Annotated in this window: 59 protein-coding genes (2 of these 59 cut by a window edge); 22 read left to right on the forward strand and 37 right to left on the reverse strand. The window is 36.7% G+C overall.

The window, feature by feature from the left end:
• Nucleotides 1–939, forward strand: the 3' portion of a protein-coding gene (locus J678_RS09935) for a helix-turn-helix domain-containing protein (protein ID WP_000367591.1). It extends 201 nt beyond the left edge of the window; only the last 939 of its 1,140 coding nucleotides appear in the window; its start codon lies off the left edge, out of view; it ends in the stop codon at nucleotides 937–939.
• A gap of 47 nt (nucleotides 940–986) precedes the next feature.
• Here the strand turns inward: J678_RS09935 and J678_RS09940 are convergent, their stop codons facing one another.
• Entirely contained in the window at nucleotides 987–1,739 is a 753-nt protein-coding gene (locus tag J678_RS09940; protein ID WP_017392803.1) for a TenA family transcriptional regulator, read from the reverse strand.
• 321 nt (nucleotides 1,740–2,060) lie between these two features.
• Between J678_RS09940 and J678_RS09945 the strand changes: the two genes are divergently transcribed.
• Nucleotides 2,061–3,290 carry a GGDEF domain-containing protein gene (locus tag J678_RS09945; RefSeq protein ID WP_002050016.1) on the forward strand — a complete coding sequence of 410 codons (1,230 nt, stop codon included), beginning with the start codon at nucleotides 2,061–2,063 and terminating at the stop codon, nucleotides 3,288–3,290.
• Between the two features lie 100 nt (nucleotides 3,291–3,390).
• Here J678_RS09945 and aroC read toward each other — a convergent pair whose 3' ends face one another.
• The 7 genes from aroC to J678_RS09980 form a co-directional block, all read right to left on the reverse strand.
• Nucleotides 3,391–4,482 carry a chorismate synthase gene (gene aroC / locus J678_RS09950; RefSeq protein ID WP_004708911.1) on the reverse strand — a complete coding sequence of 364 codons (1,092 nt, stop codon included), beginning with the start codon at nucleotides 4,480–4,482 and terminating at the stop codon, nucleotides 3,391–3,393.
• A gap of 12 nt (nucleotides 4,483–4,494) precedes the next feature.
• Nucleotides 4,495–5,499: a 50S ribosomal protein L3 N(5)-glutamine methyltransferase gene (gene prmB, locus J678_RS09955; protein WP_017392804.1), complete on the reverse strand. Its 1,005-nt coding sequence runs from the start codon at nucleotides 5,497–5,499 to the stop codon at nucleotides 4,495–4,497.
• A gap of 235 nt (nucleotides 5,500–5,734) precedes the next feature.
• Nucleotides 5,735–6,940, reverse strand: a complete 1,206-nt coding sequence (gene trpB / locus J678_RS09960; protein ID WP_017392805.1) for a tryptophan synthase subunit beta — start codon at nucleotides 6,938–6,940, stop codon at nucleotides 5,735–5,737.
• Nucleotides 6,941–6,976: 36 nt separating this feature from the next.
• Nucleotides 6,977–8,164, reverse strand: coding sequence for a vWA domain-containing protein (locus J678_RS09965; RefSeq protein ID WP_000498059.1), 1,188 nt, complete (start codon nucleotides 8,162–8,164; stop codon nucleotides 6,977–6,979).
• Nucleotides 8,165–8,179: 15 nt separating this feature from the next.
• The gene (locus tag J678_RS09970; protein ID WP_002049937.1) at nucleotides 8,180–9,031 is read right to left on the reverse strand and encodes an AAA family ATPase; all 852 of its coding nucleotides are present in this window, start codon (nucleotides 9,029–9,031) and stop codon (nucleotides 8,180–8,182) included.
• Nucleotides 9,032–9,060: 29 nt separating this feature from the next.
• Entirely contained in the window at nucleotides 9,061–9,447 is a 387-nt protein-coding gene (locus tag J678_RS09975; RefSeq protein ID WP_002050047.1) for a hypothetical protein, read from the reverse strand.
• Entirely contained in the window at nucleotides 9,440–9,745 is a 306-nt protein-coding gene (locus J678_RS09980) for a YcgL domain-containing protein (RefSeq protein ID WP_002049830.1), read from the reverse strand. Before J678_RS09980 ends, J678_RS09975 begins: the two co-directional genes overlap by 8 nt.
• A 441-nt stretch (nucleotides 9,746–10,186) precedes the next feature.
• Here J678_RS09980 and J678_RS22975 point away from each other — a divergent pair, with 441 nt between their 5' ends.
• Nucleotides 10,187–10,351, forward strand: a complete 165-nt coding sequence (locus J678_RS22975) for a hypothetical protein (RefSeq protein WP_000086293.1) — start codon at nucleotides 10,187–10,189, stop codon at nucleotides 10,349–10,351.
• 73 nt (nucleotides 10,352–10,424) lie between these two features.
• Here J678_RS22975 and J678_RS09990 read toward each other — a convergent pair whose 3' ends face one another.
• From J678_RS09990 to J678_RS10020, 7 genes are all read right to left on the reverse strand, one after another.
• Complete coding sequence (locus tag J678_RS09990) at nucleotides 10,425–10,766, reverse strand: hypothetical protein (protein ID WP_017392806.1); 342 nt, start codon at nucleotides 10,764–10,766, stop codon at nucleotides 10,425–10,427.
• 129 nt (nucleotides 10,767–10,895) lie between these two features.
• Nucleotides 10,896–11,162 (reverse strand): hypothetical protein, encoded by a 267-nt coding sequence (locus J678_RS09995; protein WP_017392807.1) that lies wholly within the window; start codon nucleotides 11,160–11,162, stop codon nucleotides 10,896–10,898.
• A 496-nt stretch (nucleotides 11,163–11,658) separates the two neighbouring features.
• Nucleotides 11,659–12,783, reverse strand: a complete 1,125-nt coding sequence (locus J678_RS10000) for a ribonuclease D (RefSeq protein WP_031955986.1) — start codon at nucleotides 12,781–12,783, stop codon at nucleotides 11,659–11,661.
• A 307-nt stretch (nucleotides 12,784–13,090) separates the two neighbouring features.
• The gene (gene recR / locus J678_RS10005; protein ID WP_000490551.1) at nucleotides 13,091–13,687 is read right to left on the reverse strand and encodes a recombination mediator RecR; all 597 of its coding nucleotides are present in this window, start codon (nucleotides 13,685–13,687) and stop codon (nucleotides 13,091–13,093) included.
• Nucleotides 13,688–13,696: 9 nt separating this feature from the next.
• Entirely contained in the window at nucleotides 13,697–14,026 is a 330-nt protein-coding gene (locus J678_RS10010) for a YbaB/EbfC family nucleoid-associated protein (RefSeq protein WP_001024697.1), read from the reverse strand.
• A gap of 256 nt (nucleotides 14,027–14,282) precedes the next feature.
• Nucleotides 14,283–14,519: a hypothetical protein gene (locus J678_RS10015; protein WP_017392809.1), complete on the reverse strand. Its 237-nt coding sequence runs from the start codon at nucleotides 14,517–14,519 to the stop codon at nucleotides 14,283–14,285.
• Between the two features lie 178 nt (nucleotides 14,520–14,697).
• A complete protein-coding gene (locus tag J678_RS10020; RefSeq protein ID WP_025466093.1) occupies nucleotides 14,698–15,885 on the reverse strand; it encodes an O-succinylhomoserine sulfhydrylase in 1,188 nt (395 codons plus the stop codon).
• Nucleotides 15,886–16,018: 133 nt separating this feature from the next.
• Here J678_RS10020 and J678_RS10025 point away from each other — a divergent pair, with 133 nt between their 5' ends.
• Complete coding sequence (locus J678_RS10025) at nucleotides 16,019–17,104, forward strand: alpha/beta fold hydrolase (protein WP_017392811.1); 1,086 nt, start codon at nucleotides 16,019–16,021, stop codon at nucleotides 17,102–17,104.
• Nucleotides 17,105–17,243: 139 nt separating this feature from the next.
• Here J678_RS10025 and J678_RS10030 read toward each other — a convergent pair whose 3' ends face one another.
• The 5 genes from J678_RS10030 to J678_RS10050 all read right to left on the reverse strand — a co-directional run bounded on the left by J678_RS10030 (nucleotide 17,244) and on the right by J678_RS10050 (nucleotide 20,284).
• Complete coding sequence (locus J678_RS10030) at nucleotides 17,244–18,011, reverse strand: class I SAM-dependent methyltransferase (protein ID WP_006581560.1); 768 nt, start codon at nucleotides 18,009–18,011, stop codon at nucleotides 17,244–17,246.
• A gap of 241 nt (nucleotides 18,012–18,252) precedes the next feature.
• Nucleotides 18,253–18,627, reverse strand: coding sequence for a TonB C-terminal domain-containing protein (locus tag J678_RS10035; RefSeq protein WP_016805590.1), 375 nt, complete (start codon nucleotides 18,625–18,627; stop codon nucleotides 18,253–18,255).
• Between the two features lie 176 nt (nucleotides 18,628–18,803).
• Entirely contained in the window at nucleotides 18,804–19,028 is a 225-nt protein-coding gene (locus J678_RS10040) for a hypothetical protein (RefSeq protein ID WP_017392812.1), read from the reverse strand.
• 501 nt (nucleotides 19,029–19,529) lie between these two features.
• Nucleotides 19,530–19,730: a hypothetical protein gene (locus J678_RS10045; RefSeq protein ID WP_002049802.1), complete on the reverse strand. Its 201-nt coding sequence runs from the start codon at nucleotides 19,728–19,730 to the stop codon at nucleotides 19,530–19,532.
• A gap of 128 nt (nucleotides 19,731–19,858) precedes the next feature.
• Complete coding sequence (locus tag J678_RS10050; RefSeq protein ID WP_017392813.1) at nucleotides 19,859–20,284, reverse strand: GFA family protein; 426 nt, start codon at nucleotides 20,282–20,284, stop codon at nucleotides 19,859–19,861.
• 264 nt (nucleotides 20,285–20,548) lie between these two features.
• Here J678_RS10050 and J678_RS10055 point away from each other — a divergent pair, with 264 nt between their 5' ends.
• From J678_RS10055 to J678_RS10065, 3 genes are all read left to right on the forward strand, one after another.
• Nucleotides 20,549–20,818, forward strand: coding sequence for a YARHG domain-containing protein (locus tag J678_RS10055; protein WP_002049864.1), 270 nt, complete (start codon nucleotides 20,549–20,551; stop codon nucleotides 20,816–20,818).
• Nucleotides 20,819–20,836: 18 nt separating this feature from the next.
• The gene (locus J678_RS10060) at nucleotides 20,837–21,250 is read left to right on the forward strand and encodes an HIT family protein (protein ID WP_000312749.1); all 414 of its coding nucleotides are present in this window, start codon (nucleotides 20,837–20,839) and stop codon (nucleotides 21,248–21,250) included.
• Nucleotides 21,251–21,503: 253 nt separating this feature from the next.
• Nucleotides 21,504–22,565 carry a porin gene (locus tag J678_RS10065; RefSeq protein ID WP_002050241.1) on the forward strand — a complete coding sequence of 354 codons (1,062 nt, stop codon included), beginning with the start codon at nucleotides 21,504–21,506 and terminating at the stop codon, nucleotides 22,563–22,565.
• A 105-nt stretch (nucleotides 22,566–22,670) separates the two neighbouring features.
• Here the strand turns inward: J678_RS10065 and J678_RS10070 are convergent, their stop codons facing one another.
• Both J678_RS10070 and J678_RS10075 read right to left on the reverse strand, forming a co-directional pair.
• Nucleotides 22,671–23,261, reverse strand: coding sequence for a YidB family protein (locus tag J678_RS10070; RefSeq protein ID WP_004708930.1), 591 nt, complete (start codon nucleotides 23,259–23,261; stop codon nucleotides 22,671–22,673).
• Nucleotides 23,262–23,360: 99 nt separating this feature from the next.
• Nucleotides 23,361–23,822, reverse strand: coding sequence for a DUF6231 family protein (locus tag J678_RS10075; protein ID WP_002049924.1), 462 nt, complete (start codon nucleotides 23,820–23,822; stop codon nucleotides 23,361–23,363).
• A 39-nt stretch (nucleotides 23,823–23,861) separates the two neighbouring features.
• Here J678_RS10075 and J678_RS10080 point away from each other — a divergent pair, with 39 nt between their 5' ends.
• Nucleotides 23,862–24,731, forward strand: a complete 870-nt coding sequence (locus tag J678_RS10080; protein WP_002049907.1) for a DUF2797 domain-containing protein — start codon at nucleotides 23,862–23,864, stop codon at nucleotides 24,729–24,731.
• Between the two features lie 46 nt (nucleotides 24,732–24,777).
• On the opposite strand, the gene J678_RS10085 is transcribed toward J678_RS10080, so the two are convergent.
• From J678_RS10085 to J678_RS10100, 4 genes are read right to left on the reverse strand one after another with little or no spacing between them, the layout of a single operon-like run.
• Complete coding sequence (locus tag J678_RS10085; RefSeq protein ID WP_017392814.1) at nucleotides 24,778–25,896, reverse strand: ABC transporter permease; 1,119 nt, start codon at nucleotides 25,894–25,896, stop codon at nucleotides 24,778–24,780.
• Nucleotides 25,897–25,900: 4 nt separating this feature from the next.
• The gene (locus J678_RS10090) at nucleotides 25,901–27,025 is read right to left on the reverse strand and encodes an ABC transporter permease (protein WP_016804997.1); all 1,125 of its coding nucleotides are present in this window, start codon (nucleotides 27,023–27,025) and stop codon (nucleotides 25,901–25,903) included.
• 10 nt (nucleotides 27,026–27,035) lie between these two features.
• Nucleotides 27,036–28,799 carry an ATP-binding cassette domain-containing protein gene (locus tag J678_RS10095; RefSeq protein ID WP_017392815.1) on the reverse strand — a complete coding sequence of 588 codons (1,764 nt, stop codon included), beginning with the start codon at nucleotides 28,797–28,799 and terminating at the stop codon, nucleotides 27,036–27,038.
• Nucleotides 28,792–29,811 (reverse strand): HlyD family efflux transporter periplasmic adaptor subunit, encoded by a 1,020-nt coding sequence (locus J678_RS10100; RefSeq protein WP_017392816.1) that lies wholly within the window; start codon nucleotides 29,809–29,811, stop codon nucleotides 28,792–28,794. The genes J678_RS10095 and J678_RS10100 overlap by 8 nt, the downstream gene beginning before the upstream one ends.
• Nucleotides 29,812–29,927: 116 nt before the next feature.
• Between J678_RS10100 and J678_RS10105 the strand changes: the two genes are divergently transcribed.
• On the forward strand, nucleotides 29,928–30,569 hold the full coding sequence (locus J678_RS10105) for a CerR family C-terminal domain-containing protein (RefSeq protein ID WP_017392817.1): 642 nt from the start codon (nucleotides 29,928–29,930) through the stop codon (nucleotides 30,567–30,569).
• 3 nt (nucleotides 30,570–30,572) lie between these two features.
• Here J678_RS10105 and lpxB read toward each other — a convergent pair whose 3' ends face one another.
• Complete coding sequence (gene lpxB, locus J678_RS10110) at nucleotides 30,573–31,748, reverse strand: lipid-A-disaccharide synthase (protein ID WP_017392818.1); 1,176 nt, start codon at nucleotides 31,746–31,748, stop codon at nucleotides 30,573–30,575.
• Nucleotides 31,749–31,968: 220 nt separating this feature from the next.
• Here lpxB and J678_RS10115 point away from each other — a divergent pair, with 220 nt between their 5' ends.
• The 8 genes from J678_RS10115 to J678_RS10140 all read left to right on the forward strand — a co-directional run bounded on the left by J678_RS10115 (nucleotide 31,969) and on the right by J678_RS10140 (nucleotide 41,350).
• Complete coding sequence (locus tag J678_RS10115) at nucleotides 31,969–34,104, forward strand: TonB-dependent siderophore receptor (RefSeq protein WP_025466094.1); 2,136 nt, start codon at nucleotides 31,969–31,971, stop codon at nucleotides 34,102–34,104.
• A gap of 60 nt (nucleotides 34,105–34,164) precedes the next feature.
• The gene (locus J678_RS0104070) at nucleotides 34,165–34,464 is read left to right on the forward strand and encodes a hypothetical protein (protein WP_004709000.1); all 300 of its coding nucleotides are present in this window, start codon (nucleotides 34,165–34,167) and stop codon (nucleotides 34,462–34,464) included.
• Nucleotides 34,457–36,013: a PepSY-associated TM helix domain-containing protein gene (locus J678_RS10120; RefSeq protein ID WP_031956396.1), complete on the forward strand. Its 1,557-nt coding sequence runs from the start codon at nucleotides 34,457–34,459 to the stop codon at nucleotides 36,011–36,013. The genes J678_RS0104070 and J678_RS10120 overlap by 8 nt, the downstream gene beginning before the upstream one ends.
• Nucleotides 36,010–36,306, forward strand: a complete 297-nt coding sequence (locus J678_RS0104075) for a hypothetical protein (RefSeq protein WP_017392820.1) — start codon at nucleotides 36,010–36,012, stop codon at nucleotides 36,304–36,306. The genes J678_RS10120 and J678_RS0104075 overlap by 4 nt, the downstream gene beginning before the upstream one ends.
• Nucleotides 36,307–36,444: 138 nt before the next feature.
• On the forward strand, nucleotides 36,445–37,329 hold the full coding sequence (locus J678_RS10125) for a sulfite exporter TauE/SafE family protein (RefSeq protein ID WP_002049910.1): 885 nt from the start codon (nucleotides 36,445–36,447) through the stop codon (nucleotides 37,327–37,329).
• Nucleotides 37,330–37,425: 96 nt separating this feature from the next.
• The gene (locus J678_RS10130) at nucleotides 37,426–38,535 is read left to right on the forward strand and encodes a 3-deoxy-7-phosphoheptulonate synthase (RefSeq protein WP_016805781.1); all 1,110 of its coding nucleotides are present in this window, start codon (nucleotides 37,426–37,428) and stop codon (nucleotides 38,533–38,535) included.
• Between the two features lie 136 nt (nucleotides 38,536–38,671).
• On the forward strand, nucleotides 38,672–39,163 hold the full coding sequence (locus J678_RS10135; RefSeq protein WP_025466095.1) for a hypothetical protein: 492 nt from the start codon (nucleotides 38,672–38,674) through the stop codon (nucleotides 39,161–39,163).
• Between the two features lie 66 nt (nucleotides 39,164–39,229).
• Nucleotides 39,230–41,350: a TonB-dependent receptor gene (locus J678_RS10140; RefSeq protein ID WP_017392822.1), complete on the forward strand. Its 2,121-nt coding sequence runs from the start codon at nucleotides 39,230–39,232 to the stop codon at nucleotides 41,348–41,350.
• A 47-nt stretch (nucleotides 41,351–41,397) separates the two neighbouring features.
• On the opposite strand, the gene J678_RS10145 is transcribed toward J678_RS10140, so the two are convergent.
• From J678_RS10145 to ybaK, 8 genes are all read right to left on the reverse strand, one after another.
• Nucleotides 41,398–42,138 (reverse strand): adenosylcobinamide-GDP ribazoletransferase, encoded by a 741-nt coding sequence (locus J678_RS10145; protein WP_017392823.1) that lies wholly within the window; start codon nucleotides 42,136–42,138, stop codon nucleotides 41,398–41,400.
• Between the two features lie 108 nt (nucleotides 42,139–42,246).
• On the reverse strand, nucleotides 42,247–43,815 hold the full coding sequence (locus tag J678_RS10150; RefSeq protein WP_017392824.1) for a histidine-type phosphatase: 1,569 nt from the start codon (nucleotides 43,813–43,815) through the stop codon (nucleotides 42,247–42,249).
• A gap of 127 nt (nucleotides 43,816–43,942) precedes the next feature.
• Nucleotides 43,943–44,542, reverse strand: a complete 600-nt coding sequence (locus J678_RS10155; RefSeq protein WP_017392825.1) for a histidine phosphatase family protein — start codon at nucleotides 44,540–44,542, stop codon at nucleotides 43,943–43,945.
• Nucleotides 44,535–45,590 (reverse strand): nicotinate-nucleotide--dimethylbenzimidazole phosphoribosyltransferase, encoded by a 1,056-nt coding sequence (gene cobT / locus J678_RS10160; RefSeq protein WP_017392826.1) that lies wholly within the window; start codon nucleotides 45,588–45,590, stop codon nucleotides 44,535–44,537. The genes J678_RS10155 and cobT overlap by 8 nt, the downstream gene beginning before the upstream one ends.
• A gap of 2 nt (nucleotides 45,591–45,592) precedes the next feature.
• Entirely contained in the window at nucleotides 45,593–46,111 is a 519-nt protein-coding gene (cobU, locus tag J678_RS10165; RefSeq protein ID WP_017392827.1) for a bifunctional adenosylcobinamide kinase/adenosylcobinamide-phosphate guanylyltransferase, read from the reverse strand.
• Complete coding sequence (locus tag J678_RS0104080; RefSeq protein ID WP_017392828.1) at nucleotides 46,099–46,725, reverse strand: 2'-5' RNA ligase family protein; 627 nt, start codon at nucleotides 46,723–46,725, stop codon at nucleotides 46,099–46,101. Before J678_RS0104080 ends, cobU begins: the two co-directional genes overlap by 13 nt.
• A 113-nt stretch (nucleotides 46,726–46,838) precedes the next feature.
• Nucleotides 46,839–48,977 (reverse strand): bifunctional mannitol-1-phosphate dehydrogenase/phosphatase, encoded by a 2,139-nt coding sequence (mtlD, locus tag J678_RS0104090; protein ID WP_017392830.1) that lies wholly within the window; start codon nucleotides 48,975–48,977, stop codon nucleotides 46,839–46,841.
• A 424-nt stretch (nucleotides 48,978–49,401) separates the two neighbouring features.
• A complete protein-coding gene (gene ybaK / locus J678_RS10170; RefSeq protein WP_017392831.1) occupies nucleotides 49,402–49,866 on the reverse strand; it encodes a Cys-tRNA(Pro) deacylase in 465 nt (154 codons plus the stop codon).
• A 190-nt stretch (nucleotides 49,867–50,056) separates the two neighbouring features.
• Between ybaK and J678_RS10175 the strand changes: the two genes are divergently transcribed.
• The 4 genes from J678_RS10175 to J678_RS10190 all read left to right on the forward strand — a co-directional run bounded on the left by J678_RS10175 (nucleotide 50,057) and on the right by J678_RS10190 (nucleotide 54,710).
• Complete coding sequence (locus tag J678_RS10175) at nucleotides 50,057–50,359, forward strand: hypothetical protein (RefSeq protein WP_000120630.1); 303 nt, start codon at nucleotides 50,057–50,059, stop codon at nucleotides 50,357–50,359.
• A 237-nt stretch (nucleotides 50,360–50,596) separates the two neighbouring features.
• Complete coding sequence (locus tag J678_RS10180; RefSeq protein WP_032027289.1) at nucleotides 50,597–51,970, forward strand: ABC1 kinase family protein; 1,374 nt, start codon at nucleotides 50,597–50,599, stop codon at nucleotides 51,968–51,970.
• 229 nt (nucleotides 51,971–52,199) lie between these two features.
• Nucleotides 52,200–53,483 carry an acyl-CoA dehydrogenase family protein gene (locus J678_RS10185; RefSeq protein WP_171057468.1) on the forward strand — a complete coding sequence of 428 codons (1,284 nt, stop codon included), beginning with the start codon at nucleotides 52,200–52,202 and terminating at the stop codon, nucleotides 53,481–53,483.
• A 21-nt stretch (nucleotides 53,484–53,504) separates the two neighbouring features.
• On the forward strand, nucleotides 53,505–54,710 hold the full coding sequence (locus J678_RS10190) for an acyl-CoA dehydrogenase family protein (RefSeq protein ID WP_017392833.1): 1,206 nt from the start codon (nucleotides 53,505–53,507) through the stop codon (nucleotides 54,708–54,710).
• A gap of 118 nt (nucleotides 54,711–54,828) precedes the next feature.
• Here J678_RS10190 and J678_RS10195 read toward each other — a convergent pair whose 3' ends face one another.
• Nucleotides 54,829–56,052, reverse strand: coding sequence for an alkane 1-monooxygenase (locus J678_RS10195; RefSeq protein WP_017392834.1), 1,224 nt, complete (start codon nucleotides 56,050–56,052; stop codon nucleotides 54,829–54,831).
• A 189-nt stretch (nucleotides 56,053–56,241) separates the two neighbouring features.
• On the opposite strand from J678_RS10195, the gene J678_RS10200 reads away from it, so the two are divergent.
• Nucleotides 56,242–57,186: an AraC family transcriptional regulator gene (locus J678_RS10200; protein ID WP_032027291.1), complete on the forward strand. Its 945-nt coding sequence runs from the start codon at nucleotides 56,242–56,244 to the stop codon at nucleotides 57,184–57,186.
• 39 nt (nucleotides 57,187–57,225) lie between these two features.
• On the opposite strand, the gene J678_RS10205 is transcribed toward J678_RS10200, so the two are convergent.
• On the reverse strand, nucleotides 57,226–57,671 hold the end of the coding sequence (locus tag J678_RS10205; RefSeq protein WP_017392835.1) for a SurA N-terminal domain-containing protein. The gene runs 1,420 nt beyond the window's last position; only the last 446 of its 1,866 coding nucleotides appear in the window; its start codon lies off the right edge, out of view; it ends in the stop codon at nucleotides 57,226–57,228.

A 57,671-nucleotide genomic window follows, 5' to 3' on the forward strand; every position in this document is an offset into this window, starting at 1 on the left:
CATATTGCTGAAGATGCAGATATGGCAATTGGGGTAACTGACCCTCATGGTACTTTACTCTGGACATGGAGTAGTACACCTATGCGTTCATCTGCTGAACAAGTCCATTTTGTTGAAGGTGGACAATGGTCAACTCAAGCAGTTGGTCAAAATGCAATTGGTCTTGCCCTAAATACACATTCAGCAAGCTGTGTTTATTCACATGAAAATCAGATGAACAGCGTTAGAGATTGGGTATGTTATGCAGCGCCTATCACCGATGCAAACACAGGTCAGTTTTATGGCATTATGAACTTATCAACTAAGTATCAAAAGCATAATTCACTGGGAATTTTAGCGGTTGAGCGCTGTGCAGATATTGTAAAACAAGCCATTCAACTTCATCAAAAGAACATTTTATATATTAAGGCGCTAGGCACACCTAAAGTTCAATATAACCAACATGGTTTAACACTCACGCAGCGCCAAATCGAAATTTTATGTATTCTTGCTTTATGCCCGGAAGGCATAAACCTAGAAGAGCTTCACTATGCCTTATATGGCGATCGGCCAGTGAGTACCACTACACTAAAAGCCGAGCTTTCACAGCTTCGAAACCTGATTCCCGATGTTATCGAGTCACGACCATATAGACTTAACTGTGAAATTCAATGTGACTTTCTCATGGCTGAACAAGCACTAAACTTAGGTTTTACTGCAACCACTTTAACACTGTATAGAGGTAGTTTTTTAGCCAAATCAGAAAGTCCATTTTTGTGTGCTTGGAGAGATTGCTTTGATGCCCGCTTGAGTCATGTTATCTATCAAATTGATGATGTAGACCAACTATTACGTGTGGTTAGCCGCGTTCCTGACCGTGTTGATGCCGTTGAACGCTTACTTGAGCTTCTGCCTGAAGAAACGCCTTATCGGGCAAAGCTCTTAAAATTGCTTGAATAAAATAAAAGGGAGAATATCTAACAATATTCTCCCTCTTTTAAATGAGATCAAGCAGAGGCTTGCAGCTGTACTCTATAGCAATCATCTAAAGCTAATTCATAATATCGCAGCCCTTCTTCCGCCGCATGAAATGCTTTTTGCTGCCAATCAGGACGTTCATTTGACAACCGCTTAATCAACTCCATGGCTTCATAAGGATGTAAATCATCATAATGAGCATGAGCACGTAACCATGCTAAAGAGCGTTTATCAATAGTGACCTCAGGATGATCTGTATAAGCGTGAATACCTTTATAAACTTGAATAGACCAATCACCTGTCGCCCATTCAATTGCCAAATTGGTCGCAGCCAAACATTCAGCCAAGTTACCGCGATGACTCATATTCCATAAAAAGTGATTCACAGCATTCATTGCAGCTGGGGGCCGCACGCTATCAAGCTGTTCTACAGTTAATCCAAAACCTTTAGCCCAATCACGATACCACTGTAAATGGCGCTCTTCGACCTTAATATTCTGAATTAACCAGTCTCGTGTTTCTGTTACACCTGGTTCTGCAAAAGCAGTTGCTTTAGCTAACGCACCAGCCATATATGACGGGAAATGCGCTACCAATGGATAGAAATTAAGTAAAGCATAACGGAAACTTTCTAGGCTCAATCCCCCATTGGCCATTTCCGTAAAAAACGGATGTTTACTCACCCGCTCCTTCACTGGTAAAAGATCCTCCCAAAACCGCTGAGACCATCCATTATGCGGCGTAATTTCTAAACTCATTCCATATTGATTTAGAGCAGTCATTGCTAATTTTCCTATTTATATGACAGCAATCATCTGTACTTCACGGCTATAAGTCTATCCGAAAATGATAAAGATACAATCTTTAATCGACCATTTGTAATTTTTTCTCAAAGGTTTTGAATCTTTAGATAATTGTGACGCTAATCATTGAAATGTCGTGATTTTTATCACAATAAGGGCCTATAAAAATCATTACTTTTTTAAAAAATCTGTATTATTATTTTTGAATAAACCACACATTATATAACCAATACTTTTAGATGGAACTTTAATAAAACAAGTCGCATTTTATGCCAACTTCCAATATAGAGAGCATTAATTATGAAGTTGCAAGGTTCCAATATATTGGGACAGGAACAAATAGATTTATTAACCACACGCGGATTGAATTTCGTATGGTTTCCAAAGCAACTTGAAACGATCTATCGTTTTCAATATCAAAATGGTGCAGCCTATGAGTTTCGCTATAGAGCACCTATTATTTTAATATTATATTTATTTTTAAGCTTTGGTATATACCAAGTTTTACCAACCGACCAAGTTTTATCCTGGTTAAGCTATTATTCTTGGGTAGGCATAATTGTTTTAATCGCATGGATTTTATCATTTATTAAAAAATTAAATCAGTGGTTTGATTATTATGTCGGAATTGGATCTGCTGCTGCAGTTGCCATAACATTTATTTTAATTAACGTTTTAGAAAATGGCCAAGATAATGTTCTTTTTCATGCAGCAATGATGTATGCAATTGTGATTATCTACGGGGCGGTAGGTATGCGCTTTTATACTGCAATCATTGCAGGATGGGTCGGTGGGCTTGTTGGTATTTTAGTCAGTACCTATGTAAAAGGCGATATAGATTGGACATTTTTGAACCGCACATATACGTTTAGTAGTTTCTTAGGAATGACGCTTGCCTACGCTACAGACCGTCAGCACCGTGAAAACTATTTACAAAACTGTATGATTGAACTCAACCGTATTGAACTCATGCAACAAGCGCAGCAGTTGTCTTTGCTTTCACAACAAGATGCTTTAACCGGACTTGCTAACCGACGTTATCTTGATGAAACACTTGACAATGAGTGGCGTCGTGCACTGCGCCATGAAACACCACTGACTATTATGATGGTTGATATCGACTTCTTTAAACCCTATAACGATACCTTAGGACATCTTAAAGGCGATCAGTGTTTAAAAGATATTGCGACTGCTATTTCTTCAATTGCTGCTCGTAGTGGAGATTTAGTTGCTCGCTATGGCGGCGAAGAGTTCTTGCTGCTCTTCCCTATGACGAATGCACAACAAGCTCAAATTCAAGTCGAAAGATTAATGAATGCAATTAAAAAAATCGCCATTGTTCATCCATGTAGCAGTGTTTCACCATACGTAACCATTAGTGCGGGTGTGGCAACAACAATTCCACGTTTAAATGATTCAATTTCTGCTTTTGTTAGTCGTGCTGATCATGCGCTCTATCAGGCAAAAACAAATGGCCGTAATCAGTATCAAATTGCTGTAAATCAAGAACAAATCGTAGATTTAACCTAATAATTAGTTAGAAGATATATATTTAATTAAAAAATTGCTCTCAATAAAAAAGCCACATACTTTAAATTATGTGGCTTTTTTTACTTAACCAGACCTAGAACTATGGTTCAATTGGTGCAAATGGAGGAACAACATCGGCATTTTGTGCACGATGACGTAAAAAATGATCCATTAGCACAATTGCTAACATTGCTTCCGCAATCGGAGTTGCTCGAACGCCCACGCACGGATCATGACGGCCTTTAGTTAACACATCGGTATCTTCACGATTTAAATTAATGGTTTTACCTGGAGTTGTGATACTTGCAGTCGGTTTTAGTGCAATTGCTACACGAATGGTTTGACCACTTGAAATACCACCTAAAATACCACCAGCATGATTCGCCAGAAAGCCATGACTAGTCAATTCGTCACGTGTTTCATGTCCGAACTGTCCCGCTACAGCAAAACCATCGCCGATTTCAACGCCTTTAACTGCATTAATACTCATCATTGCATGTGCAATATCAGCGTCTAAACGGTCAAAAACAGGCTCGCCCCAACCTACAGGAACTTTCTCAGCTAAAATTTCTAGCTTAGCGCCACAACTTGTACCTTGTTCACGTAAAGACGTAACCAATGCTTCAAAACGAGGAACAGCATCTACATCGCCACAGAAAAAAGGATTATTTGGAACTTCATTCCAATCTAGTTTTTCAGCAACTTCATTACCAATTTGAGTCACATGACCACGAATCAAGACACCAAATTTTTCTGCTAAATATTTCTTTGCAATAGCACCCGCTGCAACACGCATAGCAGTTTCACGAGCACTTGAACGACCACCACCACGATAATCACGAAAACCATACTTTTGTGTATAAGTGTAATCCGCATGACCCGGTCTAAAGGTTTGCGCAATATTTCCATAATCTTTCGATTTTTGGTCTGTATTGCGAATGAGTAAACCAATTGGAGTACCAGTCGTCTTACCTTCAAATACACCTGAAATGATTTCAACCTGATCAGGCTCTTTACGCTGAGTCGCAAATTTTGATGTACCCGGCTTACGACGGTCCAAATCTATTTGCAGATCTTCTTCGGTTAATGCAAGACCTGGCGGCACGCCATCAACAATTGCCATTAAACCAACCCCATGCGATTCACCGCATGTAGTCACACGAAAGAGTTGTCCAATAGTGTTCCCTGCCATACGTACAACTCCTTAAGCTTGTTCTGCAAATAGTTTTCTATAACGACGACATTGTTCAGCAGTCAACGCAAAAATGCCTGAACCACCTTTTTGGAAAGTAAGCCAGTTAAACTCAACTTTATTGAAGTTCTGACGCATAGCCCATTCAGAGTTGCCGACTTCAATTACAATTAAACCATCTTCCGTTAAGTAATCTGCCGCTTGAGCTAACATTTTACGAACCAAGTCTAAACCATCTTGACCTGCTGCTAATGCAAGTTCAGGCTCATGTAAAAACTCTTCCGGTAAGTCAGCCATATCTTCGGCATCAACGTACGGCGGGTTACTTACAATTAAATCGTACTGATTTTCAGCTGGAATTTTGGCAAACAAGTCAGATTCAAGTAACGCAACTTGATATTGTTTATTGTGATGTTCAACGTTAATTGATGCTACTTCTAAAGCTTCTTTAGAAATGTCGGTTGCATCGACTTCTGCATCTGGATAAGCATAAGCTAAAGCCACTGCAATACAACCAGAACCCGTACACATGTCTAAAATACGTTGCGGTGTCTTAGGCTTGCTATTTTCTGGTAAGTTGTTAAGTGCTTCACGCATTTGACCATTTTCATCTAAGCAATATGGTGCAAAACGTTGCTCAATTAATTCTGCAATTGGTGAACGAGGAATAAGCACACGCTCATCGACATAAAATGGCTTATTGAAGAAGTAAGCTAAATTTAACAAATAAGAAGTTGGAATACGCTCATTAATACGACGCTCCAACAAGCTTAAGAATTCTGCTTTTTCACTTGGTAAAAGTTTAGCATCTAAAATCTCTGAGTCTGCTGACCATTCAAGAGATAAGGTTTGTAAAACTAATGCAGAGCTTTCTGCAAAATAATCTTCAGTGCCTTGTCCTAAATGTGCATCATGTTGACGTAATGCTGATACCCCAAAACGAATAAAATCTCGAATTGTTGATAAATTTTCAGCAGCTTCCTGTAAATGTTCAGGGCTAATCGTCGGTCGCTCCACTTAGGCGTCTCCAAAGGCAAATTTTGCAAAGTGACTATTCTACTGAGTGAGACAAAGCAACGCAACGCTTTGCCTTGTGAACCAGTGTTTTACATCTCAATCTGTAATAATCTCAACTTAAAATTAGAATACTTTGTTTTAGTTAAGAAATAATGAAGTTTATAAGTAGTAGTATTGTAGTCTCTAAAACAAAAAAGCGGCCATTATGATTGACCGCTTTTCTTGTTTAGTTGACTTAAAGCTTAAGCTTTTCTGCCACATAGTCTGAATCTTTGTCTCCGCGACCAGAAAGATTCACCACAATCATGGTTTCTTTCAGCAGCTTTGGCGCTTCACGTATTGCCCATGCCACAGCATGTGAGCTTTCGAGTGCAGGAACAATACCTTCAACTCGTGATAGGGTCATAAACGCATCTAAACATTCTTGATCTGTTGCAGTGCTATATTCCACACGTCCTAAATCTTTTAAGAAACTATGTTGTGGCCCAACACCAGGATAGTCCAATCCTGAAGCGATAGAATGCACAGGTAATGGTTCACCAACCTCATTTTCAAGTACATAACATGCCATACCATGAATTTGGCTCGGTTTACCTAATGTTAGGGTTGCCGAATGCATATTTGTGTCTAGCCCATGTCCAGCAGGTTCAACTCCAACAAGTCTTACATCTGGATCATTTAAAAATGCTGTGAAAGCACCGATTGCATTTGAACCACCACCCACACATGCCACCACATAATCTGGATTTTTACCAAAGCGTTGATGCGTCTGTTCTTTAATTTCATTACCGATAATTGATTGAAAATCACGAACCATTTTTGGAAATGGATGTGGCCCAACCACAGAACCAATGGCATAAATAAAGTTTTTAGGGTCTTTTAAATATTCTTCAAATGCGCTATCTACAGCATCTTTTAAGGTTGCTGTACCACGAGTTACCGATACCAAATGAGCACCCAAAATTTTCATTTTGACCACATTTGGGTGTTCTTTTTCAATATCGACTTGACCCATGTGAATTTCACATGGAATACCCACTAAAGCACATGCTGTTGCCAAAGCAACCCCATGCTGACCCGCACCCGTCTCGGCAATCACTTTCTTTTTGCCCATATACTTAGCAAGAAGAGCCTCACCTAAACAGTGATTAATTTTATGAGCACCCGTATGGTTTAAGTCTTCACGCTTTAAATAAATTTGTGCACCACCTAACTGTTCTGAAAGGCGTTTTGCATGAAATAAAGGACTTGGACGACCTACATAATTTGCAAAGAGATCTGATAATTCATTTTGAAACTCTGGTGTATGGCGGATTTCTTCATAAGCAACATTAATTTCATCCATTGCTTCTTTTAAATGTGGAGGAATAAATTGCCCTCCATACTCACCAAAAAATCCTTGCTCATTTGGTAAAGCAATACCATTAATTTGATGTTGCATATCATCCCTCTTTTTAAATTATTAAAGTTATCAAGTTTATCGAGAAAGGTAACGCGTTAAATCTTCAATGCCTTTTAAAGTCATGGGGTACATGTGGTTTTCAAAAATCTCTTTAATCCAACCAATTGTTTGGGTGTAATGCCAATACCCTTCTGTTTCAGGGTTTAACCATGCTGTTTTATCAAAATGCTGACGTAGACGACGTAACCAAACTTCACCTGCTTCATCATTCATATACTCAACCGAGCCACCTACCGATTTCAGCTCATACGGTGCCATACTGGCATCACCTACGACAATTACACGATAGTCACGTCCATAGGTATGAAACAAGTCCCATGTGTTCATGCGAGTCGCTGTTCTTCGGTAGTTATCTTTCCAAACATAGTCATAAAGACAGTTATGGAAATAAAAGTATTCAAGTGTTTTAAATTCAGTTTTAGCCGCGCTAAACAACTTTTCACATTGAGCAATATGAGCATCCATTGAACCGCCCACATCAAACAACATGAGCACTTTAATTCGATTACGACGCTCTGGCACCATTTGAACATCAAGAATACCTTGCTTGGCTGTTTCTCGAATAGTTCCGTCAACGTCTAGCTCTTCGGCAGCGCCTTGGCGGGCAAATTTGCGTAAACGTCGTAAAGCAATTTGCATTTGGCGAGTACCAAGAACTTGGTCATCATCTAGATTTTGGTATTTACGCTGTTCCCAAACTTTAACCGCCGAACGTTTACGGCCCGGTCCACCAATTCTGACGCCTTCCGGATGGTCACCAAAAGCACCAAAAGGTGAAGTTCCACCTGTGCCAACCATACGGTTACCACCTTGGTGTTTTTTATGCTGTTCACGTAAACGCTCTTCTAGCATTTTCATCAGTTCTTCTAAAGAACCCGCTTTTTGAAGCTCAGCTCTTTGCTCTGGTGTTAAATGCTTTTCTAAAAGCTCTAAATCGAACCAGTCTTTTGGTAGTTTATGGACTTGCTTGAGTAATTCATCGATATCAAAGGTTTCTATGCCATCAAAGTAATCTTTCATGGCACGATCGAACTTATCAAAAAAGCGTTCATCTTTAACTAAAATTGTTTTAGCAAGTTGATAGAACTCTTCTTGATCGGCAAAAACTAAACCTTCACTCACCGCACGATTTAAGTCAATCAATTCACGGGTCGTGACTGGAACACCATATTTTCGTAAGGTGTAAAATAACCGCACAAACATGGGTTATTCCCTCCTTTAACGTCGCGACATGAAAGCCAAACGTTCAAGCAGTTGCACATCTTGTTCGTTTTTAATGAGTGCGCCATACAAAGGTGGAATAGCTTTTGATGTATCTCGATTACGTAGTACATCTTCTGGCATATCATCTGCCATAAGCAGACTCAACCAATCGATCAGTTCAGATGTAGATGGGGGTTTCTTCAAGTTAGGAATTTCGCGGAGTTTGAAGAAAACTTGCAGAGCTTCATTTACCAAAGTCGCAGAGATATTTGGGAAATGTACCGAGATAATTTCGCGCATCGTTGCTTCATCTGGAAACTCAATATAGTGGAAGAAGCAGCGACGCAAGAACGCATCTGGTAATTCTTTTTCGTTATTTGAAGTAATAATTACGATTGGACGTTGAGTAGCAGTAATTGTTTCGCCTGTTTCATAAACATAAAAAGACATCTTATCAAGTTCATGTAACAAGTCATTTGGAAACTCAATATCTGCCTTATCAATTTCATCAATTAAAAGCACACATCGCTCTTCACTGGTGAAAGCTTCCCACAATTTACCGGGCTTAATATAGTTCTTAATATCGTAAACACGATCATCACCAAGTTGGCTGTCACGCAAACGAGACACAGCATCGTATTCGTATAAGCCTTGCTGTGCCTTAGTTGTTGACTTGATATGCCAAGTAATGAGTTTTAAACCAAGGCTTTGTGCCACTTGCTCAGCAAGTAAAGTTTTACCTGTACCCGGCTCACCTTTAACCAATAAAGGCTTTTGCAAAGCGCGGGCTGCTTTTACAGCAAGTTTAAGACTATCAGTCGCGATATATTGATCTGTACCGGTAAAATGTTGGGTATCAGCAGACATGTAGAGACCTTATTTTTCTATTTCAATGGTTAGATGGAACGCATGCTTTTGTTTGTTGTATATTTTGACCAACAATAGCCAATAAGCAAACCTAGACCGATTACAAACAGAATTAAGGATAAATTTGACCAGATTAAAGGACTGTCTTTAGTTAACACACCAAACAATAGCCCAAAAATAGCTGGAGCTACAGATGCATTAGGACCTTCCGAAACGGTTGGTGTCACCAAAATGGCAAAAACAACTAACCAGCTTATTGCGCCAAAAGTAGCAGGTAGGCGGCGCATTAAACGCCACCAACACCACAAAGCAATAATAGCGCCAACGCCATAAGCTGTTAAAGCAATGATCTCCTCAGGAACTGCATCGAGAGAAGAAAGTAATTGATTTAGAACTCCAGCTTGATCTTCACGCACCACGTAAGCCCTCTGGTTCAACTGCATTTGGGTTAATTAACCCTTCTGGCGGCATCTGAATAAAGAAACCTTTTGTTTGTAATGAGTCTAGAACATGTAAAACATTTACACGCGCTAATTTACGTGTTGGAGCCAATTCTAAATGCATGACAAACGTTGCACGACCAAATGCTTGTAAAACAGCTTCTGGAACTTTTTCAAACGGATCAGCTTGCTCCGCATCATCAGGATAGTTTGGACGAGCAATATAAATGTACATTTCATCTTTTTTGCTCGATCTATAAATATCACAGTGCATTTCAAATCAACTCTTGAACTAAGGACAGCATACATGAAAAAAAACAACAGACACACGTAGGTTTGTTTACGCATCAGTCGTTTTTTCTTTTCTCGCGAAATATTAACTCACAACAATCATTAAGGTCGATAAATAACTTTTAATTTTCTAAAGTTTTAAATTTTCCAACCTTTATTAACGTATTAATTTTACATAAAAAAGCTTTTTATCAACTTTTACAAAATGAAAAAATTACATTTTGAAAACAATAAACTTAGTCTTAAACAAATTAAAATTATCTTAAAGAATTGAAAATAATAAATTTATTTTCAATAAAAGTTAAAATAAGATTTAAAAAAGATTCAAAGTATGCATACACGATAAGACATTATTTAACCGATTTTAAATTCGAATGTGTTTCAATAATAAAAGATCTTAAAAGAAAATATGGAGGTCTTAACTATGTCTCGTGGCGACAAATCATCTTACACAGCAAAACAAAAGCGTCAGGCTAAACATATTGTTGAGAGTGAAGTAGATAGAGGTCATTCTCAAGAAGAAGCTGAACGTATCGCATGGTCTACTGTCAATAAACAAGATGGTGGCGGCAAGAAAAAATCACATTAAAATTATTACTGGATACTTCTTTAGTTAAGTTAAGGACTAAAGAAGTATCTTATCAATAAGTTAATCAAAAGTTTTAAAAGACTCTTGAGCCCTGCATATAGTCATTACTCACCTGATTTAAGGCACTCAAAATTGTGCTGTGGTTTTCAGTAAGTAAGGCTTCATTTAAATGATTCATGTAATTCATTAATGTTTCTTTAGAAGCTTGTGCAAACTCGGTAGTTACCGCTTCATCTTCATATAAAATGACATAACTACGAGCAAACCCATAAATAAGATAAGCTGCGGCTTTTTCATTTAAATTTGAAGATTGCTTAAGATACTGCTCACACGCATTTTTTAAGTTTTTAAATGCATCTGTACCAGTCGATTGATTTTTGAAAGATGAAAGTATTGTTTGGAAGTTCATATCCATATTCCACTCAAAAAGTAAAGCTACAGAAGAAGCATAAACCTGTCAAACAATATATTGATTTTTATAAATTTAGATTGTAAAAAATTATAAGAAACGCCCTAATCTATGGGCGTTTGAATAGATTAAAGCTTAGAAACTGACTTCAATACTGACGGTTGTACCAGACTGATCAATATTGGTTGAAACGTTGAAACCTCGTGTCTTTAGCTCTTCCTCTACTTGCGTAATATGTTCAGGATGCAAAGCATCTATTGGAAATTGAAACACTGCTCGACGTTTACCTTCTTTCGAGACTTGCTCAGTTCCAGATAAGATTTTTTCCAACAATATTGCTTGGTCTATTTTGACATCTTTAGCATTTTTTCTTGCCTGTTCAGCATTAAAATTATTAGTCATGTTTATCTCTCTAGTTATTAGTAACTTTCATTTATAACATAAAAAATTAATCTAAATATTAACTTATTATTGATTTTAAAAACTTTTTAAGACTTTATATATAAAATTAGAGGCCTCCTCTCCCCGAGAAGGCCTCTATATTTCTGCACCGAAACAAACTTATAGTTATATATTGTTTATTTTGAAATTGTTTTTCTTGTTGCTAAGAATATACAGACCTGTATATATACGCAATTGAATTTTTCTCACGCATAAAGTTAATTTAATTCAGCATAATCATATAAAATTAAGATGAACTCATATTTATAGTATTTAAACTTCAAAACAACCTAAATATATAAAGTATAACTAAACAAAAATTTAAGTTTATAAAGATAGCCTTATAAAAAGGCTTATTTTTAAAGCAAGATTAAATACAAGAAGTTGAATAAATATTAATCAAATAAAATATTTTTTAAATACAAAGTGCATTTAAACTAAAAACACCTATTTAAATTTAAAATAAGAGACTTGCTTTCTCTTCTGTAAATAGCTCAATAAGAGGTTTAGTGAGTAATTCATAGCGCCAACCTAACAAATAGTCAGGTAAGTCTTGTTCATCACCTTTAGAAAGTACATGTTGATGAATTGCATTTAACCATTTCTTACGAAGTAAAACTTCTTTCGGAATGGAAGTCTGCTCTATTGAGTTTGCAATTAATGCATCCATTTTATCTAATGTTTCTTTTGATGTAATTTTAAAAGGTTTAGCAATTTTAGCTGGCCATTGCCCTTCTACTGGTAAATCCTTCAAAAGATCCAGAATAATTTTGCCATATTCACGAACAACATTGGGACGGATATCTCTTACTTGTGATAACTGGAAATTATTACGTGGATTTTTTTCAACCAAATCAATCATTGTAGAATTTCTAAGGATAAAACTACGTGGTTGATTGGTTGCTTTAACTATATGTTCACGCCATTCACTTAAATTTTGCAATTGCATTAATTGACGGCGTGAGTGTCGATAATTACCTACATCTGTATAGAGTAATGGTGTTGGTGTTTCACTAATAATTTCTTTGGTTAAACTGCGGCAGTCTTCAAGAACACACTCATAAAGACCTTTTTGCTTAAGCTGGTCCTTAATATGGTTTGCTAACTGCATAAGGTATAGGACATCATTTGCAGCATAACATAACTGTTGAGGTGACAAAGGTCTTGCTAACCAATCTGATCGAGTTTGATCTTTTTCAATGTCGATTTCTAAACAAAGCTTTAAAGCACCTTGATAACTGACTTGTAAACCATGCCCTAAAAAAGAAAGTCCAACTTGGGTATCAAAAACATTTAATAGATTTTGTTCATCGGCATAATGATAGATTAAATCAATATCCTCACCGCATGCATGAAAAATATTTTGTTGAGCAACAAAGATTTTTTTCCAAAAATCTCTTAAGTCTAACGACACGCCATCCAGCAAATATACATTTCCGTTAACATTAACTTGACATACTCCAAGTTTAGGCCAAAGGGTATCAACCTTAATAAATTCTGTATCAAGTCCGTACGTTGAACATTGATCCATTTGTTGAAGGACATCAACCAATTCGGTTTGCTGTTGGATAAACTGAAACATGCTTTCTCAAGTAACTGCAAAGAGTGCTTTAAACTCTGGTATATATAACATAGCAATAGAAAAATGCTACTGAATCCATGATGAATAATCTATTTTTGAACAATTTTCCAAAAAAGAGATAATTTTTTGATCATTATTTTAAATTTTTCAATTTAAGATCCTTATAAAAATTTATTTTTACTAACGGCTTTTTTTAATTTATATATTCACTCAGTAATTTTTTAAAAATATGTTTTTGTCTTTTAAAAAGATTTTTTAATAATAAAATTTTTATTTTAAAAAATCTTTGAAATAAGCACCGAAGTACTTATTTCATACGCATACGGTTATGCACCGCTTGACTTAATGTATGACTATCAACATATTCAAGCTCACCACCTTGAGGTACACCTTGAGCAATACGTGTCATATGAATAGGTAAATGTTTCGTCGCTTCAACCAAATAGTGCGCTGTCGCCTGACCTTCTACAGTGGCGTTAGTTGCCAAAATGACTTCTTCGATAGTGCCTTGGCTTAAGCGTTGAATTAGGTAAGGAATACCTATTTCCTCTGGCCCAATCCCATCTAATGGAGAAAGATGCCCACCCAATACATGGTATTTACCACGGAAACTACCACTTTGTTCAATTGCCATAACATCTGCCGGAGATTCAACCACACATAGCAGTTGATCATCTCTTTCTGTTGAAGCGCAAATATCACAAATTTCGTGCTCAGTTAAAGAGTGGCAAACACTACATTCATGAATATAACTTGATGCTTCATGTAGAGCATGCGCTAAAGCAAATGCACCTTCACGATTTTTCATCAAAAGATGTAAAGCCATACGTTGAGCCGACTTCGGTCCAACGCTAGGCAAAATACGTAAAGCTTGAACGAGTTGTTCAAATCTATCACTAAACACTGAATTTCCTTAGAACATGCCCGCTAAACCAGGAGGTAAACCCATACCAGAGTTAGCTTTTTGCATTTTTTCTTCAGAAACTACTTCGGCTTGACGCACAGCATCATTCACCGCAGCTGCGATTAAGTCTTCAATCATGTCTGGTTCATCTTGAAGCAATTCTGGATTAATTTCGATACGTTTTACGATATAACGACCAGTCATGGTTACTTTAACCAAACCACCACCCGCTTCAGCGTGTACTTCAGTTTGAGCAAGCTCTTCTTTGGCCTTTTTTATATTTGATTCCATATCTTTTTGCATGCGCTGCGCTTGCTGCATGAGCATATTGATATTCATAAACCTAACTCCGTATCTCTATCAAATATAATTGATAGTCACATAACACTTCAGAACTTAAACTCTTTTAATCACTCAACTCATCACAAAGATCATTGAGGTCATTACGTTTAAATCAAAATTAATCTGTAATTCTGACACAATAAATTAATGTTTTCTATTGCTATCTATGAAACTATTTTCGCTAATTCATCCGTTTAAAGTTTTCTGTGTAAAACTTTTTACGCTTAGAGCCAGTTCTAAAATTTAAGTGAAACTATTGTGAAGCTTGAAGGTTTTTATTGTCTGGTTTGTATTCATTTAAAGGCATTTTTTGAAAAGAGGCATTTGCCTTTTCTATGGAATGATCTGCATCTTCAACTGATTTGTTCGCATCATTAATTAACAATACAGTTTCGCTAATCTGAGTCGGTTCGTCCTTTTGGGCAAATACTCCGTATCCAACCAAACCAATTGCCCCTATAGCGACTAATATAATTATAGGTTTAAGCATGGTTAAAAAACTCACTTTGTTATTTTTATTAAATTTAGAACTTTTATACGTTGTGATTTTAGAGTCATTTATAACAAAATGTAGTCTTTTTATTTCATTCGTTGTATGTAAGTAACAATGCTATGAATAAAAAGCCACACTTAAATAAGTATGGCTTAGTCTTAAATATATAAATTAATTAGATTAAATCTAATCCCCGTGAGATATCACCAATAATATCGTTAATATCTTCTAAACCAACCGAAACACGGATTAGACCTTCTTGAATACCTGCTGCTTGTTTTGCTTCAGCAGAAAGTTTGCCGTGCGTTGTGGTCGCAGGATGGGTAATCGTTGATTTCACATCACCTAAATTACCGGTAATAGAAATAAATTTGGTGTTATCAATTACTTTCCAAGCGCCTTCACGCTCACCTTTAACTACAAAAGAAACAATCCCTCCAAAACCTTTTTGCTGTTTTGCAGCAAGTTCATGTCCTTCATGAGCTGAAAGGCCTGCGTAGTAAACTTTTTCTATTTTTTCATGAGTAGATAACCATTCTGCAAGAATTTGAGCACTTTCACAGTGTGCTTTCATGCGTAAGCGTAAAGTTTCTAGACCTTTTAGGAACACCCAGGCATTAAACGGACTCATAGATGGTCCAAGTGTACGAACAACACCAAAAACTTCTTCTAGCAGTTGATGATTACCGACAACAGCCCCACCTAATGCCCGCCCTTGCCCATCTAAATATTTAGTTGCAGAGTAAATCACAAGGTCTGCACCAAATTTTAATGGTTGCTGTAAAACCGGCGTACAAAAACTATTATCAACTGCAAGTAAGGCACCATGCGCATGGGCAATATCTGCAAGTGCTTGAATATCCGCAATCTCAGCTAATGGATTCGATGGCGACTCAACAAATAAAAGTTTAGTTTCTGGACGTACTGCATTTTTCCATGCATCCAAATCACATAAATCAACAAATGTAATATCTACACCAAACTTGGCAATATATTTTTCAAACAAGGCAACGACTGAACCAAATACTGCTCTTGAGCAAATAACATGATCACCCGCTTTTAAATATGCCATAGCAACTGACAAAATCGCGCCCATTCCAGAACTTGTTGCAACCGCTCGCTCAGCCCCGTCTAAAGCTGCTAGGCGTTTTTCAAACATTGATACAGTCGGATTGGTAAAACGAGAATAGATATTTCCTTGAACTTGACCAGAAAATTTTGCAGCTGCTTCAGCAGCGTTTTCATATACAAAAGATGAAGTCAAAAAAATTGGTTCGCCATGCTCACCTTCAAAACTACGAGTATGTCCGGTACGAATGGCTAAAGTATCAAGTTGGTATTCTAAATCATCAGTCTGGTTCATTAAATGTGCGCCTTTACTGGTCATGTACTAAAAACTATCATCATTTTGAGTGTCTAAGGTATTTAAGGTCAAGGTAAACCTGAAAATTATCGCTTAGACTTCAATCAATCTTTAGTATAGTTGGTAAAACAAGATGAAACGCTTAAAGTCCCTTGTCCCAGAACAAAGTCAAATCAAGCACCTCTCTACCCGACTATTTCGTCCTCAAACATTAGTATTGTCACAAAGCACTCCGTTTGAAGTAATTGGTGAATTCAATCAAACCCGTGTTCGTTACTATGCGGCTACCCAGAAGCGTTTTAAAGAACCATTAGTGTTTGTTGCTCCCCTAGCAATTAATATGGCGATCTATGATTTATATCCTTATCGTTCGCTTGTAAAATATTTTCAAAATGCAGGTTTTGACGTATATCTAGTCGATTGGGGACGTTTGGGCTTTAAAGATAGACATCTTAACTTTTTATCATTTATAGAAAATTTTATTCCTAAAGCTATAGAACTTGTTCGCACCCATTCAGGCAGTGACCAAATTTCTTTACACGGGTGGAGCATGGCAGGTATATTCGTTACTTTATATACAGCGCATAATCATCCAAATTATGTCAAAAACCTTATAGTATTAGGTAGTCCAATTGATAGTTATGCTTCTGGTTATATTGGAAAACTCTACCGAACCATAAATAACACTATTTCTCGCAATAAGAAGCTACAGGAACGTATCTACTCAGGTTTACCGAAGCGTTTGATTCATACACCAGGTATTTTAAATTCTCTAGGATTTAAAATTCTTGACCCTAAAGGTTGGCTCGATGGTCATGTTCAATTACTGAAAAACCTTGATGACCTTCAGTTTGTACAAGAACATGCCACTTTAAGTAGTTTTTTAAATAATATGATTGATTATCCAGGAGGGATTAATCAGGACATGTTATTCAATGTTTGGCTACAAAATCCGTTGAATCAAGGTTCTATTTTATTAAAAGATAAAAAAATTGAGTTAAAAAATATCGACTGTTCTCTCTTGGTTGGTGCGGGTCGTAGCGATCAATTGGTTACGGCGGATGCAGCTCAACCATTAAGCCATTTAACCAGTAGCCAAGATGTTACATTTACTCTTATTCCAGGTGGTCATTTGGGACTAATTTCAAGCCAAGCAAGTTCTCAAGAGTTTTGGCCAAAGTTAGAAGCATGGCTAAGTGAACGTTCAACGAAAATTTGAGCTTTAAAAAGGAAAAAGCCCTTACGTAAAGGGCTTTTTTATACTTAGTTTTAAAATATAAATAAGATTTTGATTAGTTTTGAAGATTTGTAATGTTGTGAAGATTTGTAATGTTTTGAACATTGACCCTAAAAGCAGACTAGAAAGATATTTTTTTAAATACGAAGTACCCTACTTTGCTTTCAAAACTCCCGTCTTTTTGAATATTAAAATATTTTTTGACCACATCTGATGCATTCTCTTGTAGATACTTAAGTGTTTTTATTTGGTCTTCGGGAGTTTTCATACGCTGCACCCAGCTATCAAAATCTAGCATGAGTGACTGTTTATCTAAGGTAGTTAACTCAAAACCAGCATCTTCTATAAAGTAAACCCATTCTTTAATACTATAGTTTCTTACATGACTTGGGTCTCGAATAACCTCTATAGTCTGTAAAAACGTATCTAAAATGGGAAAACTTGAGCTGATAATATCAACAAAAATAACGGTACCATTAGGTTTTAAAACACGATTTATTTCTTTCATCGCCGTTGGTACATGTTGCCAGTGATGGGCAGAATAACGACTAATCACTACATCAAACTGTTCATCAGTAAACGGCATATCTTCGGCTATGCCTTGTTGTACAAAAATATTTTTTATTTTTCGATCATTGGCAGCTTTTGAGACAGTATCAAGCATTTCATGAGATAAGTCGTAAGCAAAAACTAAATCGGCATGATTAGCAACGTTATAAGCCACATGGCCACCACCACAACCTAAATCTAAAACGACAGCATTTGAATATTTCTCAATCTCTTTAATAAACTTATCAAACTCAATCCCTTCAGAGTGAGCTGTGCTGTTCAAATAACTTAAAGATTTATTTTGATACTGTTTTAAATTTATCTCATGTTGATTCAACATGGCTCATTCCTCTTCTTTGATGAATTAACCATAAAAGAAAAAGTGGATAAAAAATAATGATTAGTTTTTAAATAATTAATAAAATAAAGTTATAAATTTATCTTTTAAAGAATATGAGGATAGAGTAATTAAAGTGAGATTAGTTAATAGTTATCTTGTTTATAATTTTACATCCCAAATATAGAAAACCACCAATTAGTGGTTTTCTATAAATAAAAAGTCAAATTTGTGTTTTTAAAATTTACTTTGCCACAAACTTGATGTTGAACTTTCTTACCTGTTTTCTTACCTCAGGATTAGAAGGCAAAACAAATGGACTTGCACGCCATATTGCCTTTTCAATACTTGATTTGAACTTTGGATCTTCTTTATCTAGAAAAATAATTTGCTCAATCTCACCACTATCACTTAAAAATACTTTAACGCTAGCGCTCATACCTACAGAAGATGGTGGGACATCCCAAATTTTAAATATCTTTTTTTGATATTGTTGCTTATATTTTTCAGCCTCTACAATAGTTTTATCATCACCGTTTTTCACTGGCGATAATGATTTAGAGTTAATAGCACACCCAGTTAATAACAATATTGAAGTTAAAATAATGATATTTTTCATTTATAAAACCAATTTTTTCAATGATTAAAATTTAACATTTTATCTTTTTAAAAACTACCAAGCTGATAGTTTATATTGAATAGTCATTATTAAATACAATCTTAGTAAACTTTATATTTCAGCTAATTTACTCGATTGTTTAGCCTAACTATTCAATTTTATTTTTAAGTAGTGACTTAAAATGATATTTTGTAACGTGAATTGATATTTGAATGCTCAGGCATATCAGCAATATCCTGCTCAGTAAAAATTCCATGCTCAAGTACTTTTGTCCCATTAAATGCAGTATTAACCGGCGTAATGGGAGACTTGGTAATATAATTTTCATCAGCTTTTTGCGTCAATGATGTGCAACCTTCTAGCCCAAATCCAGCAATAAGGACAAATAAAAATTTCTTCATCTGGCTCACCTGTTATAATAAAAATCAAACAATCTAACAAATTATCTATCAATTGTCACATTTTCAAAACGATTAAGTCTCAATCAAAGCTTTAACAAAACTTAATGAAATGTAAACTAATTTGCATAAAATGTTAAATTGTGTAAAATACCTAAATAATTTAACGATATGTTTCAACTCATGATCTTTCTACTTTTTTTATTTTTATTATTTACGTTTGTGCTTCTTTTAAATGCTCATTACAAACAATAGGAGCATTGATTAATCATTCATCAAAGATATCTAAATATTTTTTAAAATAATAAGCTTTTACAGCACCCATAGATCAAGTTTAGTCATCTAAAATTTTATAAAAATAAAAAAGCCCGCTTTGTAAGCAGGCTTTACCCTTTTGATTTTTTGCGCTGATCATTCAGGACTTTTTTGCTGTTTGTGACAGCGCTCGGATATTACACTTATACTTAAAGATTAAAAAGACTAATCTTTTTTAAACTGATGCACTTATTCATCAAGTTCTATCGGATCACCATCTTCTGGACGAATATGTCGTGTGCCGTCATCAGCAGGATCAACACTAGATCCATCCTTAGTGATCGAGTTATACATTTCATCCTCTTTTTTATCATCTGTGAATTCTTCATCTTCAAAATCAAGAGGCTCGTCATCATCTTCAAAATTTAAAGGCTTTTCTTCATCTATCATGTGATTCATCCTTTTTTAAGTTATGTCACTTCATGCTTAATTAAATGACAGATATATTCAACAGTGAACACACATCATTTATGTAAAGAATACTTAAGAAGTATTAAAGATATAAAAACTAAAGGCTGTTATTCAAAGTATTTTAAGAACTCTTCAAGCACAGGTAAATGGACAAAACTTTTATGAGCATCTTCTAGCACGACCCATTCATGTTTTGACTCTATACAAAAATTAAGCTTTAAGTCTGGATTAAATGAGTGTTCCAAAAGCCCTAATGGTATCCATATATAATTTGTACCATTAATTTTATTGGGTACGGGTGAACCACATTTATTACAAAACGATGAGGTAAAACCAGTCTCTTTTTTATAGGTAGAAATATGTTCACTTCCAAATAGCCAGTTAAATTGGCTTTCTTTGACCAAAGTAGCCGCATTTGCTCCTGTACCCGTTTGTTTTCGGCATAAACTGCAATGACAGTAATAAACCGTTTTTATTTCACGAGTTATAGAGAATTTTACTTGATTACATAAACAAGAACCAATGTTACTCATATAATGTATTTAATTCATCACTATGAAATTTTCATAATGACTTTAAATATTGATTATGTATATATTTTTATTGTTTAATTTAAAACAAAACCTAACCAATTGATTTAAAATAAATTTAAAAAAAGATATTGATATCTAAAGCTTTTTTGTATTATAAGATCAAATGTGATTTTTAATAACACTTGAGTAATTAATAGTCATTGAAATATTGGGAATAAACCTTATATTGAGTACAGGTTCATACCTTTAACTGAGGAAAAGCTCATGAATAAATTATTGGTTGCAGTATTCACTGGAATGGTAACACTTGCCGGTTTCAGTGCCCAAGCTGCAACACCTGAGCAAGAATGTCAAAAATTGCAAGACGATTACAATTTAATTTATGCATCAAAAGGTTTTTGTTTTAAAGACCAAGATGCTAAAGAAAAATATGGTAATGAAAATTGTCATACGACTAAGCCAAAATTCTCTGATAAAGAGCAGCAACGTCTAGATGCAATTAAAGAACGTCAAAAAGAATTGAAGTGTAAATAGTATTTAAAGGAATAATACATGGCATATGATGATCAAAATATCTTCGCAAAAATTTTACGTGGAGAACTTCCAGCGATAAAACTCTATGAAGATGATCAAGTTCTAGCTTTTATGGATATTATGCCCCAAGCCGATGGTCATGCATTAGTTATTCCAAAAACTCCTGCAGTAACTTTACTTGATTTACCGCCTGAAGCGGCAGCCTATACCATTCAGATCGTGCAAAAAATTGCGAAAGCAATGGAAACAGCATTAAATCTTGATGGAATTGTTCTTATGCAATTATCTGGCGCCGCTGCTGGACAAACCGTCCCTCATGTTCATTTTCACCTAATTCCAACAAATGTTCACCAACTTGGTAAACATGCTGCGCAATTGGGAGATCAAGATAAAATCAAGGCCTTAGCTGAAAAAATTAAAGCAGCTCTTTGATTTGAAGAGATAAAAGCGGAGCTTAGGCTCCGCTTTTTTATTTAAAAAGTGTAATAAAATCAAAAGAAAATAAAGTATTTCTAATTTTTATTTGTCATAAAACTGTCATTTCTTCTTCACTCCACTGTCACAAAGTTTACAGATACTTCTTAGCAAGTTGGTGAGCTTCTGTAACTTTTTGTACATAAGCCAACTAAAAAATAAAAGTTAGCTAGGCATACGCCATTTAAAAATACCTTTTGGAGAAATCTCAATGAAGAAATTGCTTCTCGCTGCCGCAGTTGCAACTCTAAGCGTAAACGCGGTGCAAGCAGCGCCAACTTTGTACGGTAAACTCAATGTTACCATTGACCAAGTTGACAACAAAAATTTCGATGGTAAAAGTGACGTTACCGAAGTTAACTCTAACGCGTCTCGTATTGGGGTAAAAGGCGAAGAGAAATTGACTGATAATTTATCAGCAGTTTATTTAGCTGAATGGCAAATTAATGCTGATGGTGATGGTACAGATCTTGGTCAACGTAACCGTTATATCGGTATCAAATCAAATAATGTTGGTACATTAAAAGTTGGTAAATTTGACTCTTACTTTAAAAATGCTGCTGGCAACTACCAAGACATCTATAACGACCACACTATTTTAGATATTACCAACACAATGTATGGTGAAGAACGTCTAAATAACGTTATTGGTTTTGAATCTGATCCTAAACTTCTTGCTGGTGTAACATTCAATGTAATGTTCCAACAAGGTGAAACTCCTGCTGATCCAACACCAGGTACATCTGGTAACGATGACAAACGTAACGGTTTTGGTGACTCAGTTTCAGGTTCTATCGGCTACGAAAACAAAGATATTGGTTTAGCATTAGCTGCTGCTGCTAACTACAGCGTACAAGGTAAATATAATGCCTATGGCCTTAGCAATATTTTCTCTGATGCTTACCGTGTAACTGGTTCTTACGATTTTAGTAAACTTGGCGCAACTGGACTTGTATTAGGTGGTTTATGGCAACATGCTGAACCAACTGATGAGCTAACTAAATATAAAGGCTTACAAGAAGATGCATGGGTTGGTGCTGTAACTTACAGAATTGGTGAAACACCTTTTGTAGTAAAAGGCCAATACCAATCATCTAAAGCTTCTGTAGATGGTCAACAAGATCGTAAAATTGATCAATACGGTGTGGGCTTAGACTACAAAATTAATAAACAAGCACGTTTCTACGGTATTGTTGCTCAACAAAAACGTGACTGGCTTGCACAAGATGACAAACGTACTGTTGTAGGTGCTGGGATGGAATATAACTTCTAAGTTATTAACCATCTTGCATAAAATAAAAGGGCTTATGCCCTTTTATTTTTATTGTACCAACAAAAAAGCCGATAATTTTTATATCGGCTTTTTTTAATGTCAATCTTATTTTAAGAAACTGCTCACAAGATTCATCACGTTTTGAATGTCTTGATTCGCTTCTTGATGATCTGTACTTTCACCCTGTGGTGTTAAAGAATCAATAACCTGAGGTAACACAGACGCGATCGCCCCGTAAACTTGCTCTTTTGGCGCTTGAGTCTGTTGGGCAACTTGTTCAACATCTGCAGGGTTAAATAAGCTTTGCAGTTGCTGAGTTGGAACTTCACTATTACTTTGATTTGGATCAACCCAACTTTGAACTTGACTACCTAAACCGGCACCTTTTAACTTTTCTAAAGCAGCCTGTAAACCACCTTGTTGTTGAACCCAGCCTAAGATTAAAGGTACTACAGCAATTAATAAACTTTGTACACCGCCACCAGCTTGAGGTGTATTGTTATTTCCAGTCACTTGGCCTAATACCGAACCTAATACTCCACCTAGACCACCTTGAGTACCAGAAGAAGTATTACCACCCATTTGTCCCAATACAGAACCTAAAATTCCACCTAAACCACCTTGACTTGATGCTTGCTGGTTCCCACCTAAAGCTTGCTGAGCCAAAACTTCTACAATATTGCTTAAATTTGTCATGAGTAACTCTTATGTATGGTTTATACACGAGCATACGCGTTTTTTTGTTAAGACAGCAAAAGCGAAATTGTTAAATTTTGAAAGAGATTAAATAGTCTTTTACCAGCGGAATTTATTCCAGTTTTCCGGGTTTGCCCAAAATTTTGAATTAAACCAGTCTGGAACATGTTTGTAGGTCAAGATATTAAATTGCCATAAAGCGAAATCACTATCATGTGAAGTTTTATCGATGAGTTGCGTGAACCCCAAAGAACGTAATAGCTGTTCATCACTGCGTTTGCTTACCACAACAATTCGTTTTGCTAATAAATCTCTTAACTTCACTAATAATTGTGATTTATGTACATCGCTAACGCTTTGCATTTCATCTGTATCAAACAATACAAAACCTAAATCATAACGCTGAGTAAAAGGCAGACTTAAAAGCTCAGTTACGGTAAAATAGTGCCATTGAATTGCGTTATTCTGGTCAATTTTCTGGCCAATACAAAGTGCAGTATGAATGGGCTGTTCGTTTGATAAATCGTCTAGCATAGAAGTGATGACATTTTGTTCAGCCATAACTGCAACCCTTAATTGAAAGATGTGAGTTTAAACTTTATGGAACTACAAGGCATTTGCCATAAAATGCATGCAGGCCTAAAAGATGCTAGTGTAACTGATCAACAGACAACCAAGGCAAATGTTGAATACAAATTTGTATTAGACCGTTCAGAAATTGATCTTCCTTTTAATTTAGGACAAGAACTAGAAATCGAATGGACAGGTAATATTTATTGCACATCTTGTGGCGCCAAAACACCGAAGTCCTATTCTCAAGGTCACTGTTTTAAATGTTTTAAAACGAAAGCTGAGTGTGATCTTTGCATTATGAAACCTGAAACATGTCACTATCATTTAGGTACATGTCGTGAAGATGACTTTGCCCACAGTGTATGTTTCCAACCACATATTGTGTATTTGGCAAATTCAAGTGCTTTAAAAGTAGGAATTACCCGAGTTAGCCATATGCCAGGTCGCTGGCTAGATCAGGGAGCAACTCAGGCTTTACCTATTTTAAAAGTTGGATCACGTCGTTTATCTGGTCAACTTGAAACCATGTTTGGTTCCCTAATTGCTGATAAAACTGACTGGCGTAAACTTCTTAAGGGTGAAGCTGAACCTTTAAATATGGTTGAGCAACGTGATCAATTAATTGAAGAGTTTGCACCTAAAATTCAAACTATACGTGAAGAGTTTAGCCAAAATCTTGAATTTAACGAGACAGTTGAATTACTAGAAAATGAGTTACCGCGTGAGTTTGTTTACCCAGTTGAACAATATCCTGAAAAAATTAAGTCTCTAAACCTAGATAAAACACCAAAAATTCGTGGTGTATTACAAGGTATTAAAGGCCAATATTTAATTTTTGATATTGGTGTTATCAACATTCGTAAATATACGGGTTACGAACTGATCGTACGTGCATAAGTAGATTTAAAAAGCCCCTAAAAATGGGGCTTTTTCATTAATACGATTAAGATAATCTATTTCTAAATAGCCAAGCTGCTAAAGGTAAAGTGATCAGTCCAAGTATGATCATTGGAATAAAATTAAATTGAACTTGTGTAAAGTTTGCACCTTCCAAATACACCCGTTGTACCAAATTAATTCCAAACCTTAAAGGATTTACGTAAGTTGCTATTTCAAGTGCTTTTGGCATATTTTCTACAGGTGTCAGTAAACCTGAAAGCAACATCAAAGGCATAATTAGTAGAAACGTAAATAGCATGGCTTGTTGCATATTTAATGATAATGCAGAAATTGATAAGCCCACTCCAACTATAGCCACGTTAAAACTCAATAAACCAAAATAAAGCAGCCCAATAGAGCCATTCAGGGGAATTTTAAACCAGAACAAAATAATCAATAAAATAATAGTTGACTGCATCAGTCCTACAAAAATTGGCGGCAAAGCTTTACCAATCATAATTTGTAATGGCGTATACGGTGTCACTAATAACTGATCAAATGTTCCCTGCTCACGTTCACGTGCGACTGACAAGGCAGATAAAAGTAGTGTCTGCATCATACTTAATGCCGCAATTAATGAAGGCATTAAGCTCCATCGAGACTCTTGATTTGGGTTATACCATGTTCTTGTTTCAAGGCTAATAGGTAAAGCTGAGTTAAATTTTTGCTGATTAAACTGTCCAACTATTTTGTTTAGATATGAACCTGCTACGACTGCGGTTGATGAATTCCTGCCGTCAACAATCACCTGTATAGGAGAGTTTTGGTTATTATTTAATTTACTCTCGAAGTCTGACGGAATCGTGATTACAAGCAATACCTGACGGCTATCAATCACCTGTTTGATTTGTTCGGTATATTGAAGTGTTGCAACACGCTTAAAAATACCAGAGCCATCTAATTTTGAGATGAGTTCATGTGAGACTTGGCCATTGCTCTGATCTAGAATTGCATAATCCACACGGTTAACATCATAAGTTGCAGCGTAACCAAACAAAAGTGCTTGCATCAGTGCTGGTACAAATAGAATGACTCTATTTGCAGGGTCACTAAAAATAGTTAAGAATTCTTTTTTGACTAAAAAACTTAAGTGCTTCAGCCACGTGATTAATTTTTGCCACATAACTTTATCTCAACCGTTTTTTTAGTGAAAAGTTCACGGCACATATCAAAACAATAATATATCCCAGTAAAAAACCGCATTCTTTAAGCCATAACTTCCAGTCATCACCTCCCATAAATAAGGTTTTAATTAAAATCATAAAATGTGTAGCTGGCAGTAACTGGCTAATAATTTGCACCACTAAAGGTAAGTTACGTGTATCGAAAACAAATCCTGAAAGCATAAGTGCGGGCATAAAACTTGCCAATAAAGCAATTTGACTTGCCTGAAACTGACTTTGAGCAAAACCCGATATGGTTAAACCAAGTAATAAAGAAACAACTAAATAGAGAAATGAAGCCGATAAAACTGAGAATAATGAACCGCGCATGGGTACTTCAAAAATAAAATAGGCAGCAATAATACAGATTACAATATCAATCATGCCGACAACAACATAAGGAATGAGCTTTGCTAATACAATTTCAAATGGTCTTACAGGTGTGACAAATAAGGCCTCTAGTGTTCCCCGCTCCCTTTCACGAGCAATAAGTAAACCAGTTAAAAATGCACCGATTAAAGTTAAAATTAATACCATTAAGCCAGGAACTAAAAACCAAGTACTATTAGCAGATTCGTTAAACCATATTCGTTGTTCAACATTAATGGCACTTGACGTTGCTAATATTTGACCACGATCAACTTGTATAGACGCCGCTGTAGCCAAAGCCCCTGTAATATAGCCCTCCAAAGCTGTTGCTATGATGGTGGATGTACCATTTAATAGTAGTTGAGCCTTTGCATTACCTTGTTGTGTCTGACTCGTAAAATCTGAAGGAAAGTGCAAAATGGCATCAATTTCTCCATCTCGAATGGCCTGTTCTGCTTTAGGTAAACTAGGAAACTCTTGACTTGCTAAATATCGCGAACCCTTTAAACCCGCTAAAATCTGATTGATCTGTGGTGAGGACTGATCAACTACGACACCAACTCGTGCCTGATTTAAGTCAAAGGAAAGTCCATAACCAAACAATAAAATTAAAATAACAGGCAAAACCAGACCAATCCCGAGGCTGCTTTTGTCACGAATGAGCTGCTTAGTTTCTTTCCTTACTAACGCTGTCAATCGATTCCAAAATCCAAAGCTCATTGTAGACCTCCTAAACAGCATGCCTTAAAGCACGGGCTTGCTCTACAATTGCTATAAAAGCCTCATTCATATCACCAATATGCTTATCTCGACTGGCTAAATCGCGTACTTGTTGGGGGGAGCCTAAGGCCAATAACTTTCCAGCATCTTGTATGGCGATGCGGTCACAATATTCCGCCTCCTCCATAAAATGAGTCGTAATAATGATGGTAATTCCCTGATTTGCTAGCTCGCCAATGCTGTACCAAAATGAACGCCGTGCAAGAGGATCAATCCCGCTCGTAGGTTCATCTAAAAATAAAATTTCTGGTTCATGCAATAGTGCTGCAGCCATAGATAGTCGTTGTTTATAACCACCGGGTAAATCACCACTTTTAATATGAGGTTTTAAATCGTATTGTTCTAATGCATTATCAATTTGTTGATTTAGTTTTTTGCCTGTTAGATCATAGGCCCCACCAAAAAACTTCAAATTTTCTAAAACAGTTAAATTGCTATACAGTGCAAATTTCTGAGAGACATACCCAACTTTGCCTCGTGCCTCAGCACGAGCTGTGCGTAAGTTTTTACCAGCAACTTCTAGATAACCACTACTTGCTGGTAACAATCCACATAACATCCGAAATGTTGTGGTTTTACCCGCACCATTTGGGCCAAGTAATCCAAATATTTCGCCTCGCTTTACATCAAATGATGTATTGGCAACGGCAGTAAAATCGCCAAAGGTTCTGACTAAATCTTTAACAACAATGACGGGTTGTTGTGATTTTAAATTATTGTTTTGTTCTAATTGAAAATTCTGCTCAGGAACAGATACATGTTTTGTTTGCTTTTGAGTCTGCTGCAACAACATCATAAACGCATCTTCAAGTTCGGCTGATCGCCTATGAGCGACTAGCCCCTGAGGTAAAATATCTGTTGATAATTCTTTTTGGCGACTGATAAAGTTTACTTGTTCACCCTTTGGAACAGCATCAATAATGTCAACAGAATTTCCAAGCAATTGGGCTTGTAAAGTCCGTGCCTTAATTTGCTCTGAAAGTTTTACTTTCCATGTTTGTCCATGTGCTATTTCTTTTAATTGCTCAGGTGAGCCTTGCTTTAAAATTTTGCCCTCATACATGATATATACATAGTCACACTTTTCTGCTTCATCCATATAAGCAGTACTTATAATAACGCTTAAATTTTCTTCTTGAACAAGCTGTTCAATAATAGTCCATAAATCTCTTCTTGATAAAGGATCTACTCCAACACTAGGCTCATCAAGCAATAGTAATTCTGGGGAACGAACTAACGTACATGCCAGTCCTAGCTTTTGTTTCATTCCACCAGAAAGTTTCCCTGCTGGGCGTTGAATGAATTGAGTAAGATCCGTTATTTCTAATAACCGTTTAAATCTTTGACTGCGTACATCTTTGGGAACGCCATGTAAATCAGCATATAAATTTAAATTTTCTTGTACACTTAAGTCTTCATATAGACCGAAACGTTGTGGCATATAACTAATACGGTCTTGCACAGCTTGAGGATGTTTATCGATATCAAACCCAAGCACATTCAGAGAACCTGAAGTAGCTTTATATAGTCCAGCAACTAATCTTAATAAAGTTGTTTTTCCTGCGCCATCTGGGCCAACTAAAGCAGTAAGTTCTCCTTTATTGATTTGCATATCCAAATCATCAATTGCCTTAGTATCTGTTAACTTTTTATTTTCACCTTTAAAAATCATCGATAAATGATGGGCTTGAACCACTACATTATTATCAGTCATGAGCTTTCTCACCTGAAACAAGTGGTACTTTTACAGTCACTGGTTGACCCATTTTCAATTGATCATTCGGGTCATTTACATAAACCCGGACTTCATAAACTAGAGTTGTTCTTATCTCATCAGTCTGTACAGTTTTAGGCGTGAACTCAGCCACAGAAGATATATAGCCAATTTTTCCATTGATAGGTTGATTCGGATCAGCATCTCGAATGACCTGTGCCGTACCACCCATATGAATGGAACTCAAATCTTTTTCATTTGCATATACACGAACCCATTTTGGATCGGTTAAGGCCAATGTATAAACTGCCTTTTGCGCAGTGGTCATATCTCCAACTTCTTGTAGTCGCGCTCTCACCACTGCATTTACAGGAGACTTTAGTACAGCTTGAGTAAGGTTATAGTTGATTAGATCTAAATTCGCTTTGGTTGCGTCATATTGTGCTTTGGTTGCTTCTCGATCCTCTTGTCTAGCGCCTTTAATGACCAATTCTAAATTAGCTTGTCTTTCACGGACTACTGCTTCAGCACTATGTTGATTACTTTTGGCATAGTCGAGTTCTTGTTGGCTAATTGCCCTACCATCCGTACTACTCACCAATATTTGTAACCTTTGCAGGTTTTTACTGGCTTTATCTAAATCAGCTTGAGCAGAAGCGAGTTGTGCTTTTGCTTGACTAATTTCTTCTGGCCGAGCTCCGACTTGTTGTTTAACGATAGCTTCTTGTTGAGCTTTGAGTTGTGCTTGGGCTTGCTTTGCCTGAATTTGTAATGCATCAGTATTCAGAGTTGCTAATACTTGACCGGCTTTAACTTTATCGCCCTCTTGAACTAAGAGTTTTTCAATACGGCCCGACTGTTCAAATGCAAGTGAAACTTGGCGTATATCCACGTTTCCATATAGAGTCAAATTACTATCTTCTTGATTTTTAGTCTTATATCCCCACACCCAAAAACCGATGACAACCAGAGCTATAATAACTAGGACTATGGCAATCACTTTTTTATTCATCTTATTATCCTTTATTAAATTCAAATTTTCTTAGTTTAAATTCAATTTAAATTTAAATTACTCCAATCTTTGAATAAAAGATATACTTTTATGGTGAATGAAAATTAGGTTTAAACATGTCCAGATCTAGACGAAGTGATGGTGACTTAACAAAGACTAAAATTATTGAGGCAGCAGGACCATTAATTGCCCAGTATGGTTTTGCAAAAACAGCGAACAAAACAATTGCTAACGCTGCTAATGTCGATTTAGCTGCAATTAACTATCACTTTGATGGTCGAGATGGTTTATATCAAGCAGTTTTGGTGGAAGCGTATGCCCACTATCTAGATGAACAATACTTACTAGAACTTGTCGAAAGCACTTACTCTCCTGAAGAAAAATTGAGTTTACTACTTGAAACTTTACTGCATAAATTGACAGAAAAAGATGTCTGGCATGGCAAAGTTTTTATTCGTGAACTGTTTTCACCTTCTGAGCATTTATTAAGTTTTATTGAACTTACAGGTATGAGAAAATTTTTTCTTATTCGTAAGTTAATTAGTCAAGTTGCATGTTTAGAGGAAAATGATCCAGCGGTTTTACCATGTATTTTAAGCGTGATGACACCTTGCATGATGCTCATTATTGCTGGACCAAATGCTCAAGCACCTGAGCCTCTTAAAAATATTGCTCAGATGCCATTGCATGATTTAATTGAACATTTCAAAAAATTTTCATTAGCAGGATTAAAAGCAATTAGCCAATCAAAATCCTAAAGGTTAGCTATTCAGACATTTCAAAATAGCCTGAACAGGATCTTCCGTATTTCCAGAAATAAGTTGTTTATGCATGGTTAAATGTTGCATTACTTGAATTTGCGCCGTTTCAACATTCATTAGTTTTTCTATTTCAGCTGCTAAATTTTCTGGCGTAGCATCTGCCTGAATCAGCTCTTCAATAACTTTTTTACCCGCAATAATATTCGGTAAAGAATAGTAAGGAATTTTGACCAAAAGCTTAGCAATTATATAAGTCAGCCAATGCAATTTATAGAAAGTGACCATCGGTCTATGCATAAGCATTGCTTCTAACGTCGCTGTTCCAGAAGCTAAAGCAATAATGTCGCTTGCATTCATGACCATACGGCCAATTTTAGATTCACTATCTGTATTTTCTAAAATATTAATGCAAGCCTTTAAATGAGGCGCTAGTTGTTGAACACCCTGCTCAATCTGTTGCTTACGGGCATCATTAATGGCCGGAATCAAGAATTGGATATCTGGATATTTGGTATGCAAAATATTAGCAGCACCCAGTAACATAGGAAGAAGTCGCTCTACTTCACCTTTTCGGCTACCTGGTAATAAAGCAATATACTTCTGATTTTCATTAAGGCCCAATTGCTGTTTAGCAATTTGAATTGGATTTTCGAGTGGTAATTGTTTTGCTAGTGGATGACCTACAAAGGCCGCTGGAACGTCATAGCGCTCATAAAAGACTTTTTCAAACGGAAATAAACAAAGTACTAAATCTATGCTCTGTTTAATGCCATGTACACGCCCTTGGCGCCACGCCCAAACAGATGGACTCACGTATTGAACTGTTTTGATCGGAAGATTCTTTTCTTTAATACTTTTAGAAAGTCTGAGGTTAAAATCGGGTGCATCAATACCAATAAAAATATCAACCGGATGCTGAGTCCATTGGTTAATTAAACCATCTCGCACGGCAAATAGTTTTTTTAGATCTTTTAATACCTCAACAATCCCCATTACAGACAAAGTTTCCATTGGATAATAACTGTTAAAACCCTCGGCAATCATTTGGGGTCCACCGATTCCTTCAAACTCAGCATCGATTCCTTGTTCACGGAAACTACGCATAAGTTTCACACCCAGTGTATCTCCAGAAACTTCCCCAACTACAATGCCTATTTTAAGTTTTCGATTTGCCAAGGCGATTTACCCAAAAATTTGAAATAATGCATTCTAGCATAGAGGCTTATTAATCTTGAACTTGCTAAATATATATGGCTAAAGCCAGCAGAAGCACACCACAATCTAAAATTACACTCATGCACTATCTTTTAATCAAAATTAACAATGTGATTTGAATTGTAGCTTACATTTACAAACAATAAAATAAATGAGAATTATTTACATTATCTTTACTATTATGACCATCCCACCTCGACCATTTAAACTTTCTGTAATCGCCTGCGCGATTTGTTATGCAAATCTCACGTATGCTCAAGATGCAGATATACAAGCTTTGCAGACGATTCAAGTTAAAGCTACAAGTACAGAGCAGTCTTCTGAACAAACCAAAACCTATAATGTTAAGAACTCTAGCAGTGCAACTAAGCTTAACATTGAGGCTAAAGAAACGCCTCAAACTATTAATGTCGTTACTCGTCAACAAATTGAAGATTTTGGGCTTACTAGCACCCGAGATGTTCTAAACAATACACCCGGAGTCACAGTAACCAATCAGGAAACTGAGCGAACTACTTATATGGCTCGTGGTTTTGAAATTTCAAATATTTTAACTGACGGCGTAGGTTTTCCCCTCTCAGGTTATAACTATAACAATACTAATCCTGATACTTATTTTTATGATCGTGTAGAAGTCGTTAAAGGTGCTGATTCTTTAACGAATGCATTTGGTGACCCAAGTGCAACCATCAATAATATTCGAAAACGCCCAACCCAAGAATTTCAAGCAAGCGGAGGTATAAGTTACGGGTCTTGGGATACTCAGCGTTATGAGGCTGACGTATCTGGCTCAATTCTACCAAGTGGAAAAGTCCGTGGTCGTGTTATGGGCTATGAGCAAACTGGTGACTCATACCTTGACCGATATTCTTCAGAAAAAAATGGTTTCGCTGGTATTGTTGAAGCTGATTTAACAGATACAACATTACTTACCGTAGGTTATAGCCAAGAAAAAAATAAACCGAATGCAAACAACTGGGGTGCTCTACCCTTGCTTGATGCCAACGGCAAACAAATTTCTTATGATCGCTCCTATAACCCAAACCCTGACTGGGCGCATTGGGATAATGAAACACAGAATGCTTTTGTTGAATTAAAACAGAAAATTAATGATCAATGGTCAGCTAAGCTGACTTATAACTATCTTGATAACAAGCATAACAGTCGCCTCCTTTACTATTATGGTTATCCAAAAGCTGATGGTTCAGGAGTGTCTTTGACACCATGGGGTGGCCAAGAGCATCAAGAACAACATGCTGTAGATTTTAACCTTGAGGGAACTTATAAGCTCTTTAACCAAGAGCATGAAGCAACGTTAGGTTATAACTATGTACGTAGTCGTCAACACGATAAACAATCTACGGGAACAATTAACGATAGTAATGTTATCAATTCGACCACTACAAACTGGGCAAGTTGGACACCTCAATCTATAACGTGGTCAGATTTCTCTGAAGCAGCGAACTATACGCAAAATATAGATTCAATTTATGCAGCTACACGTTTACATCTCAATGAAGATTTAAAACTCTTGCTTGGCGCAAACTATGTGAAAGCCGAGAGTAAAGGCGAAAGCTATGGTTCGCCTATGGAATATAGTGAAAGTAAAGTTTCACCGTATGCGGGCTTAACTTATAACTTCACACCTGAATATACAGGTTATATGAGCTATACCTCAATTTTCCGTCCACAAACTGGTATTGATCAAGATACCAATCAAGCTTTAAAACCAATTGAAGGTAAAAGCTATGAAATGGGGGTAAAAAGCTCATGGCTAGATGACCGTTTAACTGGAACGCTTTCAGTATTCAAAACCGAACAAAACAATTACCCACTACGTAACTCGGACGGAAATCCACTTAATCGAAAAGTACCAACCAGCGATTTAGAGTCACAAGGTGTCGAAGTCGGGTTATCTGGTCAAATCACTGATAACATCAATCTTGCTTTTGGCTATGCTCAATTTAGTATTAAAGATATTAAAAATGGTGGCGAAGCGAGAACGTATAATCCAAACCAAACCCTTAATTTGCTGACTACCTATACACCATCAGTTTTACCTAAGCTGAAAGTTGGCGCAGGGCTACAATGGCAAGATGCCGTGAAGCTATACGACTCGACAGCAAACAGCACCATCAAGCAAGATGCTTATGCCTTAGTAAATTTAATGGCGAGCTATGAAGTGAATGATCACATTACGCTCCAAGCCAATGGAAATAATATTTTCGATAAGAAATATTTGTATAGTTTCCCTAATGGTCAAGGCTTTTATGGACCCTCAGCCAACTATACGGTTGCTGTAAAGTTTAAATATTAAACGCGTAGCCAACTCCACTTTAGGTGTTGGCTTTCTTTTATTTTTTATGTGCCAGTAAAGATGTCCAAAACATTAAATCTCCCTATGTCATATCGTATAAAAGTTTTCTATCGATTTTTAGTCGTTTTCGGTATGGGTTATGCCTGTATGGCTTATTTAAGTCTTGGGCTTACTGGTATCTTTCATTTGACTCTAGATAAACCTGAAGCCATTTATTTGGCAGCATTTATCTCTATTTTGTTTTATGTATTTTTTGTGATGGTAGGTTTTTGCATTCAATCATTATGGAAAGTGACTGGGCTATCAATCGTGCTATTTACCCTTTTCTTTATTGTGACACGGATGGTGAGTTATGCATAAAGGTATACGCCAATCTATGGCATGGCTGCATTCATGGACTGGATTAATTTTTGGATGGCTCGTATTTACTATTTTTTTAATGGGGAGTTTGTCGTATTACCGCCATGAAATTAATTTATGGATGCAACCAGCACTTGCACAGTACGAAATAAAACAAGATGTGGCAATTAAAACAGCATATCAGTACTTACAAAAAAACGCTCCAGATGCCAAATCTTGGTATTTAACTGTTGCTACCGCAGAAAGTCCTGCTAACACTATGTATTGGGAAAAACCAGACGGTGGTTATGGAAATGCAACACTTGATGCAAATACTGGTCAAGAACTAAAACTTTCAGCAACTGAAGGTGGTGACTTCTTCTATCGTTTTCACTATCAACTTTTTGGTATTCCGATATTAATTGGACGGCTCGTTGTATCTTTAGCGGCTTTTATTATGTTAATTGCCTTAATCTCAGGCATTATTACCCATAAAAAAATCTTTAGCGACTTTTTTACTTTACGGACCTTTAAGTCTCAGCGTTCATGGTTAGATTTTCATAATGTTTCATCTGTTCTTGCACTGCCCTTCTTTTTGACTATTACTTTTACAGGCTTGGCTATTTTCTTCTATTTATATCTTCCTTGGGGAATGCAAAAATTCTATCCAGAGAATCCATATCAATATTTTACCGAAATTCGTACAAAAACAGTCACAGAAAGTACAGCGCCGCATCCTGCACAGAATTTACCAGTTGAAAAGTTATTAGCTCAACTAGAACAACGTTGGGGAAATCAAACTTTAGCAACTATTAGTGTTAAAAACCCAAATACGAATCAGGCTCAAATTACGTTTATTCAGCAAGAAGACCATTCTATTACCCGTAATCAAGCACAAATCACATTAGATGCTACAACCGCTAAAGTCTTGGGTGATACACGTAATCATAGTCCTATTGCTACACTTTATGCTGGAGTATATGGCTTACACATGGCAACTTTTGCTCAGCCTTTACTTCGCTTAGGGTTGTTTTTCTCTGGTATTTTAGGATGTGTAATGATTGCATCTGGCTTGTTACTTTGGAGCCTAAAACGCCAACTTCAAAAGAAAAATAGTAAGTTTCATTTTGGGCATTATTTAGTTGATCGTTTAAATGTTGCTACATTTATAGGTTTGCCTTGTGCAACACTTGCTTATTTATATGCAAATCGATTGTTTACAGTCACGGCGACCACTGTTAATTATGAAATTTATAGCTTCTTCTTGGTGTGGCTAATAAGCTTGATTATTGCGCTCATCACTAAAAAACAATATTTGTGGCGAACTCAACTTGGTATCTTCATTTTGCTTTGTATAGCACTCCCTCTCTTGAATATAAGTTATTTGCTAAAAAATCATTATATCCAAAACTTTAGTAGTTATTGGGATTTTGCACGCATAGACATTTTTTTCTGGTTATTTGCAGCCTTAGCCCTTTTCATATTTTTTAAAATTAAACCGATTCAACATAAAGCCGTAGAAAAAATTCAAAAAAAGCTGAATAAGTTAAATATTGAGGTGAATTCATGATGTTCTTTGTGTTTATCCTGACTTTACTAGGCATGTATTTACTATTCATATCGGCTGAAAAGTATCGCTCATCGAAATCAACTGGTCATTTCAAATCTTTAGCTCAAAAATATTATTCATTGTTGAGGATATTGGCCTTTTTACTATTTGCGTTGAGCGGGTTTATTCTTATCAAAAAATATGGTTTTTCAATTGGTTTTGTCAGCTGGTGGATCTTTGCAACACCTCTTACCTTTTTACTCATACTTTGGCTTAACCCATTGAGAGCTTTCAAATCATCTTCCAAGTCATGAATTTGAATAAAATTTCATCAAAATAGGCATATTTTTGATTGCTTAGCGTTTTTTTGCATAAGTAAATCATTATTCATGACAACTGTTTATCTCTAAAAGGAATAAGATATCTGCGTTTCGTGATAAGTGGCGATAAAGATGTCTGGTGCTTTTGAATTTATCTTAGCGGGTATGTTAGTTGGCTTCTGTGTAGGTATTACAGGAGTTGGTGGTGGGTCATTAATGACACCAATTTTAATTGGTCTTTTTAGAATTGAACCGCATATCGCAATTGGTACCGATTTACTTTATGCCGCAATTTCAAAGTTTTGTGGATCAATGGTTCACGCAAAAAAACTCAATATCGTGTGGCCTATTGTTTTATGGCTAGCAGTGGGTAGTATTCCTGCGTCTTTCGGTACTGCTTGGGTATTGGAACATTATTTAAGCCAGTCAACACACTATAAAGCTGTTTTAACAATGGTATTAGGCTTTATGCTGACCTTGACTGGTGTTTCTATTATTTTCCGTACTCGTATTGAAAAGTTCTTTAATAAATTCCGAAATAAAGAGAATACCCAAACTGAAAATGAGCAATTAGCTGTTCAAAATAAACGCACCTATATTGTGATTATGGGCATTATTCTAGGTGTATTCGTAACGTTATCATCTGTTGGTGCCGGTGCCTTTGGAATTATGGCACTCGTGATTATGTTCCCGAACTTACCAATGATTCGAATTATTGGATCAGATGTCGTACATGCAGTATTACTAACCTTAGTTGCCGGTCTTGGACATATGAGTGCCGGTAACGTCGACTTTATGCTACTTATGTGGTTGTTGGTAGGTTCTATTCCGGCAATTATTATTGGCACATTAATTAGCTCACGTATGCCGGAACGTTTAATCCGTAAAATTTTGGGTATTACTCTATTTGCTCTTGGTGTTAACTTTATGGTCCACCCAGTCAAAGCCAAACCAAAAGCAGCTGTGGTACAACAAGCAGTAGTTGCTGAAAAAACAGGCAACTCGACTGAAAGATAGTAAAATCAATAGGATTTTTCCAAACTGAATTGCCATGAGATGTAGTATTTTCATAATTATTTCATGGTATATTCAGTACACAAAACAACCTTTAGTATGATCGAACCAGTGACAGCAATGACTACACATTCAAATTCCGTTTCAAAGCCAGATATCGACGACGTTAACATTAAAAGTATCCAAACTCTTGTAACACCCGCTGAGCTTAAGTCAGAACTTCCATTATCTGATGTTGCTTCCCAAACTGTTCTAAAAGGCCGCGAAACTATTCGTAATATTTTAGATGGCTCAGATAAACGTTTATTTGTCGTTATTGGTCCTTGCTCTATCCATGATCCAAAAGCTGCTCACGAATATGCTGACCGCTTAAAAGCATTAAGCGAAAAGGTTAAAGATACTCTATATCTAGTTATGCGTGTTTATTTTGAAAAACCACGTACAACAATTGGCTGGAAAGGCTTAATTAACGATCCAGATATGAATGACTCATTTAACATTGAGAAAGGTCTACGTATTGGTCGTAAACTTTTACTTGAGTTAAATGAAAAAGGTTTACCTTGTGCAACTGAAGCACTTGACCCTAACTCTCCACAGTACTACCAAGATTTAATTTCATGGTCTGCTATTGGTGCACGTACAACCGAGAGCCAAACTCACCGTGAAATGTCTTCTGGCTTATCATCACCAGTAGGTTTTAAAAATGGTACAGACGGTGGTTTAACTGTCGCAACCAATGCCATGCAGTCTGTTAAATATGGCCATAGTTTCTTAGGCTTAAATGAAGACGGTCAGGTTTCAATTATTAATACAAATGGTAATCCTTATGCACACGTAGTATTACGTGGCGGTAATGGTAAGCCAAACTACGATGCTGGCTCTGTTGCAGAAGCAGAAAATGCTTTAGCAAAAGCAAAAGTTAGCAACAAAATCATGATCGATGCGAGCCACGCAAACTCAAATAAAGACCCATACTTACAACCGCTTGTTCTTAAAAATATTACTGAACAAATTTTAGATGGTAATAAGTCTATCGTAGGTATTATGGTCGAAAGCCACTTAAAAGGCGGCCGCCAAGATATTCCTGAAAATCTTTGCGACCTTGAATATGGTAAATCAGTCACTGATGGTTGTATTGATTGGGAAACTACCGAAAAGACATTGCTTGAAATGCATGAAGCTCTAAAAGATGTTTTACCTAACCGTTAATTCATCTTTTAAAGATTGAAGATTAAACCCTCATTTTTGAGGGTTTTTTTTATTTTGTTTGGTCGGAATTCAGCTATGACAGCTATTCGTTTTTGATTATACTTCGACGAGTTTTTCCACTACGACCGCCTAAAATATGGTGCTGAGTTTCCGTCAACATTTGCTGAAGTGGCGCACGCTTTTAAGTGCTATCACTTTGCTGTGTTTACTATGGCACATTTTTTTGCCTACTCTTGTGCAAATTGGCATCGTACCTGAATTGTATACTATGCCTAGTCACTGCCAACCAGTTGTATTAGAGCATTCAGCCTACCAACAAAATTTTAATATGGAGCAGCATCACCTTTCACATGCTCATCACCATATGGAATCTATTCAGAATAAATTTCATACCAAGCATGCTCAAGAGGTTTTCGCGTTAGCTACTCAAATCATGAAGCATTGCCCGTTATGTACGCATGGGCTAGATGCAGCAATTTTAATTCCACTCATTGCTTTGATTTTTGTTTTAATTTTACGTTGGTTTAGCCGTGTACGATGTCTGTGTCATACGTGGACCATACAACTAGAACTTCCCCTTACTTTCTCTATTTTACCGATTAAACACGCCCCACCAACTGCTCTATAAAACCATAACTTTTCTCATCCCTATTTTCAGGGATTCAAAATTTATTGCTTTTTATAGGGGCATTCTATGTCATCCCTCAAATTTCGCTTATCTGTTTTAAGCGCAGCATGCTTATCTGCTTCATCTACCTCACTAGTTTTTGCTGAAGACTTAACACCAGCAAACAATGACACAAAAATCTTAGCAACTATTGTGGTCACGGCAAGTCGCGAAGGTGAAATACTGAATAAAACTCCAGCTGCAATTAGCCAAATTAATAGTGAGCAAATAGAAAATAAACATGCCACTTTTATTGGACAACTTGTGAACCAGACACCAGGGGTTTTAATGAATGATCTTGGTAATGAACAGCACATGATGTCTATACGCCAGCCCATGACTACTGCTGCTGTTTATCAATATCTAGAAGATGGCCTTTCAATTCGACCTGTAGGTGTGTTTAACCATAATGCCCTGTATGAGATGAATATGGCGGGTGTAGACAATATTGAAATTTTACGTGGACCAGCAAGTAGTGTTTATGGAAGTAATGCAATTGGCGGAACCCTCAACTTTTTAACCAAGGCGCCGAGTGCCACACCAACAGCAGATATTGGTCTGAGCGCAAGTAGTGAAGGTTATCGCCGTGTTGACGTGGGAGCTTCTGATACCTTTGATACTCGTACTGGCGCCCATGGGTTAAGAGTTTCTGCCTATGCCAGTGATCGTGGTGATAGCTGGCAAGATCATGCCGAAGCAGATAAACAAAGCATTACAGTACGTCATGACTGGCAAATTTCTGATTCAACTAAACTGAAAAATATATTTACCTATAACCACTTATATGCAGATATGACAGGTAGCTTAAATACTGAAGATTATAGCCAACGGCCTGGCTATAGCTATCAGACATTTACTTACCGGGAAGTAGATGCAACACGTATATCCTCCCAACTAAGTCATGACTGGAATGATCAACAGCAAAGTCAAATCACTTTATATTATCGGGATAATACAACCGAGCAAAATCCAAGCTATAACATAAAAACTGACAAGAAAGATGGAGTTGCAACAGGAACTTACAGCGGGCAAACCACTTATAATAGTTTTCAGTCCTATGGAGTCAACCTACAACACTCAGCAACTTTAGGCCAATTCAAGTTAGTCGTGGGTAGTATGGCTGAGCACTCACCGACTCAGGGCAGAACTAATGATATTGAAGTTTTTCGAGATCCTGTTACACGTATTTATACGAGTTTTAAACAGCGAAAGCTTTTACGTGATTTTGATGTCGACGTTGATAATGAAGCGATCTATGCTCAAGTGAATTGGCAAGCTTTGCCTAACTTAAACTTAGTCGGCGGCACACGTTATGATTGGATTCGTTATGACTATCAGAATAATCTAACTCCTTCTAATGTTACTGGCGCTCCAGATGAAACAAGAAATTTTCATAAGGCTAGTCCAAAATTAGGAGCAATTTGGAATATTACTCCTCAAATCGACTTCTATACAAACTGGTCACAAGGCTTTGTTCCACCAGAGGTCAGTAGCCTTTACGGCGCAAATTTAGTTACTCCGAATTTAACTGAAGCAACTTTTACCAATATTGATGCAGGTGTCCGTTTTCAAACATTCAATGACCGATTGGATGGTGAAATTACGCTTTATCGTTTAAATGGCGAAGATGAAGTAATTAGTTATACTAAACCCGATAATACCCGTGAACCACGTAATGCAGGTAAAACTCTTCATGAAGGTATTGAAGTCGGTGGAACTTGGCAAATTTCCGATCAGTTTGACCAAAAATTGAAAATTTCAGGTAGCTGGGCTCGTCATCGTTATGAACAATTCCAGCCGTCAGCTACTATTGGCTACAGTGGAAATGATATGCCGAGCGCACCAAAAACTTTTGGTACGCTTGAATATCAAAGTAAGCCAATCCCCGAATTATTACTCTCAGCAGAAGGTGTATATGTAGGTTCATATTGGATTAATGACGCCAATACTCAAAAATATGATGGTCATACGGTACTCAACCTGCGCGCAAACTATCGTAAAAAGGCCTATGAAATATATGGTCAGATTTTAAATGTGGCAGATACACATTATGCTGAAAGCACTTCTTTTAGTAATAATGAAGTGAGCTATACACCGGCAGCTCCACGTACATATTTAATAGGTCTACGCTATCATTTTGGTAATTAAGTAAATTTAAGTTTGTGGTCACAACTGGCCACAAACGCTTAATTTAACTATAAATAAAAACAACTTAAGACAAAAGTAAAAAGCAGAACGGTTTCACTAATTTCAATCGTAGCGCCCACGGTATCTCCCGTAATGCCATCAATTCGTTTTATAAACAGATATCTTAAATAAATCAGGCTTATTAGAAAACCAATTACCGCTATCAGCCCTTGCCATTCCCAATACAAAGGTAACAGTAAAATTAATACAGCTACTATCCATGAAACAGTTTTAGGCAAATGGTCTGTCAAAGAACGACCTAAGCCTTTTTCGCGAACATATGGTGTAGTTAAAAACAAAATAGATGGCACCACACGTCCAAGTGCAGGAACAAATACTAAGAATAGCGTTTGATGTTGTTCAATCAATACAAAGACCAAAGCAAACTTGAGCAAACAAATGATAACTAAGCTCAGCACTCCAATTGGGCCGCAGCTCGGATCTTTCATGATTTGTAGAGTACGTTGTTTATCCCCAAAGCCACCTACCCAAGCGTCAGCTGTGTCGGCCAGTCCATCTAGATGCAATCCCCCAGTCAGCCAAATCCATAAAGTAAGTATAATTGCGGCAAGTAAAACAACGGGTAATTTGGCTAAAAGACAGGCAACAAGAAAAAGTATGCCACCAATAATCATCCCAACCAGTGGATAAAACAAAATAGCCCGACCATTTTGTTGCGCCGTTGGTATAGTCTTTAACTCAATAGGTAGAACAGTTAAAAATTGCAATGCAATCCAAAAAGGTGTCATATCCCACTCTCTAACTGATCTATATATAAAAACAAACTGAATTATGAGGAAATAAAAATGGGAATAGCAATCCCTATTCCCATTAAACACTTCAAAAACTGTGAAAAACTACTGTATTTGATAGCACTGCTTTAATTTGATGTAGTCGTAGTAAAAACTAGTTGGTGTGTAACGCGCATAGTTACACGCAGATTTAAATAAAGTCTCTTTTTCGTTATAAAGCATCTTCACTAAAGTCGAGCCTTGACTATTTTGATAAACATCCCACTGTATGTTGGCTGCCATAGGTGAAACTACTTCACCACGCCATGTACTTGTTGAATAGTTATAAGTCTGGCGTAGTGGTAAAGGCTGCATCATATTATGCAAATCCAAGCTAGTTGCCAGAGGAATAATAATTTCAGCATGGGCAAAACGTAAAACTGCTTTATATGGTTGAGCTTTATTTACAACAGCATCAACTTGTTGGAATAAATCTTGTTTGAGTCCTTGAGCAATTTCACTTGTAACTTGGTTCGACTCTGTGAAACTTGGACCTTTTTCATAAAAATCATTGGCATCATTAAATTCAGCATAAAATTTTGCGGCTTCCAAAGGCATATATTTATCAAAATCAACACCTTTTAACTCATCTTTCATACCACCAGAAATTGAATAAAGCTCATAAACATAAGCCGCAGCATCTACTGCACTAGCAATGGTATTTTTACCCTTACCTTTTTCTGTAATTTGCTCACCTTTTGGTGAAGTTACTGTAAAAGACCCATTATTGCTAAAACTATAACCTGTCGTACCAAGTTTTTTAATAAAGTCTGCTTTAAAAATCGGAGTGAGTACGGACTGGGCAATTTTTTCTGCTTGAGTATTCTTCGATAACTCACTCAACTTTTGGGCTAAATCTTTATTGTTTGCTTCGAAATCTTGATAGGCCTGACTAGCATCATAAATTTTTTGTTGGCTAGCACTAAGTGGTTGAGTTAAATCTTCAGTCGCATTTAGACTATGAAAATAAAGTTTAAAACGATCAACACCCCCGTCTACAAGACTAGGAACACTTGAACTCGATAAATTGGTATAAGACACAGGAACAATTTTATCTTTCAGCTGAGGCTGTTGTTTTATCAGTTCAGCAGTGAAGAATTTAGCACTATCCACCGCACGATCTACCCCAGAACTTTGTACCAATATAGATGCTTGAGAGTTTACAAGTGTTGGCAAGCGCTGTAATAGGCGATCGGCAATCCCGCGGTGTTCTAAAATACCGGTCATGGTTTCATTTCCATAACCGTATTGGCGAATACCTTCAACCCCATAGCCCAATAAAATATTGGCTTTCATCATGGCTTCCAAGTCAGCACCTAATTGCTCACCCAAAGGCGTTAAAGCATTTTCTGTTTTCGCCTGTTTCCATAAATTATAAAGTGCTAAATCATATTTAAGACTTGATAGTCCTCTCGAACCGTGTCGCGCAACCAATTCTGTAAAAACTGGCTGGAACCCATTTGGAGCTTGTTCATAATTTTTTAGATCTTGCTGTGGTTGATAAGGTGTTTTGGTTTGATAATATTTCGATGAATTTGTAGATGGTGGAGTTTGAACTTCTTGATCATCATTATTATTACAAGCCACGAGCAATAATGAGGCTGCAAGCACACTAGTTTTAAATAAAATATTCATAAGCCAAATAAGTAATTAATTAATAAATGCCAATAGCTTAATTTTTAGTAATGACAGTTCTATTACATAGTTTAAAATATCTTTATAAAAATAATAACTTACAAGTGTATAAAAATATAAAATTCATCTATCTCAACATAAAAGTTAATTGACCATCTGCTTCAGAAAATTCAAAAGAATATAATTTACCAAGCTCTGCCGACATTTTAAGTAAGTCATCTAAAGGTTGCTGCTCGGCTAAACAAGCCAATAGCTTAATCACCCCCCCATGAGTAACAACTAAAGCATGCTGTAAATTATGTTTTTGCATATGCGTAACCAAATCCTGAAACCCTTTCAGAACCCTTTTTTGAAACTGGTTTAATGTTTCAGCGCGAGGTGGACAATATTGACTTGGTTCTTGCCAAAAGTTTGCAAGTAATTTAGGTGAAGTTTCATAAATTTGCTGAGTTGAGATACCTTCCCACTCCCCAAAATACATTTCTTTTAAGTCATGATTTATAAGTAAAGGGAGTTCTGCTGTTTTGGCAAGTTCCTCAGCAAAACAAGAACATCGTTTTAATGAGGAACTTACAATAACATCCCATGTCTGGTCTGTGACTTGCTCAATGGTTGACTGCATTTGCTGCCAACCTTTTGCTGTTAACTCATCATCTAAATGCCCACGTAAAGTATGGCTATACTGACTTTCACCATGTCTGAGCAAATCGATCCTAAATTTACCCAATTTTATCCCCGCTTACAGCAGCTTGAGCAAAGGTAGCCATTTGGTTATGTAAGACACATGCCATGTTAACTAATGCCAAAGCAGTACCAGCCCCACTACCTTCGCCTAAACGCAAGTTCATCTTCAAAATCGGGTCAGCATTAAGTTCTTGTAAAATACGTAGGTGTCCATACTCAGCCGATTGATGACCAAATAACATCCAGTCACGTACTTTAGGGTTCATTCGCACTGCACATAAAGCGGCTACAGAACTAATAAAACCATCCACAATCACAGGTAAACCCACTTGCGCACAGCGAATATAAGCACCTGTAATTGCCGCAATTTCCAAACCACCTACAGCACATAGTGTTTTAAAGACATCACCAATGACATGTTTATGGTGAAGTTCAATTGCTTTTTCAATTACTTCAATTTTATGTCTTAACTGATCGGCACCAATTCCTGTACCAACTCCCGTTAATTGCTCAGCCGTATCATTTAATAAAAGACAGGCTAACGCAGAAGCTGAACAGGTATTTCCAATACCCATTTCACCTGCAATATAAATATCTGCTCCATTTCCTTTAGCAGTATCTACACTTTTTTTCCCTAACTCTAAAGCAGCATGGCATTCGTCAGCATTCATTGCAGCTTGTTTGGCAAAATTTGCTGTGCCGGCACGAATACAATGACGTTCAACGCCTGCATATTGGTATGGTTCACCTACTGTGCCACAGTCAATGACTTGTAAATGGGCTGGATGATATTTAACAATAACACTAATTGCCGCACCACCAGTTGTGAAGTTTTGCAACATTTGACGGGTAACAGCTTGAGGGTATGCAGAGATATTTTCTTCAACTACACCATGATCACCTGCAAAAATTGTAATCCAGGGATGGTTAACTTGTGGATGTGCATTTGACTGTAAACTAGCAAGTGTAATTGCAATCTGCTCTAAATCTCCTAAGGCACCTGTAGGTTTAGTAAGCTGGAGTTGGTGTTGCTCCGCTTGTTGTTTTGCGTCCAGATTAGGTTTCTGTACAGATTCTAACCACCAGTTCATTTTTATTTATCACCTTTTAAAATCATTGGAAACCCCGCCACACAAAACACAACCTTATCTGCAATTTGCCCTAAGGCTTGATGTAGCCTTCCTGCTTCGTCGACAAAACGGCGGCTTATCTCACCGAGTGGCACAATGCCTAAACCCGTTTCATTACTTACTAAAATAATTTCTGACTGGAGTGTAGGTAAAACTTTTAACAGCTGTTCACACTCAAATTGTTGAACGTTTTTATCTTCTAAAAGTAACAAATTGGTTAGCCAAAGTGTTAAACAATCCACCAGAATAATTTGGTTAGGTCGATCAATTTCTTGCAGAGCTTTTGCTAAAAATAATGGTTCCTCAACCAATGCCCAGTGAATAGGTCGCTGATTTTGATGATGGGCAATCCGGCTTTGCATTTCTGGATCTAGCGCTTGCGCCGTCGCCACATAAGTGACAGCTAATTGCATAGATATGGCCGTTTGTTCAGCCAGTCGGCTTTTACCAGAACGAGCACCACCTAAAATCAATTGCAACATGGCTCACCTAAAAACAAATGCTGATACGGATACAGCTGCCCTTGTAAAATTTGAGCCTCATAATAACCAAAGGTTAAATGCTCAACTTTAAGATCAAATTCAGCCTGATCGTATTGTACAGGTAATTGAGAAATTTTTTGTAAAATCAAATCACTACTATAGTCTTTTTTATACAAACCCAATGTAATGTGCGGATAGTAATCTAAAGCGGCAATTTCATTAGAAATTGAGTCTAATTTTTGACGTATGAAAGATAAGATATTTTCTTTATCCTGAATTTCTACAAATAAAGCACTACTAAAGCTATCAACCGAACCAGTTTTTAATTGAAATGGAGCAAAATTTTCTTGTATTAGAACTTTCTTATGCTGCTCAAACTCAGTAAAACTAAAATCATCACAGTGAACTTTAGTTTCATGAGTCAAGAAACCGCATATAAACAGCGTGACATGATATTGACGGTGATTAGGCTCTACTAGAAATTCTGAAAAATGCGCACGCAATTGATCTAGATAATGAACTAATTTCTGATCATTAATTTCTAGGTACCATAAAGCGTAATTTTGACGCCCAAGGTGCCATTCAGGATAATCCCGCATAGACGTCGGCACCATGAGTGTGGAGGGTTTTAAAAGCACCGTTTTAATTCAAAATCATACAAATTTCGTATTAAAACATGTTTGGCTTTCAATTGTTGAGGTTAATTCATTAAGCACATTTAAACATATTAAGTGAGTGTAGTTTTGGCATTGTTCAACTTAATGTCCAAAGGTTGTTTACCTTGTTCAGAAAACAAATATTGAATAAGTTGAACCAACTCAACTTCAAGCTGTCTTCTTTGATTTGTACTCAATTCTAAGTTTTGAATTTGTTGTTGCAGATGTTCAACTGCTTTAGTCTCTTCAATTTCTAAAAATTGAATCGCATAGGCATAACCTAAAGCAGCACCTTTTAATAAATTTTTATAAGGTAAATCATGACGAATATTCACTGCAATTGATGCCATAACACGTTCATTGTGATTGAGTTTGCGTAGTGGATCTCTAGCTACGCGTTGACAAGGATCTTTAAATGCATATTCACATGAGTCTAGAAAACTTTGTGACATTCGATCCAGATCTTTTGCATAGGTAGGTAATACAATTGCAAGTCCCTGCTTCACTTCTGCAATTAAGTTTTCTGCAAATGCTTTAACTGAATGATCACCCATGGCAACACCAATAGATTCATAACCCATTAAAGATGCATACCAAGCAAGCATCGCATGTATACCATTCCATAAACGGTTTTTAATGAGTTGAATGTCAGTAATTTGGTCAACCAACACCACCTGACGCAACTTTTCAAGTAAAGGGCTGCCTTTCTCTACATAAATTGGCATATCTGTTTCACTATGGAACAAGATTAAATCCATGCTTTGTAAAATATGTCCCGGCTGAAAATTACGGCGCATATTATCAACATAGATAGAAGCCTGATTTTGCTGATCTTGAGTCAGTTTATTACAGTCTTCAATTTCGATTTGGTCTTCTTGTTCAACATCTTCTAAATGCTGTTCAAGAAAATTATGCTTAATACGAAGTTGACGATATAAATTCTGATTAGAAAGTTTTGAAACCATACGATTAACTACGGTATCGCAAAAATAATGCTCTTTTAAAATATGCTCGGTGACATCTTCATCGTTAGTTAACTCGAGTAGAGCTTCTTTAAGATGCTTCATCACCAAATATTTCGCACCCACCTTATTTAAAATAATTAGAAAGGTTAAGGGTTCTATACATGTTTCAAGTTGTGAATTAAAACGTGCATATAACCCTTTTGCGATTATCTGTGCTTCAGTTTCAATTGCTTGCTCAGGCAAACATAATGCAATCAAGCTTGAATGAGTGTACATCTCTAACATTTGTTGTTCATTGTCAGAGTCAACAATGGTCATATTCTCAATACGTTCATCATAAGAAAATTGCCCATAGCGAATACTATAGGTTCCAAACGCATTTACAGCCTCGCGGAAAAGACTATTTCTTGTTGACGCAATAATACGTTTTGGTTTCGTATAACCATCCCAATGCGACAAGATCTGTGCTATATAACCACCACCAATAGCACCGAAACCATGTATTCCAACAGTAAGCTGATTCAGACTTTGCGGAAAAGGTTCCTGTATCTCTGGCATATCCATAACAGGAATAAATTGGTCGAGGTCAGTTAAAAAATCATACATCTGGCCATAATAAAAATGCGCTTTTTCCAGCATTTCATCATTAGGTTCTTTAATATCTTTTAATAAAATTGTTAAACCTTTTGAGGTGTGAGCCGAGGTTAAACCATTTTCTGAATCTTCAAACATTAAACATTGGTTGGCGTCTAAATGAAGTTGACTAGCCGCTTTGAGAAAAATTTCTGGATGTGGCTTCCCTTGTTCTACTTCATCTCCACAAGTAATGACATCAAAAAATTTATAAACATTCGCATTAATTAAATATTCTTCGGCAATTGCTCTACGGCTTGAGGTGGCCACAGCCATTCTTAGACCGGATTTTCTTAAACGCTCTAGAACTTGAACCAGACCTTTTTTAATAGGCACACCGTGTTTTCGAATATGTTCTAGTTCCATCTCATCGGCACGTTTTCTAATTTCCTTATATGGAACATCTACTCCGTATAAACGTTGTGCAAGCTTTTCCGCCGTTGTCGCGCTTAATCCCAAACATTGCATTAAATATTCGTGTGAAAACTCCTGTCCAATGAGTTCTTGAGATGCCTGTTGCAATGTTTGAAACCGTAACCGTTCAGTATCAAACATTGTCCCATCCATATCAAAGATAGCTCCATGAACAGGTTTTCCATGAAAAATAAGCACGTTTTTACCTCTTTTTTGATCATGTTTTATTCAGGGTATACAAAAAATTGCTTAAAAAGGCAGGATGATAATAAATGAAACATTAGTGGTTATTTTTTAACCACAAATATAAGAAATCTGTTACTGAGAAGAGTTAAATACTCAAAAAGGTTGAACAATATAGATAATTCTGAAACTGAGTTTAAGTACAAAGGTAGCAAGCCTTCCTCGCTTGCTACCTTTGCTTCTTCTTTTTATGCGCTGATCATGTTTGTTTTTCTTAGGTCCATTTACTGCTAACAAACCTGCATTTTTATTATGTCTTGCAGGTCTACCAATACCAGAAACTCATATAATTTTTGTTATTTTCTGGTAGAACTAAACAATACATAATAATGATAATCATTTTCATTTAGTGTGTCAACTTGCTATGCCCTTTTTTTAATCAATCAAGTACATCTACAAATTGCGCCGTTAATATGTGTGCCAAGTCTTTAGGATTTAAACCAATATCTAATCCTCTTTTACCACCACTTACATAAATTTTGCTTAACTCTTGTGCAGAGGCATCAATCACTGTCTTTAAGCGTTTCTTTTGACCTAATGGACTAATTCCACCCACTAAGTACCCTGTTAAACGTTCGGCATCTTTAGGATTTGCCATCTGTAATTTTTTACAGCCCATTGCCGTAGCTACTTTTTTTAAATTGAGTTGATGGTTAACTGGTATAACCGCAACAAAATAATTTTTCTCATCGGTAACAAGAAGTGTTTTAAACACCTCGTTTACATCAAGGTTTAACTTTTCTGCGGCTTCCAAACCAAAACTTTTAGCATTTGCATCATGTTCATATTCATGAATGGAAAATTCGATTTTGTTACTTTTTAACAATCTACATGCAGGAGTCATAGGATTTTAGATTTTAATGAAATGAGTTTGATTATATTTATTTTAAAAAAAGTTTAAAATTTGCTTAGGCTATTTACATCCTTTACATGAAAAATCAAACGAACATCGAACAAAAAACAATCTAAACTTGATATTGAGTAGATGACTCCAATATATTTAGTTGAGATTTAAAGTCTGAACTGGCGAATTTATGAGTTACAAACACAATAATCTGATGGCAATGCGTCACCGTTTTTGGGATGAGTCTTCAGATCATGTATTAAATGAAAAGCAATTTTTACAGCAGACCTTAATCGAACAAGGCATTTTTAATAATGCGACTTTTGATGATGTTAAGTACTTTTTCTATACACTGCCTAGCATCATTATTGTAAAGGCTCATGCGCTTGGTTTTATGCATGATTCCGTCAAGCAAATGGTTATTCAACATATTCAAGCCAATCGTATGCATTTAATGCAAAAGGCTGAATTGAAAATTCAGTTTAAAATGTAATTTCACGGTTAGCATCTGATACGACGTTTTATAGTGGTTTATTTTTTCTGAAGGATGGATATTTTAATTTTCTCTCTAACGCTTAGGCTATTTGTAGAAAATTAAAATCCAAAATGAGACTTTCAACTCACCATTCAGTCTGAGGGAACTATTTTAATACGTTCAAAACATGTAATATTCGTTACAATTTTAGATCACCAGCGTTTGGCTGCATGATGCGCATAGGATTCTATTTTCATGTCAAATCAGAACGATAAGCTTAAGAGTTTAAAAACTTCTTCCATGGATCGACGCTTATCAATCGCGAAAGCTTCTTTACTGGCAGGAACACGTTGGGCTACTGCAAGTGCCTCTTCCCTCTTTTCTAGTGAAGAAGAAAAAGAGAAGAAGCGTAAGAAAGCAATGAGTGAGCAAGCTAATTATCTTGTTTCTGAAATTGGCAAACTTAAAGGTTCTATTGTCAAGATTGGCCAAATGATGGCGCTTTATGGTGAACATTTTTTACCAGAAGAAATTACTCAAGCTTTAAATACCCTAAATAACCAAACTGTTGCTTTAGACTGGCCAGCAATTAAACCTCATTTACAAGAACAACTAGGTTCTAAGTTAAATGATTTAACAATTGATCATGAGCCTATCGGTACGGCTTCTCTGGCACAAGTTCATCGCGCAACACGTAAATCAGACGGTTTAGAATTAGTTTTAAAAATTCAATACCCTGGTGTTGCGAATGCAATTGACTCGGATATGAGCCTGTTTAAAAACATGCTTAAGCTTACACGTATGGTTCCTCAAACTCGTGAGTTTGATCAGTGGTTTGATGAAGTACGTGAAATGATGCATCGTGAAGTCAATTATCACGTAGAGGCAGCCACAACACGTCGCTTTGCTGAACGTTTAAAAGATGATGAGCGCTATATTGTCCCTACAATTGTAGATGAATACTGTACCGATCAAGTCTTATGCATGACCTTTGAACGTGGCGTGCCAATTAATAGTCCAGTCATGCTTTCCCTTCCTCAAGAACGACGTAATCAGCTCGGTGAAGCTTCACTAGAGATTGCAGTTCGTGAGATTTTTGAATGGGGCGAAATGCAAACTGACCCTAACTTTGGTAATTACCTTGTTCGTTTAGGTAATGGCCAAGATATTCAGGATAAAATTGTACTATTAGACTTTGGCGCGATCCGTCAGTTCGATGAGCATTTACTCTCAGTTGCTCGTAATCTTATACAAGCGGGTTATCAGCATGATAAACATGCGATGGTTCAAGCAATGACTGGATATGAGTTCTTCGATGCAATGCCTGAAAGTATTAAACCCGGCATGGCCGATGTCTTTTTACTTGCGACAGAAGCATTCAGCACCCCTGCAAATAATGCAGATATGCCAGTGGGCCTGATGGATGAACATGAACGTTATGACTGGAAAAAGAGCCAGTTACATAGTCGTGTTATGCAGCAAGCAAGCAAATCAATGGCGTCTCGATATTTCTCGGTTCCTCCAAAAGAATTTATGTTTATTAGCCGTAAGTTTATTGGCGCATATACATTTATGACTGTTATTGATGCCAAAACAAATGTACGACGTATGATTCGTAACTTTGCTTAATATTATTAAGACTAGAATGATTCCCTGTCATTCTAGTCAATCCAAACAAAATAGTTCTTTTTAAAAATTTATTTTATTTTATAAAATCAGAAATATAGATCAAAACCTATTTTGCTTTTACCATTTATCTGCTCATTTTTTGAATGTCAGCAACGACATAGTTTTTTCTTATACAGCGTGTCAGCATAAAACAATAACAATGTGTTAGGACACCACAATCATGACAAATATGATCAATAAAGCCCAAGGGTTGGGTTTATCGCTGATCACGAAATTAGCTGGAAGCGATGTACTTGATCAACTCAAACTACGTAAATTTCTTGAAAAGTCTCTTTATCAAGGTTCAAAAGCTGGATTTAGAGCATTAAGTCAGACTCAGAAAGCATTTAAACCTAAGCAAATCCCCCAACAGCGTCTACCTCAACAGAAGAAAAACCTATTTGACTTAAGCCTCACCGAAGAACAACAAATGACTTCTGATGCAATGTCTCAATTTGCTCAAGAAGTTTTATTAGGATTAGCTCATGATGCTGATCAGGCAGGTCAATTTCCAGAAAGCCTTTGGCAAAATGTAGAAGATTTAGGACTAAATTATTATGCTCTTCCAGAAGCACTAGGTGGTGTCGCCGCTGAACAAAATATTGTAAGTAACCTATTGATTGCTGAAAAACTAGCTGAAGGTGATTTTAGTCTTACAGCAGGACTTTTAAGTACGTTTAGCGTTATTAATGCGATTACACGTTGGGGTTCTACTGAAGTTCAGTCAATGTATTTACCTTGCTTTGCAGAAGACTCAGACATTACCGCCACTTTCGCTGTACAAGAAGCTACTCCGGCATTTAACCCATATATCTTAAAAACAAAAGCTTCTCTTGAAAATAATCAATATTTTATAGAAGGTGAAAAAACCTTAGTCATTTTAGGTGATTTAGCTGATGTGTTCTTGGTGAGTGCAGATTTTAATGGCAAGCCGGATGTGTTTGTAGTTCAAGCGGGCGATACCATTTCCATTAAAAGTACCCCTGCTATGGGTCTCAAAGCAACAGAGACAGCTACTTTAAAATTCAGCCATACACCTGCTCTACGATTAGGCACAACAGATTTTGATTACACCGCCTTTCTAGATTTAGGCAATCTTATGTGGTGTGCAATGGCTGTAGGAACATGTGAAGCGGTAAAAGCCTATTGTATTAAATATGCCAATGAGCGAACTGCTTTCGGAGAACCAATTTCACATCGTCAAAGTGTCGCATTCATGATTGCAGATATGGCAATTGAAATTGATGCTATGCGCATGCTGATTCTAAATGCCGCAAGCCTTGCCGAAGCAGGTAAGCCATTCCACCGTGAAGCATATTTAGCTCGTATTCTTTGCGCAGAAAAATCAATGAAAATAGGAACAGATGGCGTACAAATTTTAGGTGGTCATGGTTTCACAAAAGAACACCCTGTTGAACGTTGGTATCGTGATTTACGTGCAACCGCAATTTTACATTCTGGCTTACATGCTTAAGATCAATCAGAGGATATTTTCATGAATTTACAAAATCCAAAAAAATTCAAAATGATGATTGATCAAGCACATGATGTTGCGATCAATGTATTACGCCCTATTTCCCGTAAATACGATAAAGCAGAACATGCTTATCCGAAAGAACTCGATATGCTCGCTTCACTCATTGATGGCATGAATGAAGGCGGTGAAGGAATTAATGCAGGTGCTGCCGGTGCAGGAAAACGTGGTGAATCTGATAATGAAGGTGTCCGTAACGGAACTAACATGTCAACAGCGTTAGGCATCATTGAAATGTGCTATGGCGATACTGGGCTATTACTCAGTATGCCACGTCAAGGTTTAGGAAACTCTGCAATTGCCGCGGTCGCAAATGATGAGCAACTAGAACGTTTTAAAGGAACATGGGCAGCTATGGCGATTACTGAACCAGGCTGTGGTTCTGACTCTGCTGCGATCCGTACTACGGCAACTAAAGATGGCAATGACTATATTTTAAATGGTGAAAAGATTTTCGTAACTTCTGGTGAACGTGCGGACTCGGTGGTTGTATGGGCTACACTTGACCGAAAACTTGGACGTGCAGCCATCAAATCATTTGTGGTGCCTAAGGGCACACCCGGAATGAAAGTTGAACGACTTGAACATAAGTTAGGTATCAAAGCTTCTGATACAGCCGTTATTAGTTTTACTGACTGTCGTGTTCCGGCTGAAAACTTGCTTGGTAATCCTGAAATTGATGTTGCAAAAGGTTTTGCCGGTGTAATGGAAACCTTTGACAATACACGACCATTAGTTGCCGCAATGGCAATTGGCTGTGCCAAAGCTTCTTTAGAACGTATTAAAGAAATTTTTAAAGACCAATTAGATCCCAATTACTCGACTCCATATTTGCAAACTTCCAACCTTGCTGCGCAAATTTACCGAATGGAAGCCGAATGGGAAGCTGCACGGTTACTTATGTTGAAAGCCACATGGATGGCAGACAACAAAAAACCAAACTCCAAAGAAGCTTCCATCGCTAAAGCAAAAGCAGGTCGTGTAGGCAACGAAATCACTTTGATGTGTGTCGAATTAGCAGCAAGTGTTGGCTATAACGAAGATGAACTACTTGAAAAGTGGGCACGTGATTCAAAAATTCTTGATATTTTTGAAGGTACTCAACAAATCCAGCAACTTATTATTGCTCGTCGTGAGCTTGGAAAATCTTCAAGTGAACTAAAATAAAGATATTGCAAGGGAGTTTTTTTACTTCCTTGCTTCTTAGCACTGTGACTTATTAGCAAAAATAAAACCCTCTAACCACATGACTAGAGGGTTTGGTATTTCAGGAATATATTTTTAATTATTCAGCTTGTGTAGTTTTTAATGACTTATCGACTACACCAAATTTTTTGAAGATTTTTGCACGACGTTTTGGTGAAATATTCGCTTTATTTAAATCACCTTTGTAGTGATCAAATACACGCTTATCCATCATTTTAAACCATAATGAAGGAATCATTGCTGGTAGCAACATACTTGCATAGCCGCTTGGCAACTCTGGTGCTTCGTCAAAATGACGTAATGCTTGGAATGGACGAGTTGGATAAGCATGATGATCTGAGTGACGCTGTAACTGATATAAGAACAAGTTGGTCACTACATTGTTATTATTCCAGCTATGCTCTGGCATTGTACGTTCATATTGACCATTTTCTTTTTTCTGGCGCAATAAGCCATAATGTTCAATATAGTTAATAATTTCGAATAGACTAATCCCGTAAAATGCTTGTGTTGCTAAATAAGGAATCGTACCTTTACCAAAAATTCCTACCATAGAAGCATGGAAAGCAGCACTCATACCCCAGCCTTGCAGCAATTCGTTATCGAGTGACCAAAACTCTTTACCTTTACGTTTTAAACGATTTTTTTCAATTTCAATTGCTGATTTAAAAGAACCAATAACTGTACGTGGCCAAAATTCATAGAATGTTTCACCCATACGTGAAGATGCGGGATCTTCAGGCGTAGCTGCACGCTTATGATGGCCATATGGATGCTCAATACGGAAATGGTTATAACCAGTAGGTACTAAAGCAAGATGAGATAAAATATGGTCGATACGATCATGTTTATGGCTTAGTTCATGGGCTGTATTAATTGCAATACCATTAATGGCACCCATCGAAATACCAAGCAAAATTTTGTCAATAAATGAAGTATCTTTACGGCTTGTTAAATAACATGCATAAATATTTGCCGCATATTGCAATGGAATAAAGCTTTTCACTAAACGCGAATAATATGGATCTTTCTCAAGAAGTTTAATTTCTTCATCGGTTGGATTACGCGCATCTTTACCAATAATTGTATCAATTGCAGGAATCACAACGTGTAATAAAAGTGGACCACCTAAAGCAAATACTTTCTTTAATGGGCGTGGACCAAAATGGTATCCGGCTAAAATACCTAAACCAATTACAGGTAGAGCCGGACTAATCATCCATAAATAGCGCTTACGATCTATCTCACGCATAGACGCTGGCACTGGCATAAGTTCTTGCTGAACATTCACTGGTGCATTCATAGTCATATTTCCTTTTTCTATATATCTATATAGTTAAAGAAATACTATTTGCTTAACAGTTGTAACCGTCCAAAAAACCTATTTCAAAGTCTTTGGCATTTTCTTCCACTTTTTTGTCCTAAAAACACATGTTGATCTATTCTTATAGCTCACTATAATTTTATTAAAATAATGATTGATCATATAAACATGGATGCACTAAGTAAATTTTTTGATGATATCCACTTAAATAAGTCTGAATATATTTATATAAAAGCACAAGGTGAATGGGCTTTTAAAACACAAGATCAATCTGCTTTACTGGCTTACATCGTTTTAACGGGTTCTGTATATATTCAAATAAATAATGTCGAAAAAATAATTGCAAAAGCTGGAGATATTATTTTAATTCCTTCTGGAAAAGCTCATCAAGCTACAGATTCAAAAGCGACTGGAAGCAAACTGGTAGATTCTGTCGATATTACTCCCTTATTTAATGGGCATCGTCACGATCCAATTGAGTTAGGTTCATCAGCACCTGAAAATACATTATTGCTCTGTCTACGTTGTCAAGTTGATACGTATATGGCGGGACCACTGATTAATGCATTACCATCTATTATGCATATTCAACACGAAAACCAGACAACTCCTCCTGAATGGTTGCAAATAGGGCTTTATTTTTTAGCGGTCGAAACACAAAAAATTCAACCTGGCCATGACAAAATTATTGATCACTTAGTCAGTATTCTTTTAATTGAATGTATTCGAGACCATATCCAACAAATGTCAGACCAACAAAACTGGTTAGGAGCATTAACACATCCTGAGTTAAGTAATGCTCTATCTGCAATCCATAGCCAACCTGAGGCTAGCTGGACTGTTGAATCATTAGCTGAACAATGCTGCATGTCGCGTTCTAAGTTTGCCAATCTCTTTAATAATATTATTGGTGAACCACCTCTTACTTATTTGCAGCATTATCGCTTTCGCTTAGGGAGCCAATATCTACGGACAAGTAATTTATCAGTTCAACAAATTTCAAATAAAGTCGGCTATTCATCAGAAACTGCATTTAGTCAGGCATTTAAGAGAGTATTTGATTTATCGCCTAAACAATATAGACAAAATTATATAGGTAGTAGAGATCAGTAATAAAAAAAGCGCCGAAGCGCTTTTTTTATTACATAAGTTTTATTTGATTTTAGCGTGTGACTTTAAGTATTCGCTGTAATCTTCGAGTATTTGCTGACCACGAGATTGGCGATAAAGCTGTTGTAATTGCTTTAACTGATCCGCTGGCATAGCATTTACCGCAGCTGAATTTACATTAGAAACGGCAACAACAACCAATTCATTAGGTAAGTTCGCTGTTGTAACAGACCACATACCAGGTTTCGGTGCAGGAACACTAAATGCTGCACGCTCAATTGCACGTTTTAAACCTTGTGAACGAGTAAACACACCTGCAGATTCAAAAGGTACTTTATTTTTCGCAACAACTTGTTCAGCCGGCTGAGTTTTGAATTCAGTCAACATGGTAGCAATTTTCGCTTGAGCTGCTTTGCGTGCTTTCTCATCAATTACTTTAGCTTTTGCTTCGTTCATTGCTTGAGCAAGTGGTTTAACGCCAGCAGCAT

This window comes from Acinetobacter sp. 1424608 (assembly GCF_000588255.1).
GTDB classification, from domain to species: Bacteria; Pseudomonadota; Gammaproteobacteria; order Pseudomonadales; family Moraxellaceae; genus Acinetobacter; species Acinetobacter nosocomialis.

Bases quoted from the DNA above. Each gene is read 5' to 3' on its own strand.
- J678_RS10180 (WP_032027289.1), top strand. From the start codon at position 50,597: ATGTCAAATCAGAACGATAAGCTTAAGAGTTTAAAAACTTCTTCCATG.
- J678_RS10045 (WP_002049802.1), bottom strand. From the start codon at position 19,730: ATGATAGATGAAGAAAAGCCTTTAAATTTTGAAGATGATGACGAGCCT.
- J678_RS10120 (WP_031956396.1), top strand. From the start codon at position 34,457: ATGCATAAAGGTATACGCCAATCTATGGCATGGCTGCATTCATGGACT.
- aroC (WP_004708911.1), bottom strand. From the start codon at position 4,482: ATGGCAGGGAACACTATTGGACAACTCTTTCGTGTGACTACATGCGGT.
- J678_RS10140 (WP_017392822.1), top strand. From the start codon at position 39,230: ATGTCATCCCTCAAATTTCGCTTATCTGTTTTAAGCGCAGCATGCTTA.
- J678_RS10150 (WP_017392824.1), bottom strand. From the start codon at position 43,815: ATGAATATTTTATTTAAAACTAGTGTGCTTGCAGCCTCATTATTGCTC.
- J678_RS10060 (WP_000312749.1), top strand. From the start codon at position 20,837: ATGGCATATGATGATCAAAATATCTTCGCAAAAATTTTACGTGGAGAA.
- J678_RS22975 (WP_000086293.1), top strand. From the start codon at position 10,187: ATGTCTCGTGGCGACAAATCATCTTACACAGCAAAACAAAAGCGTCAG.
- J678_RS09990 (WP_017392806.1), bottom strand. From the start codon at position 10,766: ATGGATATGAACTTCCAAACAATACTTTCATCTTTCAAAAATCAATCG.
- J678_RS10035 (WP_016805590.1), bottom strand. From the start codon at position 18,627: ATGAAAAATATCATTATTTTAACTTCAATATTGTTATTAACTGGGTGT.
- J678_RS09995 (WP_017392807.1), bottom strand. From the start codon at position 11,162: ATGACTAATAATTTTAATGCTGAACAGGCAAGAAAAAATGCTAAAGAT.
- trpB (WP_017392805.1), bottom strand. From the start codon at position 6,940: ATGCAACATCAAATTAATGGTATTGCTTTACCAAATGAGCAAGGATTT.
- J678_RS09965 (WP_000498059.1), bottom strand. From the start codon at position 8,164: ATGTTTGTGCGGTTATTTTACACCTTACGAAAATATGGTGTTCCAGTC.
- J678_RS10200 (WP_032027291.1), top strand. From the start codon at position 56,242: ATGGATGCACTAAGTAAATTTTTTGATGATATCCACTTAAATAAGTCT.
- J678_RS10175 (WP_000120630.1), top strand. From the start codon at position 50,057: ATGAGTTACAAACACAATAATCTGATGGCAATGCGTCACCGTTTTTGG.
- J678_RS10115 (WP_025466094.1), top strand. From the start codon at position 31,969: ATGACCATCCCACCTCGACCATTTAAACTTTCTGTAATCGCCTGCGCG.
- J678_RS10010 (WP_001024697.1), bottom strand. From the start codon at position 14,026: ATGAATATCAATATGCTCATGCAGCAAGCGCAGCGCATGCAAAAAGAT.
- J678_RS10055 (WP_002049864.1), top strand. From the start codon at position 20,549: ATGAATAAATTATTGGTTGCAGTATTCACTGGAATGGTAACACTTGCC.
- J678_RS10190 (WP_017392833.1), top strand. From the start codon at position 53,505: ATGAATTTACAAAATCCAAAAAAATTCAAAATGATGATTGATCAAGCA.
- J678_RS10070 (WP_004708930.1), bottom strand. From the start codon at position 23,261: ATGACAAATTTAAGCAATATTGTAGAAGTTTTGGCTCAGCAAGCTTTA.
- J678_RS09970 (WP_002049937.1), bottom strand. From the start codon at position 9,031: ATGTCTGCTGATACCCAACATTTTACCGGTACAGATCAATATATCGCG.
- J678_RS10065 (WP_002050241.1), top strand. From the start codon at position 21,504: ATGAAGAAATTGCTTCTCGCTGCCGCAGTTGCAACTCTAAGCGTAAAC.
- J678_RS10020 (WP_025466093.1), bottom strand. From the start codon at position 15,885: ATGAACCAGACTGATGATTTAGAATACCAACTTGATACTTTAGCCATT.
- J678_RS0104075 (WP_017392820.1), top strand. From the start codon at position 36,010: ATGATGTTCTTTGTGTTTATCCTGACTTTACTAGGCATGTATTTACTA.
- J678_RS10100 (WP_017392816.1), bottom strand. From the start codon at position 29,811: ATGAATAAAAAAGTGATTGCCATAGTCCTAGTTATTATAGCTCTGGTT.
- J678_RS09980 (WP_002049830.1), bottom strand. From the start codon at position 9,745: ATGCACTGTGATATTTATAGATCGAGCAAAAAAGATGAAATGTACATT.
- J678_RS10135 (WP_025466095.1), top strand. From the start codon at position 38,672: ATGGTGCTGAGTTTCCGTCAACATTTGCTGAAGTGGCGCACGCTTTTA.
- J678_RS10145 (WP_017392823.1), bottom strand. From the start codon at position 42,138: ATGACACCTTTTTGGATTGCATTGCAATTTTTAACTGTTCTACCTATT.
- J678_RS10040 (WP_017392812.1), bottom strand. From the start codon at position 19,028: ATGAAGAAATTTTTATTTGTCCTTATTGCTGGATTTGGGCTAGAAGGT.
- ybaK (WP_017392831.1), bottom strand. From the start codon at position 49,866: ATGACTCCTGCATGTAGATTGTTAAAAAGTAACAAAATCGAATTTTCC.
- J678_RS09940 (WP_017392803.1), bottom strand. From the start codon at position 1,739: ATGACTGCTCTAAATCAATATGGAATGAGTTTAGAAATTACGCCGCAT.
- J678_RS10085 (WP_017392814.1), bottom strand. From the start codon at position 25,896: ATGTGGCAAAAATTAATCACGTGGCTGAAGCACTTAAGTTTTTTAGTC.
- J678_RS0104080 (WP_017392828.1), bottom strand. From the start codon at position 46,725: ATGGTGCCGACGTCTATGCGGGATTATCCTGAATGGCACCTTGGGCGT.
- J678_RS10090 (WP_016804997.1), bottom strand. From the start codon at position 27,025: ATGAGCTTTGGATTTTGGAATCGATTGACAGCGTTAGTAAGGAAAGAA.
- J678_RS09945 (WP_002050016.1), top strand. From the start codon at position 2,061: ATGAAGTTGCAAGGTTCCAATATATTGGGACAGGAACAAATAGATTTA.
- J678_RS10000 (WP_031955986.1), bottom strand. From the start codon at position 12,783: ATGTTTCAGTTTATCCAACAGCAAACCGAATTGGTTGATGTCCTTCAA.
- J678_RS10105 (WP_017392817.1), top strand. From the start codon at position 29,928: ATGTCCAGATCTAGACGAAGTGATGGTGACTTAACAAAGACTAAAATT.
- J678_RS10080 (WP_002049907.1), top strand. From the start codon at position 23,862: ATGGAACTACAAGGCATTTGCCATAAAATGCATGCAGGCCTAAAAGAT.
- J678_RS10130 (WP_016805781.1), top strand. From the start codon at position 37,426: ATGATCGAACCAGTGACAGCAATGACTACACATTCAAATTCCGTTTCA.
- J678_RS0104070 (WP_004709000.1), top strand. From the start codon at position 34,165: ATGTCCAAAACATTAAATCTCCCTATGTCATATCGTATAAAAGTTTTC.
- J678_RS10185 (WP_171057468.1), top strand. From the start codon at position 52,200: ATGATCAATAAAGCCCAAGGGTTGGGTTTATCGCTGATCACGAAATTA.
- J678_RS10015 (WP_017392809.1), bottom strand. From the start codon at position 14,519: ATGCTTAAACCTATAATTATATTAGTCGCTATAGGGGCAATTGGTTTG.
- cobT (WP_017392826.1), bottom strand. From the start codon at position 45,590: ATGAACTGGTGGTTAGAATCTGTACAGAAACCTAATCTGGACGCAAAA.
- J678_RS10075 (WP_002049924.1), bottom strand. From the start codon at position 23,822: ATGGCTGAACAAAATGTCATCACTTCTATGCTAGACGATTTATCAAAC.
- J678_RS10025 (WP_017392811.1), top strand. From the start codon at position 16,019: ATGAAACGCTTAAAGTCCCTTGTCCCAGAACAAAGTCAAATCAAGCAC.
- J678_RS10030 (WP_006581560.1), bottom strand. From the start codon at position 18,011: ATGTTGAATCAACATGAGATAAATTTAAAACAGTATCAAAATAAATCT.
- J678_RS10050 (WP_017392813.1), bottom strand. From the start codon at position 20,284: ATGAGTAACATTGGTTCTTGTTTATGTAATCAAGTAAAATTCTCTATA.
- J678_RS10095 (WP_017392815.1), bottom strand. From the start codon at position 28,799: ATGACTGATAATAATGTAGTGGTTCAAGCCCATCATTTATCGATGATT.
- cobU (WP_017392827.1), bottom strand. From the start codon at position 46,111: ATGTTGCAATTGATTTTAGGTGGTGCTCGTTCTGGTAAAAGCCGACTG.
- J678_RS10195 (WP_017392834.1), bottom strand. From the start codon at position 56,052: ATGAATGCACCAGTGAATGTTCAGCAAGAACTTATGCCAGTGCCAGCG.
- J678_RS10125 (WP_002049910.1), top strand. From the start codon at position 36,445: ATGTCTGGTGCTTTTGAATTTATCTTAGCGGGTATGTTAGTTGGCTTC.